Raw genomic sequence first — 57,671 nt, 5'->3', positions numbered from 1 at the left:
ACTGCCCTACATGTGCAATGGGGTTATCTTCCTGAGGAAGTTCAGCTTCATTTTCTTCCAACAGTCCATCCATGTATTCCTGCCAATCGCCTTCTTCCTTTACATAATCCTCAGCCCTTTCCTCCTGCTGCCCCCATAAAGAAGTCATCCCCAACAGCTCCTTCATGGCTTCCAGTCCATACTTATGCTCTATGTATGCCGAAATCTGCTCCAAAAACCCGCTGCAGCCATTATCTGTTAAAAACCGGATTCTCTCCACCTCATGCTCCTGTCTGCCTCCGGCATAATAATCCAGACGTTCTGTTATATTCTGCTCCGTATACTGTCCTGTTTCATAACTGCCATCCAGAGCAAAAATATCATATTCTTCCAACAACTCCTTCTGATATTCTGCAAATACACATTCCATCGCCCGGTTTGTATCCGCCCTTCGGTAATTTTTTGCAAGCTGTATAGAGGCACTTTCCATAATTCCACTAATAAATGTAATCAATAGTATAAAAACCAAACTCAAATATGCCGTTACTTCTCCACCGCATCTTGCCTCATCCCAAACATTCCCCCTATATTCTTCCATCGAATTTTATAATCCTTCCAAAATATCCCGACTTCACATCCCTATCAATTATATCCCAGTTGTCACCGCATCCTTACAATCTTAAATACCTGAACTCTCACTTACAATCTTCTGGAAAATATTCTGTACCAGGCTTGTAAGCTGGGACTTGAATATAATAACCAACCCAATCAATACCACCAGAATCAATATCACCTCTACTACGCCGATTCCGTCTTCTTCTCTTAATTTCTCTCTCACTCGTGATAAAATATACCCTATTCTCCACATATTACCTCTCCTGTCTACATTTATAACTTATCATCACCATTTCTCTCATCATATCTGCACAGATAAAAATGCCGGAACTATTACTATCACCAACACTATCGCCAGCATCAGAAACATCGGCAGCAACAACTTCGTCCCCGCCTCCTCCCCAAGCCGCTTTGCCCTCGCTTTCCGTTCCTCAAAAGCCTGCATGGATTCAAGCTTCAATAACTGCGACAGTCCTTTTGTCCCTTTCCTGAGATTCTGCGACAGCAAAGCGCCAAACCTTATGTACACCTGAATATCGCACCGACGCCCAAAATTCTCGTAACTCTGTGACTCCGTAACACCACTGTCCATTTCATGACAGGTATACTTCATTTCTTCATAAGCATACCGTTCTCCCCAAACCTCTTTCTGGCGTCCGTAATCCTCAGCCACCTTCCGCCATGCCCGCTTCGCCGTCATTCCTGCTCCCAAGAACAGCGTCATCTTATTCACAATCTCCGGGTAGTCCAAAAGCATCTGCCTTTTCCGAATCTCTTTTTCCTTTTCCCGGTTCTGGATTTCCAGTGCATACAACAAAACTCCCGTAAGCACCCCCATAACAACCAACACCATTCCCCGGCCGTCCATTTTCCTGTAATAAACTGCCTTCCTTCCAAGAAGTTTATCTGGCAGATGCAGACTTCGATTGGTACGGCTTTCTTCCTCACGTTTCCGTATTTCTTCTTCGATCCGTGTCCTTCCTTCCTCGTATTCATCCAAAGTTTTTGGGAATACTTTCGCCGTACACTGGTATGACGCCTGTTCTTCCTTATTTTCCCGGTAAGTAAGAATTGCATTTAAGGTGACAAGCGTCCCTTCTTCACTCAAAAAATCTGGCTGCAGCTCTCCTCTGATATTCATTACATCATAACGGTCTAATTCCCATGACACTTCCACTGGCTCATCTGGAATCTGTGTCAAAAGCTCCATATCGTATTCAACCCTGTCAAGGCTCTCATTTTCACCCAAAATCAGCCTCTCCATCCTTGGAATGATCTCCCCGAACAATTCCTTGACTTCCTCTGCCGTATACTGCTGCTCTGCAATCTCGATTTCTATCGGAATTCTTTCCGCCTCCCCCTGAACCATTACCTCCAACTCTTCCGTCCTGCTGCCACCGCCATAATTATTCCTTTCAAGGACGCCATCCGCCTCCCTGACGGACCTAAGAAAGTCAAAAGCCAGGAAAAAAATTCCCAGAACCAACAAACCTGCCGCCGCCGCACATTTTACCCTTATACTTCTATCCTTATCAGCTTTACACCAAGATAATACGCGCCTGCATAAATTCCCAGACATACTGTCATCACCCCAATACCAAATACATTCCCATACAGGCTATCCATAAATTCAGGAAAACTAATCGACATGTAGCCAATAATTGCATAAGGGATTGCCGACATCACGCGGAATTCATATTTTTTTGCTGCAAGCATTGTGTCTATTTCCCTCTTTACATCAATCTTGTCCCCAATCTGCCTCACCGTATCCTGTATAATGGCAATCATGTTCCCCCCGCTCTTCTTCGCCGCTGCAAATACGGTCACAAAATTTCGTGCATCCTCAGTCTGCACACGAGTCCCAAACTCCTCTAATATCTGCTCCATCGGCACATGTATCCTAAGCTGTCTTGTAATAACCAGCAATTCCTTTGATATCCTTGCTGTTTCCGGATAAATCAGCAAAAGCTCCTTCTGTGTCTCTCGAAACGCATTTTCCACAGAATATCCGGTATTCAACGCCGAAGACACCGCCTGAATTGCTTCTTTAAACTGTATCTGGAATTCCAGTTCCCTCCTTCCTGCACATTCCTCCTCCATGATATGGAAATGCCAGAAAAAAAGCGGAAGCAACACAAGAACCATCCAAAAGGAACGATAATACAGCCACGCCGTGGCGACCGTAATTCCCAAAGCCTTTGCCCCATTCCAAAGATGTTCTTTATACGTGATATCCTGCTGCCAGCAATTTTTCTTTATGTGTAATCTCCTGAATCTTCTTCCATTCCCCTTGTATTCTTCCTTCTTCTTCTCGAAGTTCCGTGAACTGATATAATGTCTGCAATCGAATCTCACCATCCCAATACCCTAATACCTCTGTCACTTCCAATACCTTCCTGCTCTTATCTCTCATCCTCCCCAGATGGACAATCACATCAATTCCCGACGCAATCTGTCTCTGGATTGCCGGCAGGGGCAAATCCATCCCCATCAATACCATTGTCTCCAGCCTGCTCAACATATCCTTAGGACTGTTGGCATGCCCGGTACTTAAACTTCCGTCATGCCCCGTGTTCAACGCCTGCAGCATGTCAATCGCTTCCGCCGACCGCACCTCACCAACAATGATGCGGTCAGGACGCATGCGGAGGGCTGACTTAATCAAATCCCGGATTGTCACTGCCCCTGCGCCTTCTACATTCGCATTTCTCGCCTCCAGCCTTACAAGGTTTGGCACATCCTGAATCTTCAGCTCCGCATTGTCCTCAATCGTGATAATCCTCTCTGTCTTTGGAATATACTGCGATAATGCATTCAAGAAAGTGGTCTTACCAGAGCCGGTTCCTCCACTTATGAATATGTTGTATCCGGCTGCAACGAGCCTTGCAAGAACCCCGGATACTTCACTGCTGATGGAATCCCATGAAATCAACTGCTCCATGGTGATTGCCTCTTTTGAAAATTTACGGATCGTCACGATTGGACCATCCAGCGCTATCGGTTCCAGTACAATATTCACTCTGGAGCCGTCTGCAAGCCTTGCATCCACAATCGGAGACGCCTCATTTACCAGACGGTTAGAACCCGCCGCAATCTGCTGGACTACATCCTCCAATTTATCTCTGGAGATAAAACGCCTGTCCGACCGAAAGAGCCTTCCGTCCTGCTCATAAAATATATTCTGCGTCCCGTTAATCATAATCTCCGTAATGGACTCGTCCTCCAGAAATTCCTGCAAAAGATCCAGCTTCCGGAACGCATTGAACAATTCCCTCCCTAGCGCCGTCTTCTCGGCTAACGGCAGATACTCTTCCTCCGAAGCCTCCTGAAGCACACGGTAAATCAGACGAGTCAGCTCTTCATCTTCTATCTCTCTGGTCATGTCCAATTCTTCCAGAATCCTTGTCTGGAGCTGCTCCGAGCGCATCATGGGACCTTCCTCTTCCCCATCTCTTCCCACACCTTCCATTCCCAAACAAGATACCCGCCATCACATTTCAAGAAACAGCTTCCCTCTTCACCATCTTCTTCTTCACATCATCAAATCCCAGAAGATGCAATTCCTCCTCCATCTGCAGGAGTTTTGCCTCTGCCAGCTCATCTTTCATGGTAGGCACAAGAATCTCCGTACAAATCCGAAGCAGTCCATACACATCTCTTAATCCTTCATCCAAATCCAGGATCAACACGTCATAGATGCTCTGCTCCTCTATCTGGCGTATCAGGCTGACCCACTCTTCAAGCGCAACCATCCTGATATCCTCCGACACCCGCACAGGAAGCAGATAATCCAATCCTCCCATATGCTCCACCAGCGTCGTAAGTATCACGCCTAAGTTCCGGTTCTCCTGTCTCGAATAGTACAGCGCATCTGCCAGTGTATGTCCTTCCTCGGGGAAATGTCCTCCTATCCCTCCATAAATCTCCATATTGAGATAGAGAACATTCTCCGAGCCAGCCAGTTCTTGTCCCAATTTTAACCCGTAACCTGTCTTCCCGCTTCTGTGTACCGGCGAAAAGATACCGATAATCCTTACATTCTTTGTCTTTACCGCAGGAAAATACAAATCTCCCGTCTTGTTTTCTTCACTGCATTTACGGATGATTTCCGTCAGGAGCGTCTCCCCGGACTGATATTTATACACAATCGTCTCGTCAGAATTCGTCTCTGTCTTGCCTGATTCTGCAAGTACAAACACATTTCCTGCCAAAAGCCCCTTCCGCTCATCTGCCGGATAATCCCCTCCAATCAGAAGCACGTCAATAGGGTGCTCCCGAAGGATTGCCTGTACCTGCGAAAGACCGTCGCATACCTGCACTTGAAAAGCCAGTTCCTTCTTCTTCATGAGAAATACGGCAAATGCTGCGGCATATCCTTCTTCCCTGTCACAAATTACAAAACTTCTGCTCACATAATATCCCTCCTACTCTGCCTCTTCTTCCGTCACTCTGTGAATTGCTGCCGATACGGCATCGAACACTTTGAATCTCTATCGAATCTATCAGATACAAGCTACATCTGTAACTTGTAGGATGATTATAAACCTCTTTTAATCCATTTGTCTATCCCATTTCCAGAAAAACCGAAACTTTGTGCAATCTTCACATAATTCCATAGAAAGAAATTCCATAAAGGAGCGCAACCCCAGGAGTTCCAAGGATTCCAGATGTCAAAACAGTCCACGGGTTCAGCCCCACCTGGACAGAAATCCCTTGGGCGCCAAGGAATTCATTTACAAAAAATATCATGGCGCACCCTATGATGGCGCGGACAATAAAATTTGTAAGCAGCTGCGATTTCTGTTCTGGCATATTTGTCTCCTCCTCAGGTTCATTTCCTGATACCATATATATCCACATCCGGCGTATTTTATTCTCAAAATCTGCTTATACTAGGATTGTTTGGAAATTATTTTCTAAAGAGGTGGATTATGAGATTATTTGAACGAGGAAATGCTGCAGAAGAGGATGTATACAAGCGCCTGTCCTACGACCCGCAGGCAGATACACTGATGGATGAAATCGCCAATGCGCGCCGGGAGATAGAAGAAGCTTACCTTAATTTTCAGTATGCGTCGGACCCTGACTTAATCGACTCCTACATTTACAGGGGAAATGCCGCATGGCTGCGTTACCGTTTCCTGCTGCGCCAGGCAAAAATCATATAGCTGCTTTAAAATTCCGGCATCAGAAGTGCAATTAAAAATATAAAATACTTCCTGCAGTCATATAGATAAATAGATAGACTGACAGGAGGTATTTTTTTGCGCAGAAAAGTAGAGTTCGTCTTATTAATCCTGTTACTGGCAGGGCTGATTGTGGTCAGCAGGAACCTTGGAAACTATGTATCAAGCGGAAAGATTAAAAGAGCAAAGAATACGGTAGTCATTGATGCCGGACACGGTGGTTCTGACCCAGGAAAAGTTGGAATCAATAAGGCGGAAGAAAAGGAAATTAACTTAAAAATAGCGAAAAAAGTCAAAAAAATTCTGGAAAAGAAAGGCGTAAAGGTCGTAATGACCCGGGAAGAGGACACGATGCTCTCCAAGAACGGCAACGGGAGCCAGAAGGTACAAGATATGAAAGAACGGGTAAAATTAATCAACAACACCAAACCGGAATTTGCCGTCAGCATCCATCAGAACAGTTATCACGACGAAGCAATCCATGGGGCGCAGGTATTCTACTACAAACACTCTGCAGAGGGCGAACAGCATGCCTCAATCATGCAGAAGGCATTATTATCTATTGATAAAGAAAACCGCCGCCAGGCAAAAGCAGACGATACCTATTACCTCCTTAAAAGGACGGAAGTCCCCACAATCATCGTGGAATGCGGATTTTTAAGCAACCATGAAGAAGCAGAAAAATTAGTCACAGATGAATACCAGCAGCAAGTGGCAGAGGCAATCGTGAAGGGAATTGAAGCTTGTATGAAGGAGTAGAGTGTAGTATAATATTTCCCATGAAAACGATAATTGAACGAATTGATACGGTACAACTGAATATAGATACGATAAAAAAAGCCGGAGATATCCTAAAAAGCGGAGGTCTTGTCGCATTCCCTACCGAGACTGTCTATGGGCTTGGGGCAGACGCGTTGAACGAAGACGCCGCGAAGAAAATCTATGCCGCAAAGGGCAGGCCATCCGATAATCCGTTAATTGTACATATTGCCGACATGGAGGCGCTTGGTAAGATTACGGAAACCATACCAGAGAAGGCAATAGTCGTCGCAAAGAAATACTGGCCGGGCCCTCTTACCATGATATTTCAAAAGACGAATGCCGTTCCACTTGGGACGACAGGCGGGCTTGATACTGTGGCTGTCCGGATGCCGGAACATCTGATTGCGAAAGAGATTATCCGGGCGGGCGGCGGGTATATTGCCGCGCCAAGCGCGAATACTTCCGGACGCCCAAGTCCTACTACCGCACAGCATGTAGAAGAAGACCTGACAGGGAAGATTGACATGATTGTGGATGGAGGCGCCGTCGATATCGGTGTGGAATCTACCATTCTGGACATGACCGTGGAACCGCCTATGATATTAAGACCGGGAGCCGTGACAAAAGAGATGCTGGAAGAACTGATTGGCGAGGTTGCCGTAGATAAGACCTTGATTGAACCGGACAGCAAAAAGGTTCCGAAAGCCCCGGGGATGAAGTACCGCCACTATGCACCGAAGGCTGAGCTGACCGTGCTGGAAGGAGATCTTCTTCGGGTAACCGAAGAGATTAACCGGCGGGCAGAAGAGAAGTTGAGCGAAGGGTTTAAAGTGGGAATTATCGCCACAGCGGAAACAGCGGGGAGATATTCTTCGGGGAATGTCAAGTGCATCGGCACAAGGCAGGATGAGATGACGGTGGCTGGAAATTTGTATGGAATCCTGCGGGATTTTGACAGTGACGGGACGGATTTTATCTATAGTGAATCATTTTCAACAGGTGGGATTGGAAGCGCTGTAATGAACCGTCTGCTGAAAGCTGCCGGGCATCATATAATTCATGTTTAAAAAGGGGTTGTTTCTCAACAACCCCTCTCTAAGACTAATTACCCATTCATTCTTCTTTTTGCCGCAAATCCAATGCTTCCCATAGCCGCTAATGCAAGCATAAGATACAGCATCATGGAAGCTCGTCAAGCCCAAGATATCCGAAAAACTGAAGCTGCCCATCCAACTTCTCAAGCGTAAGCTCCGGCAGCCCCAAAATCAACAGATGACGGATGAACACCTTACGGGGAATCTTATTTTTCAGATTATATTTCTCCTGTATCCATTCATACCGCTTCCTCACCCATTCAAGTTCCGGTCTTTTCTCATTCCCAAGCAAAATGCATTTTGGGGCGAGTTTTGCCACCTCATCCATTGTATATACGGCATCCATCCCATTTCCTCCCACGCAAGCAACTTCTCTCTTACTGTTTTTATTCGCTTGGGGAAGACAAAAAGGGACAAAATATTTTATATTATCATTTCTATATTGAAAACCGTAGAATAGAAAATATTTTTCTCCTCTAAATCCAGTTTAATTGTCCGACCAACTATTTTTCGATTACGTTTGTAATGATATTGTTTTGTACAAGCAGGTATGTAATGTTATTTAGCTTTACTAAATTCTGATTGACATATTTTTTTACTTATTCTAATATACTAATAGAGATACACAACTTGTTTATACTTCCATAAAATAATAAAGTTAGTACAGAAGTGGTTTTATTTTCATAATTACATTAAGGAGGATATTCTTTATGAAAAAATCTATTTCACTTTTATTAACCATTATAGTTTGCTTTTCAATGTCAATATCAGCTTTTGCCGCAGATGAAGACAATTTTGTTATTCCTAAAGATATTAAAGAAACCACCATCACTTATCAAATTGATCCTAATGATGTTGATGGTATTCAACCGTTTATATGGAATACAGAAGAGCGGGAAACAAATAAACAAACTGCTTATACTCCATTTTTTACAATTCCAGATCGGTACTTTGCATACGAAATAACGGCTACTTCCGATAATCCCTCCGGTCAATTTTCTGTAGCTCTTATAGATAAAAATTCCGTGACAATACGTAGTATTAGCGGAATAGCTGACGGCTCTTATAGGAAGTCAGATTGGATTGATGTAACTGCAGGTCAAGTATATCAATTTAAAGTAACTAATCAGACAAATAGTTATTTAAAATTTACTATTACATACTATTCTTGGAAATAGTAATTATCCACTTCTGTACAATATAAAAAAGACTGTCGATTAATTGTGATTTCCCTCCTCCCAGCGAAATTAATCCTTGTGCTATCATCCGATTTCCTCCATTTTTATATCTTTCCACATCCATGTCCACATCCCAATAGGAGGAATAACGTCAAGATAACGCAGAACTCCATATACACAAGCTGTAAGTATAAATATTAATACAAGAGCAAGCGTTAGGCTCTGTCCCAGTTTCAATACGCTCCTCTGATGGCGTTTCTTCACCGTCTCATAGGGCAAATTCAGAGAATCTGCTATCTCCCGCACAGACATCCCATCGTAATATTTCATCCTTATTATCTGCAGTTCCTGTGGTTTCAGCGATTTCATAGCTCGTTCCATATCCGCCCGCAATTCTGCCTTCTCAATCTGAGAATCACCCCCCCCCGCCAATTTTTCAATAGGAACATCATCCCGCCAGCGATTCTCCCTCTGTTCCTTTCGGTAGAGAGACACAGACCTGTTTCGCACAATTGCCGTTAAGTAAGCTGACAACGAAGATTTTTTAGGGTTAAAGCGTTTCCTCCGAAAATAAAATTCTGAAAAAGCATCATTAACACATTCTTTGATATCTTCCGGGTTCTTTATATAGAGAGAACTTACATGCCAAAGCAGCGCCGTATATTTTTCCATTAGAAGTATTATTCCCTTCTGCGAATCTCTCTCCAATATATCCAATATTCTCTCATCTTCCAGCATTTGTGCATCCATTTTTCATTTCCTACCTTAATTTTTACTATTATCTCACGGTATATACCCAAAAACATCCAGTATTTCATTCCCCTTTCGGGACAGATGGACTTTCAGTTAAAAATAACATAATCCCCTCATCTTATCAATAATGTAAATTCTAACCAACGAACGGACTTTGTCCAATAAGGTATACCAAGGGCAAGACTCAATGCTTGTCTCAAAAAAATACCTCCCGCGACCCCGATTATCCCAAACCGCAGCCGCAAGAGGTATCTTATCTCTGTATAAACTTTTAATTTACGTACTTCTGTATCAGATTCCAGACTTCCGGACTTTCCTGACCCAAGGCCCACGCAGACGTTCCTGCCAGCTTATGCTCCTTCATAAGCTTCAGCTTCTCTTCAATGGACTGCTCATCCTCCAGCCAAATCTCATAAGTCGTATTCTCCACCGTCCATGTCGCATAATTCTGCTTCAGCTCATCATTCCAGCTAATCTCCGCGCCTGCTTCATCGACCTTCGCCCTGGCAGCCGCCATGCCGAACGCCTGGCTCTCTACCTTCATCTCGTACTCTGCCGCTTCCGTACCTTGCTGCTCCGCCAGTTCCTCCGCTGTCTTCGGCGTCTCCTCCCACAATCTGGAGAAGAACGGAATCCCGTTGATTACCTTCTCAGCCGGAACTTCCTTCAATGTCTCTACAATTCCTTCCTTCACGAAATTGTAGGAAGCCACAGGTCCCGCCACAGGTGAACCTCCATAATGCTCGTCATATCCCATAATAATGACATAATCCGCAACAATTCCCTGCTCTTTACGGTTGTACTGCATATTGTATCCCTTAGGAACATAGTTATCGATCGACAGCACGATTCCATTCTGCCTGCATCTCACAGACAATTCCCGGATAAACTGGATATAGTGTTCTCCGCACTCATCAGAAATCTTCTCGAAATCTACGTTAATACCGTCAATACCGACCCTCAGCGCCTCTGACATCAACTGATTTATCAGGTTCTCTCTCTTGGAAGTATATCTAAGCAGTTCATAGGATTCCTCATAAGAATTAATCCCCCCGTCAAAATCACGGATTGTCGCCCACACTTCGATATTTGCCTGATGTGCATAATTCACGTAATCCGCCGACGCAATGGAATTCATGCCGCCATCCGTATTCTCCACATGGAACCATGTGGGAGCAATGGTAGTCAGACCCTTACTGTCTGCAATCCTTTGAAGCACAACGCTGTTCGCCTCGTCGTTGGTCACATTATGCCATGCCATGTTAATCGTATAATCCTTCTTGATACTGGTAAACTCCTGCTCCTCAAAGGCTCTTGAAACAATCTTCTTCTCTTCTTTTCTGAGCGCCTTACTCTTCACATATCCTATAAATCCATCTTTGGTCCGGACTTTCTTCCAGTCCCCCTCATCTTCCAATATCGTAACTTCGTCCTTCTTCTTAATCTGCGTCAAAATCGGGCTCTTCACACCGCCCTGATAACGCACCTGAGTATTCTTCTTCACTGCTGCAACAGTCATCTCTCCCCAATCGCTGACAATCATCAAACGGTTCGGATCATTGTACAATTCATAATCGATATTCGTATACTGTTGGACAAAATCCAACGCAATATAAGCTGTGCTTCCCTCTGTTTTCAGAATGACGTAATCTTCGCTCTTCTTTTCCTTGGATACATTATAGTCCTTGCTCCCTACTTCCACAGTGACCATATCCTTAGGAAGGGTATATAGGAGGACATTCTCGTTGGAATCCCAGTAGAATCTGCTGTTGATATAATCCCTTACAATCTCATACTGGACATAAGCCTTGCCGTCCGCAATCATTCCATGAGGCTCGACAACCTGATTGTCCACCGTAATCGCTAACTGTCCTTCGTTCTCAATCCCATAATATTTATTCAAATCATATTCTTCCTTTGAAGGACTATATTTTTTCCATAAAAATGCTGCTGTAACGATTGCGGCCACGAATATACCCAGGGCGGCAACCTTAATTCCAAGATTCCGCTTTCTTCGCCTCCTGGACTGCTGCTTTCTCATCGCAGGCCTTCCATTCCCCGGTCTTCTGGGCTGCTGTCTCCGGATGCCTGGACCATCCTGCCTCTGCCTTCCGGTTGGCTGTTCATCCTGCCTCTGCCTTCCCGCAGACGGCTCGTCCGGTTTCTGCTTTCCGAATGGCTGGTCCGACCTCCTCTGCCTTCCGACAGAATGTTCGTCCTGCCTATGCCTCCCAAATTGCTGGCTCTCCGCCTTCTGCTTTCCCACGGACTGTTCATCCTGCCTCTGCCTTCCGAACGGCTGATTCGACCTTCTCTGCCTCCCGAAGGACTTCTCATCCTGTCTGCCCGCCGGCTGTCTGTAAAATTCCTGTCCCCGGCTCCTTACCGGCTCCTGTCCTTCAACTTTCTGTCTCCCTGCCTGATCTTCTGCTGAAATACGGCTTCCTGTGCCATCTATATTCTTAGGCCTTAATACGCCTGTATTCCCTCTGCGGTCTGAAGTTGTGCGGCTTCTCCTGCCTTTTTGCTCCATGCTGCACCTCCTACTCGACCTTATTATAGCAAAACCCTCGGCGCACGTCATTACTTATTTCGACATTTTCTTGTTTTTTACGGGGTATTCGCAAATTTCTCATTATCAGTTACTTCTAATCCAGGTAAAACACAACCCTTTTGATATCGCTTTTTCATTCCGTACACATTCTCCATTATCGGTTACTCTTAATTCTGGTAAACCACAGCTCTTTGACATCGCCATTTTCATTCAGTACATAATCTCTCATATAAGCAGGCTCCTCGCGCACTACATGCGCCTGAACAATCTGCATGGGACTCGCCGGTATCCCGTCAATCCTCAGGTCTACCCGGTTTTTCTCATATCCTGTCAATTCTTTGAACATCTTCTGTAAATCAACTTCATCCCCCACGTCTTACCTCCTTATATATGCCGGCTGATAACTACGGCTGAGATTGCATATAATGATAAAAGGAGATGCCGTGATACAATTTCCTTTATACGCCACAGCTCAATATGATATAGAAGATAGTCCCGGCATTCTGATACAATGTTAATAGTTCATGTGAAAATTGCCCGAAACGGCTGTTTTCAGATTCTTCTCTGATCTGTCTCTGATAGATTCATAGATTCGTTGTATGTGAAATAAATTTAATTTAAGAAATTCTCCCTCCTCTGTTCTAAGAACGTAGTCATCAGGGAAAACTATCTTCTAATATTGTATATTATAATCGATAAAAACTCTTTACGCAAGCACTTTTTTAGTTTATACTTATTTTATTGAACATTCAAGGTTTTCTATGCTATACTACATTAGAAGGAAGTGATGAATATGAAGATTGAAAAATTAAACGACAATCAGATCCGCTGCACCTTGACTCGTGCAGATCTTGCTGCCCGCCATCTTCAATTAAGCGAACTGGCCTATGGAACCGAGAAAGCTAAGTCACTTTTCCGCGATATGATGCAACAAGCCGCTTTCGAGTTTGGTTTTGAAGCTGAAGACCTGCCTCTGATGATTGAGGCGATTCCTGCTTCTGCCGACTCCATCGTGTTGGTAATTACCAAGGTCGAAGACCCCGAAGAGCTGGATACCCGCTTTTCTAAGTTCGCACCGTCACCCGGAAGCGAATGGGATGCTTCGAGGAAGGAAGTCCTTAATAAATTAGAAGGGGCTGATACATTACTGGAATTACTCGATAAGGTGAAAGAAAAGTTCGGTAATTCCGTTGTACCGGACGGAAAAGAAGAAGCGCCTGCACAGCCGCCTAAGGATGTTCTGCGCCTGTTCTCGTTCCCAACGATGAACAGCGTTCTGAAAGCAGTACATTTGCTCAGTTCCATTTACTCTGGTTCCAATACATTATATAAAGATCCGGAAGAAGATGTTTATATTCTGGCTATGACACAGTCAGACCATTCGATTAACGATTTTAACCGTATCTGCAATATGTTATCAGAATATGGTTCAATGGAAGTATCATCAGGAGCTACTCTGGCATTTTTGGAGGAGCATTGTGATATGGTTGTTTCAGACGCAGTCCGGACGCTTGCAGCAGTCTGATTACCTGCGCCAGCAGTCACCGGCAGTATTTTGCCATGAAGAAGGGACTGCCAAAGTACAGATTCGTCAATCTATACTTTGGCAGTCCCTTCTATATTAATTAAGATATACCCATTAAGATATACACATCCGGGCATCCCGCAATAATTGCAGGCATACTAACCTGCCGCCTGAATCGTCGCATTGAGTTTTTCAACTAATAAATCCGGATCTATCCCATGTCCCATTGCTCCTTCTTCGATGGATTCCATCTGGGAGTGCGGACATCCGATACAGCCCATTCCTGCTTCCATCAGAACTTCCACAATCTTCGGACACTTCTCATAATACTGCTCAAGAAGCTGACCAAAAGTCATGTCTTTAGAAACCTGTGCCATTCCTAACGCCTCCTTTTCTCTTCAGTATTTCCATTATAATCGTTTTTTATCATTGTGTAAACATTTTCGGATAATTTCTTGCTTAAATTTGACTTCTCGAATGTCAACCCATTTTTCCATTTTTTTCGACAAATCTCTATTTTTATCATAACTTCACAAAACACTCGTTCTTTTCATTCCTCTTAGTAATCCCCAAAATCCACCGCAATTAATGTGGAAAATGTGGATAAAATAAAAGAAACCGTGGTTTTTCCACCTTTTTTGGCTGTTTCATTGTGGAAAACTTGGAAAAACGAAATTTCCATTTTTTTACATAATTTTACATTTTTGAACAAATTGCATAGTCCGCCTTCTAAGATTCGACAAGATAAAAAGCCCAGGATCTTTTTCCCGGACTTTCTTCTTGATTGAAATAATCTGTATATTTTAGATTAGTCTTCTTACTGTTACAATACTCGTGTAAGTGGCAGGCAATATCCCAATCCCTTGCGCGCTGTTGATTGCATTTACAATCTGTCCATTTCCCATATAAATCCCTACATGGCCGCTGTAGAGAATAATGTCGCCCGGAATCGCCTCTTCATAGCTGACCGGCGTTCCAACGCTGACAAGATCCCGCGTCGTCCGCGGAAGGCTGATTCCAAAATGCGCAAACACTGACTGAACAAATCCTGAACAATCCGCTCCGTTCGTAAGGCTTGTCCCGCCCCACACATAAGGATTGCCAATGAACTGGCATGCAAAATCCACGATAGCCTGTCCGGTTCCGCCTTTCGCCGCTGCTTCCTCCTGCGCCCTTAATGCAGCTTCTTCGGCTTCCCTTGCAAGCCTTGCTTCCTCTTCTTCCTTAGATTCTGCATAAGTAAATGCATCCGTCGGGTTTTCGGCTTCTGAACTTTGTACCATCTCCTGTGCCTTCTGCTCTGCACTGTTCCCGACTATAATATATTCGGAACACACATAGCCGGTCACACTGCCGGATTCAATCCTTGTCCATTCTCCCACAGGTCCAAGAATCTTTGCGGCATAATCGGGATACAACTTGCCTACCCACTCACTTTCTCTTGTCGGTTCGCTTCTTATATAAAGAAACGTGTCGACATTGGCAAACGCCATATCTAAATACTCACCCTTCTCTGTCGGCACCAGATAATCTTCTACTTCAATCTCTTTATCAGATGAGTAGCAGCTATTCAGTACCTCTTCAATCCCCATCTGCGGCATCACGTCATCGGTTGCTGTATCTGAAGCATACGCCGTAGCTGGAAATGCTGTTATAGCTCCTGCTGTAGTAACTAGGAACAATCCTTTTTTCAGAATAGAATCCATAAACTCCCTCCTTTATGTTTTCTTATCTTTCGTAAATATTACAGAATTGTTACATATGTTACGTTATTATTATATCATCCATATTCCCAGTGTCAACCCAGTTTATTCAAAATTCATCCGCCATATTCCGCGTAAATTTTGGATATACTTACATTATATTCCAAATCAATTATTACGAATTGTTACATTTTTAAATTATTCGTTGACAAATGCCATACGCTGAATTATACTACTTTCAATAACCATTATTATTATCGAAAGGAGCATACAGATGGCAAATATGAAATACAGCAGACAACGTGCCGCAATCAAAGATTATTTGGAACACACTCTGGAACATCCTACTGCAGATACTGTCTATATGCAGGTTCGGAAAGAGTTTCCGAATATCAGTCTTGGCACCGTATACCGTAATCTGAACCTTCTTGCAGATATGGGCGAGGCCATCAAGATTTCTACTCCTGACGGAGGGGATCGCTTCGATGGACGGGTTGACCCTCACTACCATGTATTATGCCGTTCCTGCGGCAAGGTCTACGACCTTTCCCTTGAAGAACAGCATACCCAGTCCATCACAGAGTTTGCCAATCAGCATTTTGAAGGAACAATCGATTCCCACACGACTTTGTTCTATGGAGTCTGTAAGGAATGTGAGAATCAACTGAATCAATCTCAGGAAGACGAATCCAATAAAGTTGACACTGATGAGGATAATTTTAATAATTAGTGATTGACATTTTTCAATATCTATGTTAGTTTAATATTAGTAATTGTTACTGATATTAAAAATATATTTATAATATGAAAAGGAGAGATTTGCTATGAAAAAATTTGTTTGTACAGTATGTGGTTATGTTCATGAAGGAGATTCTGCACCGGAGAAATGTCCACAGTGCGGCGTTGGAGCTGACAAGTTCAAGGAGCAGGCTGGCGAGAAGACATGGGCTGCTGAGCACGTTGTAGGCGTAGCTAAGGGCGTTAGCGAGGACATCGTTGCTGATTTAAGAGCGAACTTTGAAGGCGAGTGTACAGAGGTTGGTATGTATCTTGCTATGGCGAGAGTTGCACACAGAGAAGGATATCCGGAGATTGGTTTATACTGGGAGAAGGCAGCTTACGAAGAGGCTGAGCATGCTGCTAAGTTCGCAGAGTTACTTGGAGAAGTTGTTACAGACAGCACCAAGAAGAACCTTGAGATGAGAGTTGACGCTGAGAACGGCGCAACGGCTGGTAAATTCGATCTGGCTAAGAGAGCTAAGGCTGCGAACCTGGATGCGATCCACGATACCGTGCATGAGATGGCAAGGGATGAGGCAAGACACGGAAAAGCATTCGAGGGACTTCTTAAGAGATACTTCGGCTAAGATGCAAATCGCGTAATATAAGGCTTTTTAAGAGGATGGACAGGTTGTTGTCTGTCCTCTTTTTTGCTTTAAAACAAGGGATTCCCATACCAAAAGTGGTAAAAAAGTGGATACCCTTCTTCTTATTTCACTTCTACAATTTCCATAAAGTGGATACCCTAAATCCTACCTTATTTCCCCCATTCATTAAAGGAGGAAATTAACATGAGCAACAAGAAAGACAGCGGTGTTTATCAATTGGATAATGGTTATTGGGCTTACCGCTTCAAAATCAACATTGACGGTACAACAAAAGAAAAACGCCGCCGAACAGATGAATTTGGTAATCCATTCAAAACAAAGACTTCTGCCGTAAAAGCACGTCAGCAAGCAATTGTGAATGAAAAAGTTAGTGCCGCCGCTCCACAAGTAAAACGACCAAGAAAAAAGGTCAGTGAGGTCTATGATGAATATTGTGAGTTTGGGAGAGCAGGAAAGACGTATGCTACTATCGTTAAACAAGACAGCCTATGGAATAACCATATCAAATCTAAGTTCGGTAAACGTTATGTAGATGATATTTCTGTCGCTGAAATCAATGATTATCTTGCAGAACTGTATTACACCGAAAACAGGGCATACAGCTATACAGAATCATTTCTGAAAATATTTTATCTTATCTTCGGTCAGGCTTATTCTCGTAATTATCTAAATGCAGAGCAGTACGACAAACTCTGTAAGAATAAGGACACCAAAATCCATATGCCAAAAATGAAGATTGATGAGGATACAGTGCCCTATGTAGCGGTAGGACTTACAGCAATGGCGCATAATCTAAAGGACGCAGACATTGATTTCTTTTTTCTCCACAGCCATGTCAGTCGGAATAACATAGAAATGTTAGAAGCTCTATGTGAGGAACTGGAGAATTGTAAGATTCATTTTCGTGAGATTTTAGTGCCACATGCAGAGGTCTATTCAGAATTGGCTGAATATGGAACTGGATAGACTGGCGAAGCATATTATTCTTTATGCTCTCATTTGCTTCTGCCTGATGAAATTGACAGGGTTTTATATCTTGACGCAGGTGACACTCTGATAGTCGGTGACATCGCTCCATATTATCATTATGATTTTCAAGGAAAAAGCCTTGTGGCGACGGGTTCAAGGTATAAGCCATATAATGGAAATCTGGAACTATTTAGTGCGGATGACTTAGGGGATTGGAAAGAAGGACTTCCTGGAATCCTGAGAGGAATTTTTAATTCAGGTTCATACATGATGAATTTGGACAAGATGAGGAAAGATGAAAGAACGTTAGCGGATTATCAATATTTATCTCTAAAGCTCCGAGAACTCTTTGGAGATGATAACCATAATATCTATTGGGGAGACCAAGGACTTCTATCTGCAACATTTGTAGGTGATGTACGATATTATGGTTTTCCTGAAATACGGAATTTATGGTATATGCCTTATAATTTCTGTCTTTGGTATTATGACAGAATGAATGAAAAACCTAATTATTCTCCTGCAATTCTTCACTTCGCAGGAACAGCCTTTAAACCATGGAACGGTACATATCCCATTTTTACAGAAAGGTTCCAGAAAAAAGAACAATTACATTCCATGAATGAATTAAAAAATGGACAAGCAGGATATTTTTATTTATGGCATGAATACGCCATCATGGCAAACACCATTTTGGATAAAATAGAATTTTAAGATTACAAGCGGGTAGCGGCTAAGTATCTACTTAATAAGTATAATAAAATTAGTAATGAAATAAAAATGTAATATAACCCTACAAGGGGTACGTTTTAGCGGCGTACCTCTTTTCATTTGTAAGCTATTGTAAGTTATTTGTAGTAGCTCTTATCAATTGGCTGAACCCTCAGCCGATTCCTAATTTAAAATAACATTCGGATAAAGCAGTCCATGATTCATAGCACTATTTTATAGCACATAACAGTTTTTAACATATTTTAAAGTGACTTACTCCTGCTATTTTGCCTGTTACCGTACAATCGTTATTAGCGGCGTTATTTTCCATAGTAGTTCGGATGTCTGTTTAATCGACATCTGAATTTGAGCAGTATCCAGATACAACCGACATAAAAAGTCTCATTGTTCTTGTTCCCATTTCATGCCAGATAGAGTAGATTCCAGATTACAACAGTCTGCAATGCTTTTAAAAGATATACATCTACAACACCTATACATGTAAGACATAGCATAGTAAATCTGGCACAATAAGTCTTAGCAGGCAGGATATACTATAGATATGCCGTTAGGCAGTAGAGCAGGGGTGTAGAGGGGGTGCATGTCCTGAAAGCCTTGTAAATACTGGGTTTACTGGTCGTTAGACCACTAAAGATACGGTTGGTTTCAATAGACATCTAGTCAGAATAATACGTGCTTTATTTAATCATATGTGATATGATTATACTATACTCTTACGGAGGAAAAGAAAATGGTGCATACATTTGAATTATCAAAAATGATTTCAAGAGACACATTTGATGAAATCATTCGTTTAACAGGAAGGAAAAGTTAAACGAACAATGGCTTGAATTAAATTCTTTTAAAGCCGCTAGGATTGATTTTACATTTGACCTTCATACAATGAATCAACAGTATTTAAAGCTTATTGATTAAGGCTACAGCTTGCGGACAGGTTCTTTTGAACGTAACTATTATGACAATGATGAACCTGATTTATCAGAGAACAACATAACAATTTCTGATGAAGAACCAGATATGCCAGATATCGAGAATTTCTTAGCGGAAATACCTAATGATGAATCATCAAATGATTCTGACAGCAAAGCCAACACAAATACTTATAACGCTGATTTAAGTTATATTTATTATAAGGGTAAGAGCTTAAATATCAATATTTACCATAAGCAAACGGAATTAGAAAAAAGACAGCTTGAATGTGACCCTGATACAGATTATAATTTTCTTAGAATCGAAGTACAAGTCAAAAAAAGCAAACTCAATACGCTTGTTAGTAAAGTTGGTTTAAAAGGCAGAGAATTACAATATCTGGTGACACCAGAGATTGAACGCTATGTATTGGAGTATTATGTCAGCAAGCTAACAGGCAAAGGCATTTATGTAACATATGACCGTGCAATGAACATAATAGATAACAGCGGCTATACCAAAAGTAAAAAAGCGCGATTAAAAAAAGTTATTGAAGCAGTTGTAAAAAAACATGGGATAGCAAAAGTGTTAGAGCAAGTTGAAAATGGTAACATAACAGATTTAGGAACTCCGCAAACTGTCAAAAGGTATTTAAAAGAGATAGAAAAGCTCGGCATTAATCCAGTAACCATTTCTGCCCGAATGAATGTACCAAAGCAGACAATAAAGAACCAGAGCGGCGGCAAGGATATATCAGAGAAAATATTATTTAATCTTGTGGACATCTTATCTGCCTACGGCGACCAGATGGAAGATTATCAAAACCATGGTGTACCGATAACGGATGAAGTATTAGAGCAAATAGACAAGCTATATCAATCATAGAATATTATGAAACAGATTAAAACAGTTACCTTGGATAGAAACAAAAAACCAACAGAGGAACAAATCAAACAGATAGAAGAAGCGACAAAGAGAGAAATCGTATTTGATGAAGATTCTCCCGAACTTACGCCTGCAATGGAAAAAGCATTCCGATTAGCGGCAAAAAACCGTAACACACAGGAGGTGCGTTTATGAAAGGTGTAGATACAATCTATACGATAGAACAAATAAAAGATATTTTATCTCCAATATTCCAAAACTATAACGTCCAGAGGGCTATCTTATTTGGTTCTTATGCAAAGGGCACACCGCAAGAAAAAAGCGATATTGATATATTGGTGGACAGCGGACTTCATGGCCTTGCTTTTTACGGCCTTTTGGAAGATGTGGTCACTTTTCTGGAAAAACCCGTTGATTTGATTGACCGCTCCGAAGTCGTTCCAGATTCCGAGATAGATAATGAGATTAAAAAGAATGGAGTGCTTATTTATGGATAATAAAGACAAACAGGTTTTGACCAAGATACACAAACATATAACAGCAATCATTTCTTATTGTGGATGCTGTACAGATTTTGAAGATTTCCAAAAAGATGATATGCGTGTTGAAGCTTGTGTATTTAATCTGATGCAGATTGGCGAACTGGCAAAGACTTCCCTTAGTGATGATATAAAAAAACAGCTTCCATCAATCCCATGGAAACAGATATATGGAATGCGGAACCGTATTGTCCATGGCTATGATGGTATCAAATTAAAAATCGTATGGGATACCATAACAGATGATTTACCAAAACTACAAAAAGAGCTAGAAAGTATTTTATGGTGAAATATAGAAGAAGCGGCAAAAAAACGTAACACACAGAGAAATATGAGTGTTTCGTAAACATGAGGATAGATAAATGTGTATGTATTGTAAGAGTAATGATTTAACAGAATCTATAACAATCCATGCTGTAGATTGCAATGGCTGTCTAATCATTATTAAAAATGTCCCCTGTGAAGAATGCGAGCAGTGCGGCGCAAAGTATTATTCAGATGAAACCGCACGCCAATTAGAAAAATTAGTAAATACAGCCAAACAGCTCATGCAGGAGATTTCAGTAATCAATTATACGAAAGTTGCATAGCTTGATGATTAAGAGGTGCTTCGGTATCTCTTTTTCTATATAAATATCAAAAGTGGAAATAAGGTGGATACTCATATTTAGTAGAGCTAGTGAAAAAGTCAAAAAGTGGATACACATATCTCTTTAACAGACCCTCGGAAGCCTTGCCATGTCTGCCGTTGCTAAGAGAGCGAAGGCTGCGAACCTGGATGCAATTCACGATACCGTTCACGAGATGGCTAGAGATGAGGCAAGACATGGAAAAGCGTTTGAGGGTCTGTTGAAGAGATACTTCGGCTAAGAAGAAACTTGCGTAATATAAGGGTTTTTAAGAGGAATGGGTGGACAAGCACTCATTCCTCTTTTTTGGTGGGTTTACACCTTTTTTACACCCTCATATGTCATGATTGTGGCATGTAAAATAGCAAAAGTGGAAACATATCATTAAATCCATACTTTTTCAAATTCAGTTGGTTCTCATAATTTAAACGGCCGCATTACATAGGCGTTCCTACCTCAATCAAATTACCGTCTAAATCATAAAACCGTATCACCTTCTGTCCCCAGCTATGGGTCATAAGCCCATTGACGTATTGAACTCCGGGATATAGTTTTTCCATTTTCTCAATAAATGCTTCTATATCTTGTTCTTCAAAATACAGTTCGCAAGAATTGTTTTTTGGAATAATATCTCGTCCCAAAAACTTTCTCCATATTTTTTCATCTTGGAGCACAAGACCTTCCGTTAAAATCATATTGCCATCATTGTCAAGTATCATATCAAGACCGAACAAGTCGTGATAAAATTGTTTCGATTTTTCAATATCTTTCACAACAATCAAAATATTCTTTAATTTCATCGTCAGTATCCCTCCAAATCCTGATTAAATCTTCTCTACTTCCTCCGGCGTAATCTCTCTCTGCTTCAATTTTAAGTACACAACCTCCCTAAACAATGCATATACCACAGACACAATCGGTATAAATATCAACATCCCGACAACCCCCATGAGGCTTCCACCGACACTGACTGCTGCCAGCACCCAGATAGAAGGAAGCCCCACAGAATTCCCCACCACATGGGGATAAATCAGGTTTCCCTCAACCTGCTGCAGCACCAGAAACAGCACGACAAAAATCATCGCCTTAACCGGGTCTTCAATAAATATCATGAACACCCCGACTCCACATCCCACGAACGCCCCAAAAATCGGAATCAATGCAGTAAATGCAATCAAAATCCCAATCAGCAGCGCATACGGAAGCCTAAGCACAGCCATAGACACAACAAACATACTGCCCAAAATCACAGCCTCCACACACTGCCCCGTCAGGAAACTAGAGAATGTATTATAAGTCAACGACAGCACTTCCATAGCCGCCTCACCGCGCCCTCTCCTTACAAATGCAAACAGCACCTTCTTTGCCTGCAAACCCAATTTTTCTTTTTGGAGCAGGATATAAATCGCAAATACAAATGCAATAAAGAAAGTGGTTAGACCGCTTACAATACTCTTCGCCGCCGTAATCGTCGAATCCAGCACACTGCCGGCGCCGCTTTTGAAGAAATTAATCCCTGTCTCCATAACCTTATTCCAGTCAAACTCCAGACTGTCCACCCATTCCATAATCTCCTGGTTATTATGGAAGATATCCTCCGCCCACTCCTGCACCTTAGGGATAAACTCCTGAATACTTGCGCCCAGATTGGCAAATGTAGTCCCAAGCTGCGGAATCAGCACGAACATCACAATCCCGACAATGCCTATCACGCCAAAGATGACAATCAACATACTGACCGGGCGCGCCAGCTTCTGCATCCGTTTTTTTCCCTTCATCTTATTCTCATTAAAAAGATTCCTCTGCACAAAATTCATCGGCACATTCAGAACAAACGCAATCGCGCCTCCTAAGACAAACGGCAAAATAATGTGAAACACAAAAGCCAATGCCCTGACTACCACATCATATTTCCACAGACACGCCGTAACCAGCGCCGTAAATACAATCAATCCCCTTATCTTCCTGACCGTCTCGTTACTTAATTCCATATAAACCTCCTACCCTTATCTAGTGTATTTTCATCCACTTCACCGCTTGTATCACAGGCAGGTTCAAAAACGCCAGCCCATACACCGTCAATAGCTGCCCCAATCCCAACGTGACCACCTTAAATATCCCTTGCAGCCCCGGAATTATCAACACGCCCGTTATCAGTACAACGCCAATTAAAAATGCACCGATTAAATAAATATTATTACATAATGCCGCAGAAAATACAACCGGCCTTGGTGATTTACAGTTGAATCCATGCACAAGACGGCTTGCACAAAGCGTCCCAAATGCCATCGTACTGGCAGCCGCAGCGCCGCCGCTTTGATACCCTATCAAAAATGCAATCCCCGTCGTCACCCCAATACACAACCCTTCCGTCCCGATGCCAAACAGATAGTCCTTCGTCAGAATAGACTCTTTTACATCTCTTGGCTTCTGCCTCATGACCTCTGCCCTGTGTGGTTCAAGCCCCAGCGCAATAGCAGGAAGGCTGTCTGTCAGAAGATTAATGAACAACAGATGCACTGGCTCGAACGGCACAGGAAGCCCGGCTATTGACGCAAACAATACCACCAGAATCGCTGCAAAATTACCAGAGAGCAAAAACTGGATTGAATTCTTAATATTCTGATAGATGTTCCTCCCATTTTCCACTGCTTTAATAATCGTAGCAAAATTATCGTCCGTCAGAACCATGGAAGCTGCATCCTTAGACACCTCACTCCCCGTAATTCCCATAGCGACGCCAATATCCGCCTGTTTCAGAGCCGGCGCGTCATTCACACCGTCGCCGGTCATAGCCACAATATTTCCCTTCTTCTGCCATGCGCGGACTATCCGAATCTTATGTTCCGGAGAAACCCTGGCGTACACAGAAATCCCCTCCACAAAATCCTGAAGTTCTTCATCCGTCATATTTTCAATCACAGCGCCCTCACAGGCTTCCGACTCATCCTCCAAAATCCCAATCCGCTTCGCAATAGCCGCCGCCGTAATCTTATGGTCGCCCGTAATCATCACCGGTTTAATCCCCGCTTGGATACATCTGCTCACTGCCTCCTTTGATTCCTCTCTGGGCGGGTCCATCATAGCAACCAATCCTAAGAAAGTCAGTCCCTCCTCATCATCCAAAGACAACTCCCGCTCCTCTTGTATTTCCTTATAGGCAAATGCAAGCACCCGCAACCCGTTCTGGGAAAATTCTAAATTCTGCGCCTCAATCCTCTCTCTGTCCTCCTCGGTAAATTTTCTCCTTGCACCGTCCCAGACAAAGTCCATACGATTGAGCAGTACATCCACCGCTCCCTTTACAATCATCACTCTCTGACCATCCATACAGTGCTCCGTAGACATCCGTTTCCTGTCACTGTCAAAAGGAATCTCCGACACTCTCGGATACCGCTTCCGCACATCCACCGCGCTCACGCCAAGCCGTTTTCCAAGATTAACCAAAGCCGTTTCTGTCGGGTCGCCGATTTCCTGCCCGTCCGTATTGGACGAATCATTACAAAGGATACTGCACAAAAGCAGTAACTCCTGCCCCTGCCTCTTCATATCAATTTCTCCCGCGGAAATCTTCTCACCTTCCACATAATACTCTTCCACGGTCATCCGATTCTGGGTCAGAGTCCCCGTCTTATCCGAGCAAATGACCGACACGCTGCCAAGCCCCTCCACAGCCTGTAATTTTCTTATGATAGCATGCTCCTTCGCCATTTTCTGCGTACCAAACGACAATACAATCGTGACGATTGAACTTAACGCCTCAGGAATCGCCGCAACTGCAAGCGCGACCGCAAACAAAAATGCATCCACCACAGAACCGCCCCGCAAGATGCTCATTACAAAAAGTATCCCGCAGAACACCAATATAATAACCGACAATTTCTTTCCGAATTCATCTAAGCTTACCTGCAAAGGCGTCCGTTTTTCCGAAGCCGTATTCAAAAGCCCTGCAATCTTTCCAACCTCCGTCTTCATGCCGATATCCGTCACTTCATAAGTTCCTCTGCCGTAAGTGACAAAACTTCCGGAAAATACCTTGTTTGTCTGATCTCCAAGCGCCGCCCCGCAAGGAGGATCATCAAGAGATTTTTCCACGGCAAGGCTCTCGCCGGTCAGCGTACTCTCATCCACCTCTAAACTAGCACAAGTCAGTAACCGGCCATCGGCAGGGATACAGTCTCCCGCCTCGATTATGACCTCGTCACCCACCGTAACCTCCCGGGAAGGAATCTGTCTGAGCACACCGTCCCTCATTACCTTGGCCGCAGGCGCAGACAACTTCCTCAATCCGTCTAAAGACTGCTCTGCCTTCACTGTCTGTACCGTTCCCAGAACGGCATTCATGGTAATCACGACAAGAATGACAATCGCGCTTTCAGCATCTCCCAAAAATCCCGAAACAAAAGCCGCGGCCATTAAAATGACAACAAGAAAATCCTTGAACTGCTCCAGAAATATCCGGAACGTACTCTTTTTCTTCCCTGCTGTCAGTTCATTTAACCCAAATTTCTCCTGATTTCTTCTCGCCTGTTCATTCGTCAGCATAAACATTTCCTCTCTTTCCTGGCATTTATAAAAATCCATGACCTACGTTCCTGCATATAGAAATCTCTTTTTCTCAATATAGGATATTGCCGTCCTAATCTCTTACGGCCAATATGCCTACTTAATTCATAGCATACCCATATTTTAATCAATACAGGCATTAGAATAAAAAAAAGAGACTTCTATTGCACAGAACTATGCAATAAAAGTCTCACCATTTCATTACGATACGGATGGTCTATCATCGTACTGACGACATCGTAAACGTCCCGGCAGTCCGGGATACGCAAGTTACTCCCTTTTATCTGATAAACAATATATACGAATTTACAAATCTTGTCAACATCTTCTGACTATTTCTGTTTCTTTTTTCTATAAACAGCCAACAGAAACACTGCTGCGGCTATAAGTACTCCTACAAGAATACCTATGTTTCCTCTGTCCGTTTTGTCACTATCATTTACTGCATCCACGTCATCCTGTATCTCATCTCCCCCATCCGTTTTTTCCAAATCCGCATTTTCACTGAGCCTCCACACCTGCGTCCCATAGAAAGGATTGGCCGTACCCACAAACAATCCTTCATCCGTAATACCAAACGCGCGGCATCCATGGTTATAAGGATCCCCAAAACCATCATCCGTAATTTTTGTAAAATGAATACCGTCTTCTGTCACATACAAGTCAAATCCAAAAATCGCTTTATCTAAATACTCCCCACATGTAACGGCGCTCTCAGGAACTCCCTGATAATCGCTGCATAACTTCTCTACATAACCATCTACTTTGTCTTTCCAATCCTGGTCTGCATTTTCATCATTCATATACTCATCCAACGGAAGTAAAAAACTACTTGCATCATATGTTCCCACATAGAGTTTCCCGTCGTACTCCACCATCTTCCAGATATACTGATTCTCATTGCATCCAAATCCGGAGCCCATTCCGGACAGGCCGCCCTCCGGGAACATTTCATCCTCATCCCCAACTATCAGCTCTACATTCTCGTCTTCGTCCATCCGGTAGAAATTTACAGGCTGCTCAAAATTCAGATTCATAAATGTAAAATCATTATCGAACAACATCCTTTCTACCGCAATCTCCTCGTCATTATATTCCCCGATATAGAGATAGCCGCCAAATGAAATCAGGTTCGCAGCCCCGCTTCGTGTCCGTTCCGGGTCAATGCCAAATGTATATTTCGCCCCGTCATTTTCCTTGTCGCCTACGACGCTCGTCCATTTCCAGCTTCCGTCCTCCTGTACATCTCCCCGCACAATCCCAAAAGGCTGCATGGTATTCTCATCTATCGCATTTTCCGGTTTACCGGTGCAGATAGAAACATACAAGCTCTTTCCATACTGTGTCATGTCGAAAATAGAGCCTCCATAAATACTGTCACAGTAATTGTATGCAGGATAATGGAACAGCTCCTCATCCGTGGCGATAACTTTGAAGGACTGCTGGTCGGTGGGATTTTCCGACTCACAAATCACTGCACCGTCGGTATTGATACAACTGACAATCAGCTTATCCTCATACACGCACATTCCCCGGATTCCCACAGACACGCCTTTCTTGTATGCCTCCATATATTCCTCCATCGTCATGCCAGCATACACCTGCTTACATTCATCTGTTTGCGGATTCACCTGATAGATACAAGGTATGGTATTCACGGCGCCGCAGAAATATAATTTTCCCTTAAATTCCACGGCATTCCGAAAAATTGTATTCTGTCCTGTCAGTTCCTTGGACATCAAAATCTTTACCTCTCCGGTCTTAACGTTCAGCTTCAGCAGAATCCCCAAGGCCTCTGCCCCATCTTCCTCCCCTGTATACATATGACCATGATAGTAGGTATCCAAAGCTTCCTTCATGACCGCATCATCATAGTTATGCCCAAGGTTCATTTTCATAAATTGTAATGTAGACGTCCATGCACCATAACAGGTGCCGATATACATGTAATCCCCATAACCAATCGACCCCCAGGAATAATTCTGTCCGCGGTCTCCCTCCCCATTCTCCAAATTTACGGCCAATGTTCCGTTCCCTGTATAGTCTACTATACCGTCTGTCGTCATGACATCTTTCTCGGAATGGGTAATCTTCTCTGCCGTATATCCACTTCCCGAGTCATAAACCACAGGCGTTTGCTCCTCTTTAGCGTATACATTGACCACACAAAAAGCTGCTATGCAAACCGACAGCCATATACCCCTTATGCGCTTTATTGTTTTCTTCATAAATAATTTCCTCCTCATTTTCTGCCAAAAGTATGCATCTGTATTCTTTAATATCATATTATTCATTTGTGAAAAAGCAAACCCCTCTGGCAGGAACATCAATTTTGTGGCAAAAACATTCCCTATATGATAAAATAGTGAACGACCTTAATACTCTAAGAAATGAGGGGAGACTTATTGAAAATTGCAATCGTTGATGATGAACCAATCTTTTTAGATAAAATGGTACAAATCTGCCGTGATTTTTGTGAAGAACACAGAATTCAGACTGATATTGCCTCTTTCATTAGCGGCGAATCATTTCTCGGCCAATTTGAAAAAAATAAATTTTCCATAGTTTTCATGGATATTTACATGGAAGAAATGAGCGGAATCACTGTCGCACTAAAGATGAGACAGAAAGATAACTTCTGTATCCTTGTGTTTCTGACATCCAGCAGTGAATTTATGCCGGATGCATTTTCCTGCCACGCCTTTGAATATATTGTCAAACCCATCTCTCAAGAGCGGGTGACGAAAGTCTTGCAGGATGCCATGTCGGTACTTTTCCCTTATCCTCAACACATGGAGATTGTCAGTGGGCGAAGAACGATTCCCGTTTTATATCGAGATATCATTTCCGCGGTCACTGACGGACACTACCTGAACATCACCCTTACGGATGAATCCATTCTGAGAAGCCGTATGACGATGTCTGAATTTATTTGCCTGACTCACCAGGAGCCTCGCTTTATTCTGATCAACAAGGGGATACTGGTCAACGCCGACTATGTCGTGAAATTTTCAGGCAATTGTTGTTTCCTTGAAAATGATATATGCCTTCCTATCCGTATCCGCGGCCGCATGAAAATAGAACAGGCACTACGAGATTACCAATTCACAAAAAATAGCATTCAATATGAAAATAATGGTAATCATTTTTAAAATTTGTACGATATTATATATGAAAGTATACCCAAGGGCACACCTTAATATAATTCTGAAAGGAGGAATATAGATGAGCAGAATTTCCGCAATAAGCAGCACAACCCCTTATTTGTACGGGCATATTTCAAGTGGTAACAGGTTAATGTCTGCTGCGGACGGCGCCGCTGAACTGGCGATTGTCGAGAACGAAAAGGCTCAGGTGACGGGCTATAATACAGGTACGAAGAATCTTGGTGACGGAACGAACATGCTGAATACTTCCGACTCTGCGCTTGGCAGCATTACCAGCCATCTGCAAAGAATGCGTGAATTAGGCTTACGTGCCAGCAATTCAACGCTGAATGGTATGAATCGGGCAGATATCCAGAAGGAAGTCGAGCAGTTGAAGCAAGGTATTGAACATATTGCGACTCAGACTCGTTTCAATGGAATGAATATGCTTGACGGCAGTATGAGTAATGGTGTTCAGCTCGTATCGGATGGCGGCGGCGGTTCTATTACTGTCAATCATGCAGCCAATTCTACATTGCAGGCGCTTGGCATTGCAGACTTCGATGTCACGAAGGATTTTGATTTACAGGCCATTGATGATGCCTTGACACAAGTTACCAGCAATCGCAGCACCTTCGGCGCACAGTCTAATTCTCTGGAACATGCAATTGATTATAATGGATATGCTTCCATTAATCTTACTGCAGCCCAGAGCCGTATGGGAGACACTGACATTGCAAAGACACTTCAAGAACTGACACACCAGCAGACGATGCAGAGTATTTCCATGATGCTGCAAAAGAAGAAAGCCGAGCAGGAAGGCCAGAAGACCATGGGACTCTTGTTTTAAGAAGCAGACCATATAAAATAATCCCGAAAATCATCTTTCAAGAAGAGATTTTCGGGATTATTTTTACTGAGCGTGCCGGGATTCGAACCCGGGACAACTTGATTAAAAGTCAAGTGCTCTACCACCTGAGCTACACGCCCTCACTATTTTAGGTAAACAAAATGCCCAGAGCCGGAATCGAACCAGCGACACGAGGATTTTCAGTCCTCTGCTCTACCAACTGAGCTATCTGGGCGGATTGCGGGGGCAGGATTTGAACCTACGACCTTCGGGTTATGAGCCCGACGAGCTTCCAGACTGCTCCACCCCGCGATATTCTATTAAATGCTTCTCTTTAGAAGCAAGCCGATGATCGGACTCGAACCGATAACCTGCTGATTACAAATCAGCTGCTCTGCCAATTGAGCCACATCGGCACAAGATACATCATCTATACCTTAATGGATAAAGAAAATTTCTATTATCCTAATGAATGAAAAAGATTTCTAACCGTTTTGGTTTCAATAAACAGTTGACTCTTTCTACTATCCTAATGGATGGAGAAGGATTCGAACCGTTTTGGTTTCAGCAAACAGTTGACTCTTTCTACTATCCTAATGGATGGAGAAGGATTCGAACCTTCGAAGGCGTCGCCAACAGATTTACAGTCTGCCCCCTTTGGCCACTCGGGAATCCATCCATAATCTATGGGACCTATAGGGCTCGAACCTATGACCCTCTGCTTGTAAGGCAGATGCTCTCCCAGCTGAGCTAAGATCCCATATAAGTGACATCTACATTTTACTATTATAGCACTTTAAATGTATTATGTCAACGACCCAGAAGAGACTCGAACTCTCGACCTCCGCCGTGACAGGGCGGCGCTCTAACCAACTGAGCCACTGGGCCTTGCGTAAATACGCATTGAAGGCATATACCTTCAAAACTGCATACAAGAAATTTCATCCTCTTTCCTATCCACCTTTGGTCATGCCCTCGACCGATTAGTTGCGGTCAGCTCCATACATTACTGCACTTCCACCTCCGCCCTATCTACCTTGTCGTCTTCAAGGGGTCTTACTGCTCTACGCAGGGATATCTCATCTTGAGGGGGGCTTCACGCTTAGATGCCTTCAGCGTTTATCCCCTCCCGGCTTGGCTACTCTGCCATGGCCTTGATTAGCCAACAGATCCACCAGCGGCCAGTCCATCCCGGTCCTCTCGTACTAAGGACAGCTCCTCTCAAATATCCTTCGCCCGCGCCGGATAGGGACCGAACTGTCTCACGACGTTCTGAACCCAGCTCGCGTACCGCTTTAATGGGCGAACAGCCCAACCCTTGGGACCTACTTCAGCCCCAGGATGCGATGAGCCGACATCGAGGTGCCAAACCACTCCGTCGATGTGAACTCTTGGGAGTGATAAGCCTGTTATCCCCAGGGTAGCTTTTATCCGTTGAGCGATGGCAATCCCACTTTCTACCACCGGATCACTAAGTCCTACTTTCGTACCTGCTCCACCCGTCGGTGTCGCAGTCAAGCTCCCTTCTGCCTTTGCGCTCTCCGAATGGTTTCCAACCATTCTGAGGGAACCTTTGAGCGCCTCCGATACCCTTTCGGAGGCGACCGCCCCAGTCAAACTCCCCACCTGACATTGTCCCCCAGCCGGGTCACGGCTGTTGGTTAGAAATCCAATACTGCAAGGGTGGTATCCCAACAGCGGCTCCATGGCAACTGGCGTCACCACTTCCTTGCCTCCCGCCTATCCTGTACATGCAATACCGAATCCCAGTATCAAGCTGGAGTAAAGCTCCATGGGGTCTTTCCGTCCTGGCGCGGGTAACCAGCATCTTCACTGGTACTTCAATTTCACCGGGTGCATTGTCGAGACAGTGCCCAAATCATTACGCCTTTCGTGCGGGTCGGAACTTACCCGACAAGGAATTTCGCTACCTTAGGACCGTTATAGTTACGGCCGCCGTTTACTGGGGCTTCAATTCAAGGCTTCGCTTTCGCTAACCTCTCCTCTTAACCTTCCAGCACCGGGCAGGCGTCAGCCCGTATACTTCACCTTTCGGTTTCGCACAGACCTGTGTTTTTGCTAAACAGTTGCTTGGGCCTATTCTCTGCGGCCAGGTCTCCCTGGCACCCCTTCTCCCGAAGTTACGGGGTCATTTTGCCGAGTTCCTTGACAATGCTTCTCCCGTCGGCCTTAGGATTCTCTCCTCATCCACCTGTGTCGGTTTACGGTACGGGCACAACCCAAACAATAGCGGCTTTTCTTGACACATGGCTCACATGCTTCCCTACTCTTACTTCGGTCCGCATCACGTCTTCGGGTTGATATACGGATTTGCCAGTATACCCCCTACCTCGCTTGCACCGGTCTCTTCATTCCCGGCTCATGCTTTCCACGTGTGTCCCCACAGTTCTGTTGGATTGTGGTACAGGAATTTCAACCTGTTATCCATCGACTACGCATCTCTGCCTCGCCTTAGGCCCCGACTTCCCCAGGGCAGATCAGCTTTACCCTGGAATCCTTGGATATTCGGCCGGAAGGATTCCCACCTTCCTCTCGCTACTCATTCCGGCATTCTCTCTTCGATACCGTCCACAGCTCCTTCCGGTACTGCTTCTTCCAGTATCCAATGCTCCTCTACCAATCATTTCTGATTCCTAAGCTTCGGCAGTGTGTTTCAGCCCCGGACATTTTCGGCGCAGGACCTCTCGACTAGTGAGCTATTACGCACTCTTTGAATGTATGGCTGCTTCTAAGCCAACATCCTAGTTGTCTCTGAAATCCCACATCCTTTTCCACTTAACACACATTTTGGGGCCTTAGCTGTAGGTCTGGGCTCTTTCCCTTTTGACTACCCAACTTATCTCGTGCAGTCTGACTCCCATACACCATCTTGGCGGCATTCGGAGTTTGATATTCTTCGGTAAGCTTTGACGCCCCCTAGGAAATTCAGTGCTCTACCTCCGCTAGACTTGTATGAGGCTAGCCCTAAAGCTATTTCGAGGAGAACCAGCTATCTCCGGGTTCGATTGGAATTTCTCCCCTATCCACACCTCATCCCCACCCTTTTCAACGGATGTGGGTTCGGACCTCCATTGCCTTTTACGGCAGCTTCATCCTGGACATGGATAGGTCACCCGGTTTCGGGTCTGCTCCGACTGACTCTGGCCCTGTTAAGACTTGGTTTCCCTTCGGCTCCACCCCTTCGGGGCTTAACCTCGCCAGCCGGCGCAACTCGCCGGACCGTTCTACAAAAAGTACGCGGTTCATCTCATACGGATGTTCCACAGCTTGTAAACATATGGTTTCAGGTTCTGTTTCACTCCCCTCCCGGGGTTCTTTTCACCGTTCCTTCACAGTACTATGCGCTATCGGTCACTAAGGAGTATTTAGCCTTACGGGGTGGTCCCCGCATCTTCCCACAAGGTTCCACGTGTCTCGTGGTACTCTGGATTCCGCCATGTCATCCGTCTTTTCGCTTACGGGGCTTTCACCCTCTCTGGCTGGCTTTCCCAAAACCATTCTGCTAAGACTTCTGAATCAAATTTGCGGTCCGAACCCCGGGATGCACGCATCCCGGTTTGGGCTCTTCCCATTTCGCTCGCCGCTACTTTGGGAATCGATATTTCTTTCTCTTCCTCCGGCTACTTAGATGTTTCAGTTCACCGGGTTCCCTTCCTTAACTTATGGATTGGGTTAAGGATACTTGAGGTTCCCTCAAGTGGGTTTCCCCATTCAGACATCTCCGGATCGTAGGATATTTGCTCCTCCCCGAAGCTTTTCGCAGCTTATCACGTCTTTCATCGGCTCTTAGTGCCAAGGCATCCACCATACGCTCTTTCTAGCATGACCAACTGACTTGCGGAAACGGGATGTCCCGTAAGTCCTCACCGATATAGCGTTATCGGCGTTGGTTTCATAGGTTGTTTTTTTGATTCGTTTTCTCGAATTGGATGTAATCATCATTACATAACCAGATGTTACTCTGCTAATAACAATTACCTCGGATGTCTTGATTAAGATATTTCTCTTATCATATTTCTTGTATGCGGTTTTCAAGGTACATGGGATGCATGAATCATGAATTCTCAATCATACATCCAGTGGAGAATACGAGATTCGAACTCGTGACCTCCTGCTTGCAAGGCAGGCGCTCTCCCAACTGAGCTAATCCCCCATTCAGGTATCTAAACAAAACTTGATTCCTTTTTGATAGTTCCAATGGGCTTAAGTGGACTCGAACCACCGACCTCACGCTTATCAGGCGTGCGCTCTAACCGGCTGAGCTATAAGCCCTTTTTTAAGATTTTAAAGTCTGGCGGCCACCTGCTCTTCCACACCGTCTCCAGTGCAGTACCATCGGCCGCTTAGGGCTTAACCATCGTGTTCGGGATGGGTACGGGTGTGTCCCCCAAGCGCATCGCCACCAGACATCGCCATCTAGACTTTTGACAGCCTTGACAACTAAACAATAGACAACATTTCCCTTACTTCTTCTTCCGTTTTAGTTGGATTGCTCCAGACGGAAGAAGTCTTTTCCTTAGAAAGGAGGTGATCCAGCCGCACCTTCCGATACGGCTACCTTGTTACGACTTCACCCCAGTTATCGGTCCCACCTTCGACGGCTCCTCCCTTTCGGTTAGGTCACCGGCTTCGGGCGTTACTGACTCCCATGGTGTGACGGGCGGTGTGTACAAGACCCGGGAACGTATTCACCGCGACATTCTGATTCGCGATTACTAGCGATTCCAGCTTCATGTAGTCGAGTTGCAGACTACAATCCGAACTGAGACGTTATTTTTGGGATTCGCTTGCACTCACATGTTCGCTTCCCTTTGTTTACGCCATTGTAGCACGTGTGTAGCCCTGGTCATAAGGGGCATGATGATTTGACGTCATCCCCACCTTCCTCCAGGTTATCCCTGGCAGTCTCTCCAGAGTGCCCATCCTAAATGCTGGCTACTGAAGATAAGGGTTACGCTCGTTGCGGGACTTAACCCAACATCTCACGACACGAGCTGACGACAACCATGCACCACCTGTCTCCTCTGTCCCGAAGGAAAGGCAACATTACTTGCCGGTCAGAGGGATGTCAAGATCAGGTAAGGTTCTTCGCGTTGCTTCGAATTAAACCACATGCTCCACCGCTTGTGCGGGTCCCCGTCAATTCCTTTGAGTTTCATTCTTGCGAACGTACTCCCCAGGTGGACTACTTATTGCGTTGGCTGCGGCACCGAATGGCTTTGCCACCCGACACCTAGTAGTCATCGTTTACGGCGTGGACTACCAGGGTATCTAATCCTGTTTGCTCCCCACGCTTTCGAGCCTCAACGTCAGTCATCGTCCAGCAGGCCGCCTTCGCCACTGGTGTTCCTCCTAATATCTACGCATTTCACCGCTACACTAGGAATTCCGCCTGCCTCTCCGACACTCTAGCCTTACAGTTCCAAATGCAGTCCCGGGGTTGAGCCCCGGGCTTTCACATCTGGCTTGCAGGACCGTCTACGCTCCCTTTACACCCAGTAAATCCGGATAACGCTTGCCCCCTACGTATTACCGCGGCTGCTGGCACGTAGTTAGCCGGGGCTTCTTAGTCAGGTACCGTCATTTTCTTCCCTGCTGATAGAGCTTTACATACCGAAATACTTCATCGCTCACGCGGCGTCGCTGCATCAGGGTTTCCCCCATTGTGCAATATTCCCCACTGCTGCCTCCCGTAGGAGTCTGGGCCGTGTCTCAGTCCCAATGTGGCCGGTCACCCTCTCAGGTCGGCTACTGATCGTCGGTTTGGTGAGCCGTTACCTCACCAACTACCTAATCAGACGCGGGCCCATCTTACACCACCGGAGTTTTTACCTCAGAACCATGCGGTTCTGGGGTCTTATGCGGTATTAGCAGTCATTTCTAACTGTTATCCCCCTGTGTAAGGCAGGTTGCCCACGCGTTACTCACCCGTCCGCCGCTCAGTCACAATCATCTTCATCCGAAGAATCCAATCAAAGTGCTTCGCTCGACTTGCATGTGTTAGGCACGCCGCCAGCGTTCATCCTGAGCCAGGATCAAACTCTCGTAATAAAGACTTGGGTTCGGTCTTTCACGAACCTTAGTCGTATTACGCTTCACAATACTTAGCGAGGTCTCCCACGAGCTTAGTATTGCGAAGCATCCTTTTCGTTTAATCTCGGTCAAGAAAAATGCTCGCTTTTTCTTTTCCCGTTATTACTGTTTATAAGGTTGGTCTTGAACTTTCAAATCCATTTAGCCTAGCCAAACTTCTTCGTCCATTCAATTCCACGTTCTGAAATTTTCTCTCAAGAAATTTTCAGGGTTGTTGTCTATTGTTTAATTATCAAGGTTCTTTGTTTTTGCTGTCCTTCATCGGCTCAGCTCAGTTATAATATCATCATCCAAAAATAAAGTCAATACTTTTTTTTATTTTTTTTTACTTTTTTTTACATTAATTTTAATATGTGCTATATATGGTATGAATGCAAAAACAAAATACTATATATATTTTATATTATTTATATTTTTTCAACCAAATATATAACATTTATTATAATTTAGTTTTTCCAATATTTTAATGTAGGAAACCATTCAATCATAATTCTTCTTGCTTTTTCACTCTTTAGAGTCAGATTTCAAAGCACTGGCAAAACAACTATACCCCATTCGGGCATGCATCGCGTGATGCTCTATTGGTATACCCAAGGGCACACCGTAATACATGCCCCTTGCGGGGCGGGTGGACTTCATCCAATAAGGTATACCCAAGGGCACACCGTAATGCATGCCCTGCGGGCGGGTGGACTTCGTCCAGCAAAGTATACCTTTTAAATGATAGTTCGCCCACCCGAAAAGGGGAATATATTACGGATGCTCTTTGGTTATACGATAATAATTTTCCCTTAACTTCAACTTGTACATATACAAATCATTATATTTTCCAAGTTGTACTTAAATAATGCACAAAAAGTTGTATTTAATTTTGTGACATATCACATCTTGAAAATCCCAAATTTGTACAGTACAATATTTATATAAAATATAGATGTTCAAAAGAAAAACATCAAAAAAGGAGGTAGAAAGGATGAAACAAAGGATTCTCAGCGTGGCTCTGATTGCAGTCATGGTACTTTCTCTCACACTTACCGGGTGTGGGAATAGTAGTTCGAGTGACGGTGGGGAAAATCAGGGAGGCAACGGCAAAGTAGTCGGTGTGGCAATGCCGACGCAAAGTTCAGAAAGGTGGATTAAAGACGGCAGGAACATGAAGGCAAAGCTGGAAGACCTTGGATACGAAGTATTTCTTCAATACGCGGAGGATGACGTACAGGTACAACTTGCACAGATCGAGACGATGATTGCCAAAGACGTTGACTGCCTCGTCGTCGCTGCGGTAGACTCATCGGCTCTCATTAATGCCTTAAAGACTGCCCAGGAAGTAGGTATTCCCGTCATTTCCTACGACCGTCTGTTAATGAACACAGATTCTGTCAACTACTACGCATCATTTGACAACGAAGGCGTCGGAAGAAAGATTGGGGAATATATAGAAGAAAAGGCAGAACTAAAGGATGCGAAAGAACCTCAGACAATCGAATTCTTCATGGGTTCCCCGGATGATAACAACGCAGTTCTTCTATATAAAGGGGTGATGAGTGTCTTAGAAAAATATCTTGACGACGGAACACTCATATGTAAGTCAGGAAGAACCTCTTTCGATGACACCTGTATTTTGAGATGGTCCCAGGAAACGGCGCTGCAGAACTGTGAAAACTATTTATCCGGATTCTATGCAGATGAAAAGTTAGATATCTGCTGTTCCGCATTCGACGGATTTGCCTATGGTATCAAGGCAGCGCTAGAAGCAGCCGGATATACAGCGGAAGACTGGCCAATCATTACAGGGCAGGATGCGGAAGTCATGGCAGTCAAGAATATCATCGACGGAAAACAGACTGCGACTATTTTTAAGGACACAGGGCTTCTCGCAGATAAATGTGCAGGAATGGTTCAGGCAGTCATCGAAGGCAGCGAACCGGAAATTAATGATACGGAAACTTATGACAATGGAAAAATGGTAGTGCCTTCCTATCTGTGCGAACCACAGTCCCTCGATAAGGATAATTACAAAGAACTTGTAATCGACAGCGGATATTACAAAGAGGAAGAAATTATGAATGCAAAATAAAGGAAAGGAGTTGAAAAAATGTCTGATTATATTCTGGAGATGAACCATATCGTCAAGGAGTTCTCAGGTGTAAAAGCGTTAAATGACGTTAACTTAAAAGTAAAACGCGGCGAAGTCCACGCACTCTGCGGCGAAAACGGAGCCGGAAAATCAACTTTGATGAACGTACTGTCCGGAATCTATCCTTTTGGTACATACACAGGCGACATCGTATATAACGGTGAAGTGGTCAAGAACCGCAACATCAAAGACAGTGAAAAAAAGGGAATCGTTATCATCCATCAAGAGCTTGCGCTCAGCCCTTATCTGTCAATTGCGGAAAATGTTTTTCTTGGAAACGAACAGATGAAGGTAAACGGTGTAATTGACTGGACCCAGACCAGAAATAAGGCTCAGGAGATGCTTGAGAAGGTAGGGCTTGGCAATGAAAACCTTGATGCTCCCATCAATACCCTCGGTGTGGGCAAGCAGCAGTTAATCGAGATAGCCAAAGCCCTTGCCAAAAAAGTTGACCTTCTGATTCTTGACGAGCCGACGGCAGCGTTAAATGATGAGGAAAGCGCGCAGCTTTTGGAAATCATGTTAAAACTGAAAGCACAGGGAATCACCAGCATCATCATTTCCCATAAACTGAATGAAATCAGTTATGTAGCAGACGCAATTACGGTCATCCGCGACGGACAGACCATCGAGACACTTACGAAAGGCGTAGATGATTTTTCAGAGGACAGAATCATAAAAGGAATGGTAGGACGAGAGCTTACCAACCGTTACCCGGAACGTACCGACTGTCCGATTGGAGACGTGGTATTAGAAGTCAAGGACTGGAATGTATATCATCCGGAAGACCCACATAGACAGGTTCTAAAGAACATCAATATTAAAGTACGTGCAGGCGAGGTCGTAGGGCTTGCGGGATTGATGGGCGCCGGAAGAACGGAATTTGCCATGAGCCTCTTTGGAAGACAGTATGGACAGAAGATTTCCGGAGAAATACTGATGCACGGGCAGCCAATCCAGATTAAGAGTGTAAAAGACGCCATCAGCCATAAAATTGCCTATACATCGGAAGACCGGAAAAACTACGGGTTAATTCTTTTTAATGATATTAAATGGAATATGTCTCTTGCCGCCCTGCGGAGTTATTTTTCACAAAATGGAATCGTTGATTCCAACAAAGAGATTCTGGAAGCCGAAAAATATAAGAAAATGATTAATATTAAATCTAACTCTGTTCATCAGACGGTCGGAAGCCTGTCAGGCGGAAACCAGCAGAAGGTCATTCTTGCAAAATGGATGCTGACGGAACCGGATGTACTGATTCTTGACGAGCCGACCCGCGGGATTGATGTCGGCGCAAAATACGAAATTTACTGCGCAATCAACGACCTTGCAAAATCCGGAAAGGCGGTTATCGTCATATCGTCCGAGATGCCGGAAATCCTCGGTACGTGCGACAGGACTTATGTATTGAACGAAGGCCGCATTGCCGGTGAAATATCAAAAGAAGAATTATCTCAGGAAGGGATCATGAAATGCATTATGCAGGATAATAACAAGAAAGGGGAATAACGATGGAAAAGAAAAAAACGGTAAATCTTAGTTTAAAGCAATACGGCATGGTTTTTGCAATGCTTATTATCTTTATTATATTCTATGCATTGACAGGGGGAACCAATGCCACTCCAATGAACATGAACAACCTGATTATGCAGAACAGCTATGTTATTATCCTTGCAACCGGAATGCTTCTCTGTGTACTGACCGGTAACGTAGACCTTGGAGTCGGCTCCTATGTAGCTCTTTGCGGTGCGGTCGCTGCAAAATTAATTGTAGAACAGAATATGAACATTCCCTTCGCATTTTTAATCGCAATCCTTGTGGGAACTGCATTCGGCGCATTTAATGGTTTTTTCATCGCCTATCTGAATATCCCGCCGTTTGTAGTGACTTTAGCGGGAATGTTGATTGGACGCGGGCTTACCTATACATTACTGGAAAACAAGACCGTCGGACCTCTTCCTGATGCTTATGTAAAAGTAGGTGCCGGTTTCCTCTTTACTAATAAGATTGAATTTGGCGGCGGTTCCATTGATTTGATTACAATCCTGATTGCAGTCATCGCCTCAGCGCTGGTAATCGGTGCAGAATTAAAGAAAATCAAAACACAGCAGAAATATGGATTTGCGATGGTTCCTGTATGGCAGACCGGCGTCAAATTAGCCGCCACCCTCCTCATCATTTGGTTCGTATTCTTTAAGATTGCATCCTATAATGGCGTACCAATCATACTAATAATTATGGCGGTAATCGTAGGCATTTATCATTTTATTACAAGCAAAACCGTTGCAGGACGTCAGGTCTATGCACTTGGCGGTAATGAGAAGGCTGCAAGGCTTTCCGGTATCAACACGAAGAAGGTCTACTTCTGGGTATATACAAATATGGGATTCCTTGCGGCGATTGCAGGTATTGTACTGTCTGCCCGAAACGCTTCTGCCACACCTAAGGCCGGAGATGGATTTGAGTTGGATGCGATTGCAGCCTGCTACATCGGCGGCGCTGCTGCATCAGGCGGTGTCGGTACTGTCGTCGGCGCTGTTATCGGTGCGTTTGTTATGGGTATCCTGAACAATGGTATGTTCTTGATTGGATTGTCTACGGATTTGCAGAAGGTAGTAAAGGGTCTGGTTCTTCTGGGAGCTGTTACCTTTGACGTACTGTCAAGCAATAAGAAGAACTAATTCAAGTTAAAGGAGCTGCTTCATTTCGACAGCTCCTTTTTTCTATTTTCTCTTTCTTTGTATATGATCTCCTGCAATATATCAGATTTTACGTAAATAACATTTAAGGGTATATCTACACAAAAGTTGTACAATTTTTTTGGTACATTTTACGGATTGTCAAACAAAAAGTTGTATTGTATATTAGAAAATAGTTACATTATACAAATCATAGAGGTGGATAATTGAGAGAATCAGTTGCTAAATATAAAGAGATATGCCTGTGGATCAAAGAACGTCTGGAAAGCGGTGAATTGCATCCAGGAGATAAGATAGAATCAGAATACCAGCTATGCAGTCATTTCCATGTCAGCCGGCAGACCGTACGGCATGCGATTGCCGTGCTGGAAGAAGAAGGGATTGTACAAAGATATCGCGGAAGCGGAACTTATATCAGTAATTCTGAAAAAGTTGTCCCCCAGAAAGAACGGACGATGCAGATTGCGGTTATGACAACTTTTATACAGGAATATATATTTTCCACTATCATCCGGGAGCTGGAGACACAATTTACGAATGCCGAATACAGTCTTCAGGTTTCATTTACAAATAATTCTGTAGAAAAAGAACGGTTAATCCTGAAAAACATTTTAAACAAAAATACTGTGGACGGGCTGATTGCCGAGACTACAAAAAGCGGACTGCCGAATCCTAATCTGGATATTTACAGGCAAATCATGGAACGGGGAATTCCTGTACTGTTTATTAACAGCTATTATCCTCAGCTTAACGCCCCCCATGTCAGCCTGAATGATAAGCTGACAGGAAAACTGGTCACGAACTATCTTCTCCAGTGCGGGCATCAGAACATCGCCGCAATCTTTAAGAGCGACGACGGCCAGGGACACCAGCGTTACGCGGGATATCTGGAGGCTCTTTTGGAATCGAACGTCAGGATTAATGATAAATGGATTGTGTGGATCGATACGGAGGTGCTATCTGATTTTGAGCGAAGTGCAGAATACTTTTTCGGAAGGCTTTCGGAGTGTACGGCATGTGTATGTTATAATGACGAAGTAGCAAACAAGCTGTTATCTGTCTGCCAAAAATACGGCAGAAAAGTTCCGGACGACCTGTCCGTAATCAGCATCGACAATTCTGATATTGCGGGCCATTGCGATGTTCCTTTGACATCTGCTGATAACCCGATAAGGAATATGGCAAGAATCGCCGCTTTACAGATGTTAGATATGATTAACGGAAATGAAGTTCCCCAATCTACGGAGTTAGAAGCAGAAATCATCACCAGAGATTCTGTAGCAATTTTAAATCTTTCCGGACTTAAAATTTGATGAGAGAAGTATTAAAAAGGCTGTCAGAAATCATCTGACAGCCTTCCTAAAATTAAGCGGAGAAAGAGGGATTTGAACCCTCGCGCCGGTTACCCGACCTACACCCTTAGCAGGGGCGCCTCTTCAGCCTCTTGAGTATTTCTCCGAACATGAAGGATTATACTAAACCTTATCGCAAATGTCAATCGTTTTTACATTTTTTTTACATTTTTTACTGATTTATATAGAAATCACCACTATTTTGTGATATTCTTAATACATTATAACCGAAAAGGGTAGGTGAAATTGATATGAAAAAAATGAAAATCGGTACGAAGCTATTAATGTCTTTTTTGCTTGCGGTAATGATTTCAAGCCTTGCAGGAATTGCCAGTATGTTTTTGATGCACCATATGGATACTACATATGGCAATGCCCTGACGGACTATGGTTTCCTACAGGGAGACATCGGCAAGCTTGGCATGGATTTTCAGGCGCACAGGACAACTGTACTCTATCTGATACAGGAAACTGATTCTGCCAGGCGTTCCGAACTAAAAGATGAGCTGCAGGTTTATGTGACCAGTATTGCGGCAGATATGGACGAATTAGACCAAGACTGTACATTACCGGCAGACAAGGAATTCTGCGCGGATCTGCGGAATCTGATGGATGAATATACGGTTGCCCGTGATGAGACGATTCGTATCAGCGACCGTTCTTCGGACGAAGCAACAGCTTATTTCCGTGCAAATGCGGCTCCCCTTGCAAAGGAATTGAGCCAGCAGATTAATACGATGCTTACAGAAAAATCTACAGCCGGTAATATACAATCCAAAACTCTTACGAAGCAAGCACGTACTTCTCTAATTACCAATATCTTAATCCTTGTTGCGGCAATTGTGATTTCTGTTTTGATTGCACTAAGGCTTACAAGAAGCTTTGTCCGCCCGCTCAAGGAGATCGAGAAAGCCGCAAAGGAAACGGCGAACGGCAATTTCCAAATATCAGTGACCTACTCCGGACAGGATGAGCTTGGACAGCTCTCAGACAGTATCCGCAGAATGACGGAGAACATCCGCATTATCATCAAAGACATCAGCATTTGCTTAGCAGAAATGGCCAGAGGCAATTTTGATATCCAAAGTACGGCAAGCGATGCATATCAGGGTGAATACGTCTCTATCCATGATTCCATATTCCGTTTGAGGGATAACCTAAACAGTACATTATCGGAGATTGATACTGCGGCAAGGCAGGTCGATTCCGGAGGCCAGCAGGTTTCCAACAGTGCACAGGCGCTTGCTCAGGGGACAACTGAACAGGCTTCTTCCGTGGAAGAGCTTGCGGCATCCTTTAATGAAATATCCAATCAGGTGGAGAACACAGCGGAACATGCACGGGTAGCCAAAGAAGAGAATCAGTATACCCATGACCAGATTGAAATATGCTCTTCCCACATGAACCAAATGATGGACGCCATGCATGCCATTGAAGAAAAGTCCCAGGAAATTCATAAAGTCATTAAGGCAATTGAAGACATTGCCTTCCAGACGAATATTCTGGCGCTGAATGCCGCAGTGGAAGCTGCCCGGGCCGGAGAAGCCGGAAAAGGATTTGCCGTAGTGGCAGATGAAGTACGCAGTCTGGCGACACGTTCCCAAGAAGCTTCTAAGGGAACGACAGCGTTGATCGATGATACGGTACGGGCTGTGGCAGAAGGTACACAGCTTTCTAACGATACGAATAAAGCGCTTCATGATGTTATTATGAGCGCACAGAAGGTATTAGAAGAGATGACGTTGATTTCCGATGCTACAGAGGAACAGGCTGATTCCATTGCACAGGTAACGATTGGAATTGACCAGATTTCCAGTGTGGTACAGACGAATTCGGCTACGGCAGAACAGTCGGCGGCGGCCAGTGAGGAATTATCAAGCCAGGCCGACTTGTTGAAAAAACTGGTCAGCCAGTTCAATCTGGCAAGACGATGATACATTTTTATTGACAAAAGAAAAAGTGTTGTCGGGAAATGTTGTATTTTCCGACAACACTTCTGCACAACTCCTTAGCCATGAAGCGAATATTCCCGAATCGTCCTCTCTACCTTTTCCCTCACCAACGCAGCAATCTCTTTCGTCTTCATATCCTTGTAATCCTCATAATACAAAGGCTCCAAAAAATGCACCTGTACCGTCACAGGACTAATGGTGTTCGTATCAAAAGGCTTAAACGAATCAATCAAAGCTACCGGCACAATCGGACACTTTGCTTTCGTCGCCGCTTTGAAGCTTCCGCCTTTAAATTCCTGCACCTCATTCCCATTCTTAGAACGGGTTCCCTCGGCAAATATAATATAATTCCTTCCGTCCATTACCTCTTTTGACACGTTCGCAATTACCTTCATCGCCTGCCTCACATCATCCCGGTCCAGCATATAGGCCTTCATACAGGCAAAGACTTGTTTCAGAAATTGAATATGCGCCACCTCCTGCTTCGCCACCACCGAAAACGGCTTGGGACATGCATCCACGATTGCAAGCACGTCATATAATCCCTGATGATTTGGAAAAAACATAAACCCGTTCTTGGCAGGAATATTCTCCTGCCCATGTACATCAATCGTCACATTGCCCCCCTTATTCGCCCGGCGGACAATGAACTTCAACATCTTATAGTGCTGCTCCTCCGTATATTTATCCACATGTGATGCATGATAACACAGTTTCATCCACATAAACGGAACCAGAAGGATATTGCGCAGCACCATATACAGTATTCTTTTCATAGGTTCCAATGCTCCTTATCGTAAATATAAATTTCTTCCCCATTTTACCATAGATACAGGATTTTACCAACTCTATTTTTCATATAGGAAACGGACATATTCATACACTTCCTCAAAATCTATCCCACACCCATCCCCCATAAACCTGATGGGAACATTCGACTCAAATCCATAGATTGCCGGGTATCCTTCATTTTCAAAATCATACGCAATTACTTTCTTCTTATATGGGTCGATAATCCAGTATTCCCGAACTCCCGCATTCATGTACTTATGGAGCTTGACCACTGCATCCTTTCTCCCCGTCGCCTTTGACAACACTTCAATAATAAAATCCGGAGCGCCGTACACACAGCGGTTTATAATCTTAGTCCTGTCGCACACAATCATCACATCCGGCTGTACCATCGTCTTATCATCACAATCCAACTGTACGTCTATCGGAGAAATCATAGGAAGGCATGTTCCCCTCCTTGCGGCAATCATTTCCATAAGTTTCGTATAGATAAATCCTGACATTAATTGATGTACAGACGAAGGCGACGCCATATCATAGATGACTCCGTCAATCAATTCCACCCTGCTCTCATCCGGAAATGCATAATAATCATCCAGTGTAAATTCTCCCTGTCTCTTCCTTACAGCATAACAAGCAGCCGGTTCCTTTACATACATGTCCTCACTCTCCTTAAATACCCTCTCCAACGCCCGAACCGTATCATATCTGGGCGATACCGTCGTTCCGTTAAATATCTTCTGTACCGTCCCAAGCGGAACGCCTGAAAGTTCGGCTATCTGCTCGTAAGTATATCCTAATTCCTTTTTCCTCTCTTTCATTTCCTGTACTGTCATATGATCATTTCCTTCCTGACATCTGTCTTTCTGATTCCATCATAGCATGTTTCTATCCATTTCTCAACCTTTTCAGCAAAAAAGCATCCATTTTATATCCGTTTTGATATAAAATGGATGCTTTTTTACTTACATACGATGATTATCGCGGTTATAATCTTTATGTTCTTCCAAGAACCTGTCAGCCGCCATCTTCGCCCTGATTCTCGAATAATTTGCTTTCCTGAAATAGATGTCTTCATTGTCTTGAGAAATATAAAGAAAATAATTGTACATACTCTGCTTTAGATATTCATTCTGTACCTTGCTCCACTTCTTATCGTCCAAATCAATCTTGGCTATCTCCGGCGCCGCATCAATCGACATCGTCTCATACATAAGATAAAAGAAATCTTGGCTATCCGTATTCTTCCACTGCTCAATATCATATTTCGCAATGATTACATCCGGCCTTGCAAATGAAAATCCGATATACAACACAGAAACCACTGCAATGATATAATGGAACAACGGAAACTTTTTCTTATATATGCTCACGACCATTCCAATCATAATCAGCGCAAGCACAATCAAAAACCACAGCACAAGAATCCTCAAAAAGGTAAGGTTATACTCCCCAATATACATTTTCATCCGGTATGCAGAAGATATAATCATCACAAAGGTACATCCGCACATAATGGTAAGAATTATTTTCAAAGCTGCATTTTCCCGAAACAGATACATACACAGCAAAATAATGATAAAGTTAATGATACTGACAAACAATAATTCCCAGAATCCTCCTCTTGCATATTCCGCATACGTCACATATTCCGGCAGCCCCGCGCTCATTCCCATAAATAAGTACATAACCTGTATCGCACAGTACACCAGATAAATCAAACTGACAATACTTGTAAATGTAATTCCTATCACAGGATCAAAAAACTTCATCTTCCGTTCTTTTCCTTCCGGGAAATTATACCGGCAAAGAGCGGTAAAAAAGGCATATGGAAGTGTGAATCCGATAATAAACGTCAGGCTGACCCAGAATAAAGTAGCGAAATTAATATAATCCAATATTTCTCCAAACAATTTTGAAAACATAATATCCGAACTCAGCAAAAGAGGGAGAGTCACACACAGGATTCCCATTGCCACAACAAACCCAATTACTATGGCAATAAATGTATTATTTTTTCTGATATCTTTATTCTTGCTGAAAAACCACCCTCCATGCCAGTAAGGATAGGGTACAGATTGCACCGTCGTTCCCAACAGAATGAGAATCCTCTGGAAATAAGCAGGAAAATTCCACAAATAGTCATTATAAAACTGATGAATCATGAAAACCATGAACAAAAATAATATCCCGACAATATTAAAAATGTGCATGAACGTTGAAGTCGTAAACGCCGAGGAGATTCCAAGCAGCCCCATACCGGCTATATAAGGAATTGAATTTTTCATAATCCGGTATTCAATCTTCCTCATAAACAATACTGCAAAAACAATTGTCGCCCCTACGCAGACAGGAAATGTGACGCCTGATATATTCTTATATAGACAGAAGGTAAAAATCAATCCATAAATCAGGCTTAATCCTCCAAAATATTTGTAATTGTCGCGCATCCTCATAATCAGCATATTTTCTTTCATCAAAGCTATACCTCCATAATTCAAGTTTTTCTACCCTATACCACGGGCACGATTTCTGCTAAATGACACTGATTAATTTCTCACTCCTCAGGCTGATATTCTATAATATCTCCAGGCTGGCACTCAAGCTCCCGGCATATTGCCTCCAATGTGGAAAATCTCACAGCCTTTGCCTTGTTGTTCTTCAATATGGAAAGGTTCGCCGGAGTAATGTCAATCTTGCCTGCCAGTTCCGTAAGCCCAATCTTGCGCCGCGCCATCATAACGTCAATATGAATCTTTATCCCCACTGCATCACCCCCTATATCGTCAAATCGTTCTCTTCTTTGTAATTCACTGCTTTGGCAAATACATAGGCAAGTACTTCGCAAAACAGGGAAGCAATAAAGAATACAAGAACAATCACCCCTGTTGCCGGAGTAGGAAGGACACAAATCTTGATAAAAAACATTATGACAATGCAAAGGCTTAGAACGGACATCGTATTCAGGCTCTTCACATTCTCATACACAAAACAGGACTCCTGTATCACCGTCTTCATCATCCTGCGGAGCTGTCTGATAATCAAAATCCCAAATATCCCTGATGCGCCGAAGATTGCAAGCATAAACAGAAAGTATTCATCAATGATGCCAGAATAATGTTTCCCAAGAAACTTTAAACTTAACGGGAGCGTGAAAAATACAATCCATCCGCTGTAGAACATAAAATCCAGCACCAGCTTCGTAAATCGTATCAACCGTTCATTCATATGGTAATCACATCCTCTTTTCGTTTTCTTTTTTCTTACTATACCACATGTATTATTGAAATTCAATATATTTTTATCGTTTATCAATATTCTTTGACTTGTTCTTTACACTTTACAAACTTGTTGGTATAATATAACCATCATAAACACATTTTTAAGAGAGGTGATAATATGCTGTCCGGAGCAGATATCATCAAAGATTATTTCACAACTCGACAAAATAAAAGAATAAATACAAAGACAGGAGATATTTAAAATGACTACAAACATTAACATGGAACAGTTAAAAAAGGATGCCGTTGATATCTTCCATCAGGGTTTCGCCTGTTCCGAATCCGTAATCTATGCCATCCGTAAGCATTTTGAACTGGACATGCCTGACAGCGCAATCGCCATGAGTTCCGGTTTCCCATGGGGTCTGGGCGGAGGCGGATGTATCTGCGGCGCATTGGCAGGCGGGACAATGTGCATCGGTTATTTCTTCGGACGGACAACCCCCGGAGACCCGAAGATTGGAAGATGCTTTGAACTTACCAACGAACTCCATGATTACTTTAAAGAGACTTGCGGCGGGACATGCTGCCGTGTACTTACGAGGGGGATGGAAAAGGATTCACCGGAGAGGAAGGCTCAGTGTACCAGGTTCGTCGAGGCTACTGTAGAAAAGGTTGCTGAGATTGTATTAAGAGAACTATAAGTAAAAAACTGCCGGAAACATTATTACGTATTTCCGGCAGTTTTTACTATCTATCTTCTGACTTTCCCTTTGGATCATGGGTTTCAAAATACACAATCAAATCAAGAATCTAAACTTGCTCGTCATTCTCCTCTATATTTTCCACAATCTCCTCATCTTCTTCCTCATCGCCCTTCCTTACCTTAGCGATGCTTGCCACAATATCCCCTTCCTGCAGATTAATCAGCTTCACCCCGGAAGTGACGCGTCCAAGCACAGAGATTCCAGAACATTTCATACGGATGACAATCCCATCCGTATTAATAATCATAATCTCATCCTCATCACTGACAGCCTTAATCCCAACCACATTACCGGTCTTTTCCGTAATCTTATAGCATTTGATACCCTTACCGCCTCGGTTCTGGCAGGTAAATTCATCAATCGGGGTACGTTTTCCCATCCCCTTCTCAGACACGATCAGAAGGCCGCTGCCCTGAGAGCTAAGCTGCATACCAATGACCTCGTCCCGGTCAGACAGGTTCATTCCCCGTACACCCATAGAATTTCTTCCGGTAGGCCTTACATCCTTCTCGTCAAAACGGATACACTGCCCATACCGGGTCACAAGGAATACTTCCTGATCACTGTTGGTATACTTCACTTCAATCAGCTCATCCTCCTCCCTAAGAGTAATCGCCGCAAGCCCTGTCTTCCTCACAAACGCATACTCTTTAATCGGAGTCTTCTTCACAAGCCCCTTCTTCGTTGCCATGAACAGATACTCGCCATCCCTGTACTCATCAATCGGAATAACGGCGCTGATCTTCTCACCCGGCATCAACTGGAGCAGGTTCACGATCGCCGTCCCTCTGGAAGTCCGGCTCGCCTCCGGAATCTCATAGCCCTTCATCCGGTACACCCGTCCCGTATTGGTAAAGAACATGATATAATGATGCGTATGGGTCATGAACAGCTCTTCCACATAATCCTCTTCTAAGGTCTGCATCCCCTTAATCCCCTTGCCGCCCCGGTTCTGGGACTTAAAGGTATCGTTAGACATACGCTTAATATAGCCTAACTTCGTCATCGTAATGACCACGTCCTCCTTAGGAATCAAGTCCTCCATGGAAATATCAAATTCATCGAACCCAATTGCCGTCCGTCTGTCGTCACCATACTTATCCCGTATTACAATAATCTCTTCTTTAATCACGCCAAGCAACAACTTCCTGTCCGCAAGAATCGCCTTCAGCCTGCTGATCTGCTCCATCAGCTCGCTGTATTCCTTCTCCAGCTTCTCCCTTTCCAGACCTGTCAAAGCACGCAGACGCATATCCACAATCGCCTGTGCCTGCACGTCCGTCAGTCCGAAACGCTCCATCAACTCAGTCTTTGCCGCCTGTACTGTCTGGGAACCTCTGATAATACGGATCACTTCGTCGATATTATCAAGGGCAATCAACAATCCCTCTAAGATATGCGCCCTCTCCTGCGCTTTGTTCAGCTCATACTGGGTACGGCGGGTAACAACCTCTTCCTGATGCCGCAGGTAATGGTTCAGCATCTCCAAAAGGTTCATGACCTTAGGCTGGTTATTCACAAGGGCAAGCATGATCACGCCAAATGTATCTTGAAGCTGGGTATGCTTATACAACTGGTTCAGAATGACATTGGCGTTCACATCCCTCCTCAGCTCAATGACCACCCGCATCCCTTCCCGGCTGGACTGGTCGCTTAGTTCCGTAATCCCGTCAATCTTCTTATCCTTAACAAGCTCTGCAATCTTCTCAATCAGCCTCGCCTTATTCACCATATAGGGCAGTTCCGTAACCACAATCCGGCTCTTCCCATTGGGCATGGATTCAATATCCGAAATGGCGCGGACACGAATCTTCCCCCGCCCGGTGCGGTATGCCTCCTCGATTCCTCTTGTACCAAGAATCATTCCCCCCGTAGGGAAATCCGGCCCTTTGATAATCTTTAGAATCTCCTCGATGGTCGTCTCGTCCTTATCCTCAATCTGGTCGTCAATAATCCTGACCACCGCATTGATGACCTCCCGCAGGTTATGGGGCGGGATATTCGTCGCCATACCGACAGCAATCCCCGACGTACCGTTGACCAGAAGGTTCGGGAATCTTGCCGGCAGAACCGTAGGCTCCTTCTCCGTCTCGTCAAAGTTCGGCACAAAATCAACTGTATTCTTGTTAATATCTGCCGTCAGCTCCATGGAAATCTTACTAAGCCTTGCCTCCGTATATCGCATGGCCGCAGCTCCGTCCCCGTCCACAGAACCAAAATTCCCATGACCATCCACCAACGGATATCTGGTAGACCACTCCTGAGCCATATTGACCAATGCTCCATAAATGGAACTGTCACCGTGGGGATGGTATTTACCCATGGTATCACCGACGATACGGGCACATTTCCTATGTGGCTTGTCCGGACCGTTGTTCAGCTCAATCATAGAGTAAAGAATCCTTCTCTGAACCGGTTTCAGACCGTCCCGCACATCCGGCAGCGCACGCGAAGCGATAACACTCATGGCATAGTCGATATAGGAGTTTTCCATCGTCTTTTTCAAATCAACTTCATGAACTTTATCAAAAATATTATCTTCCATGTTATATACCTCTTATACATCCAGATTCTTCACATACTTGGCGTTCTCTTCGATAAATTCACGTCTCGGCTCCACCTTATCCCCCATCAGCGTGGTAAATGTAAGGTCAAGCTCAGACGTCGTCTCTTCATCCATTGTTACCTTCAAGAGAATCCTGTGTTCCGGGTCCATGGTCGTCTCCCAGAGCTGTTCCGCATCCATCTCTCCAAGCCCTTTGTAACGCTGAATCTTATTATTCCCGTCACGCCCCACGTCCTTTAAGATACCATCCAGCTCCTCGTCGCTGTACGCATACCATACCTTCTTATTCTTCTCCAGCTTATAAAGAGGCGGCTGCGCCAGATAAACGTATCCTTCTTTGATCAAATCAGGCATAAAACGATACAGGAACGTCAATAATAGAGTACTGATATGGGCGCCGTCAACATCGGCATCCGTCATGATAATAATCTTGTGATAACGAAGCTTTGAAATATCAAAATCATCATGGATACCCGTCCCAAATGCCGTAATCATCGCCTTAATCTCCGCATTTCCGTAAATGCGGTCGAGCCTTGCCTTCTCCACATTCAGAATCTTCCCCCTAAGCGGAAGGATTGCCTGAGTCGCCCTATCCCTTGCGGTCTTGGCAGAACCCCCGGCAGAATCTCCCTCAACGATATAAATCTCACATTTCGTCGGGTCTTTGTCTGAACAGTCCGCCAATTTCCCAGGAAGAGACATCCCGTCAAGCGCTGACTTCCTCCGGGTCAGTTCCCGCGCTTTCCTTGCCGCCTCCCTTGCACGCTGCGCCATCACCGACTTCTCCACCGTCAGCTTTGCAACCGTAGGATTCTGCTCCAAATAAATCTCAAGCTGCTTGCTTACCACGCTGTCAACCGCTCCCCTTGCCTCGCTGTTGCCAAGCTTCTGCTTCGTCTGTCCCTCAAACTGAGGATCTTCAATCTTGACGCTGATAATCGCAGTCAGCCCTTCCCGGATGTCCTCCCCTGACAAGTTCTGCTCACTGTCCTTCAATAATTTATTCTTTCTCGCATAATCGTTAAAAGTCTTCGTCAGAGCATTCCTGAAACCTACCACATGGGTTCCGCCCTCCGGCGTTGTAATATTGTTCACGAATCCATACGTATTGTCACTGTAAGAATCATTATGCTGCATCGCCACCTCGACCGATACATTGTTGACCATTCCCTCACAGTAGATAATATCCTCGTAGAGAGCCGTCTTGCTCCGATTCAGGTACGCCACGAACTCCTTAATGCCGCCTTCATAGTGAAATGTCTTTTCAATAGCGCCGTCGTCCGGCCTGTCGTCCCGCAGCACGATTTTAAGTCCTCTGGTCAGAAATGCCATCTCCCGGAAACGCTGTTTCAGCACATCGTAATCAAACACCGTATCTTCAAAAATCGTGTCGTCCGGCAGGAACACAACCTTGGTCCCGCTCCTCTCCGGCTCACATTCCCCAATGACCGCCAGTTTTTCCACAACTTTTCCACGTTCATAACGCTGCTTATATATTTTCCCCTCATGGTAGATTTCGACCTCCAGCCAGTTAGACAACGCATTAACGACAGAAGCCCCAACTCCGTGAAGTCCTCCGGACACCTTGTATCCGCCGCCTCCGAACTTTCCTCCCGCATGGAGAACGGTAAACACCACCTCCACTGCCGGAAGCCCAGCCTTATGGTTGATTCCCACAGGGATTCCCCTTCCGTTATCCAGAACCGTAACCGAATTATCCGGATTGATAGTCACAAATATCGTATCACAGAAACCCGCCAGCGCTTCATCCACAGAGTTATCCACAATCTCATACACAAGGTGGTGAAGTCCGCGCGATGAAGTGCTTCCGATATACATGCCAGGACGTTTTCTTACCGCCTCAAGCCCTTCCAATATCTGAATCTCATCCGCACCATATTCATGCTGTACCTTCTCTGTACTCATTCTTCTCCTCCTAGTTTTCATTCGTTACCTGTCCGTTATGGACATGGAACACTTTGTTTATAGAGAAACGATGATTTACAAAATCCTCTACCCCTGTACAGGTAATCAATGTCTGTATATCATTTATACTGTCTAATAGATAGTTTTGCCTATGTTTGTCAAGTTCAGACAATACATCGTCAAGTAATAAAACAGGCGTATCCCTTGCTGCCTGTTTTACCAGCTCAATCTCAGATAACTTCAGCGAAAGCGCGGCAGTCCGCTGCTGTCCCTGCGACCCGAAACGTCTGATGTCCAGTTCTTTGGCCATAAAACAGATGTCGTCCCTGTGGGGTCCCACCGATGTACTCTTTATCCGTATATCTCTTTCCCTGTTCTTTGATAATGCTTGTTCTAACGTAAGACTCCCGTTACTGGGCTCATAGATTACTTGAATCTCTTCCCGTCCGCCAGTAAGCTTTCTATGAATCGAAAAAATGATATCGTTTATCTCCTGTATGAATTTTTCCCTTCTCTCCAGAATCTGATTTCCATACCGGATCAACTGCATATCCCAGATTTCCAGGGTATCTTTCAGTTTCCCGTCATGTTCCGGACCCATCTCCTTTAGAAGATGATTCCTCTGGTTCACGATTCTGTTGTAATTGGACAAATTGCTCAGATAGACCTTGTCAAGCTGGGATAACTCCATGTCAATGAACCTCCTTCTCTCGGAAGGGCCGTTCTTAATGATATTCAAGTCCTCCGGAGAGAAAAACACAAGGTTCACAATGCCGAACAATTCGCTTGCCTTGCGAATCGGCATCTTGTTAATGGCAATCCCTTTCGCCCCATTCTTTTTCAAATGCATATCAAGCTGGTAATCAATACCATTTTTTTCCACCACAGCCTCGATATGGGACTCATCCTTCCCAAAACGGATAAGTTCCCTATCCTTTGCCCCCCGATGGGACTTGGTGGTTCCGGAAAGATAGACTGCCTCTAAAATATTCGTTTTGCCCTGTGCATTATCCCCATAGAATATATTGGCAGCATCATCAAAATCAAGTTTTAAAAGATCATAATTCCTGTAATTCTTTAGCTTCAAAGACCTAATTTTCAATTTTCACTTCTTCCCCGTTAAAAGTGATAACATCTCCGGCGTATAGCTTCCGCCCTCTCCTGGTATCCGTCTCGCCGTTGACTTTGACAGAACCCTCCACAATGACTTCCTTCGCCTCCGCGCCGGAGCCGACCAGCCCGGCGGCCTTCAAAGCCTGCCCGAGCTTAATATACTCATCTCTCAATCTTACAACATCCACTTGTTATTCCTCTCTACGCAGCCGCATTAAAATTTACAGGCAGAATCAGGTAAATATAACTCTCCTCATCGTCCTTAATGAAACACGGCGCCTTTGCATTCATCAGATATAGAGTTACTTCCTCGTCCTCGATGACACGTAAGGCGTCTATCAGGAACTTAGGGTTGAAACCAATCAGAAGGTCTTTTCCTTCCTTGCTGATAAAAATCTCCTCATTCATTGAGCCAATCTGGGACTTAATCCTTAGTTCCATCACCTCGTCGCCGATATTGATGATAATCGGCTTCTTGTCCCCTTCCTTCACGAGAAGCGTCGCCCGATCGATACAGTTCAATAACTCTCTTTTATTGATTCTGACCTTCGTCTCATAGTCGTTAGACAACATCTGATCAATCCTAAAATATTCCCCCTCAATCAGTCTGGACACCACTACCGTATTGTCAAACTCAAATACAATGTGGTTGCTGGTGTAAGAGATAGAAACCATGCTCTCCGCCTCGCCCGACAGAATCTTGCTGACTTCAATCAATGTCTTACCGGGAACGATTAATTTTTTATCGCTTACTTCATCCTTCAATTCAATCCTGCGGATAGAAATACGGTGTCCGTCAAGAGAGATAACTCTAAGCACGTTCCCTCTAATCTCGAACAATTCGCCCGTCATTAATTTGTTGCTCTCCGTATCCGCAATGGAGAAGATGGTCTGCCGAATAACTTCTTTCAAAGTAAACTGAGATATTTCTATAGATTCATCTTTCTCAATAATTGGGAGATAAGAAAATTCCTCCCCCGGCTTCCCGGATAAATCAAACTTCGCTTTCTCACAAGTAATCGTCATCCTGAGATTCTCATCTGTCTCAATCTTAATCTCATTATCAGGAAGTTTGCGTACAATCTCGGAGAATATCCTTGCATCAATGGCAATCATGCCTCTCTCCACAATCTCTCCTTCTATATCCGTCTGTATTCCCAGTTCCATATCATTTGCTGTCAATCTGATAATATCGTTCGTAGCGTCAATCAGGATACACTCCAGAATTGGCATGGTGGTCTTAGAGGGTACAGCCTTATATACAGTGCTGACTCCTTTTGAAAGATTTGCTTTGCTGCAGATAATCTTCATATGTGTAAAACTCCTTTCAGGCGCGGACGGATACATTTATCTATCATAAATTTCCGTCTTCTTCTTATTAGGGGCTGTGGAAAAGTGGAAAACCACGGAAACCCCAGAATTTAACAGTGTTTTCCGCAAGAATAACTGTGTGGATTTTAGTGAGACAAGATGTGGAAGTTGTGGTGAAAACTTGTCTTAAAAAACTTTTTTGTTTCTTAGAAAATAATTTTCCAACAGTTATTCCCCATTATCCCTAAGTTGTCCACAATGTTATTCACATTAAGCGGGATTAATCTTTTTCATAATAATACTGATGGTATTGTTAAGGGTCTCGTCCTTCACAATACCTTTTTCAATCTTTTCTACACCGTACTTAATCGTTGAGTGATCCTTTCCTCCAAGGATGATGCCGATTGCCTGAAGAGGCGTCTCGGTTAGAGTACGCATCAGGTACATGCAGATCTGCCTTGGTACGGAGATGCTTGCGCTCCGCTTGTTTCCTTTCAGATCTGCAATGGTAATATTAAAATGGTCGGATACGATGTCAAGGATCAGCTCCGGCGTTACGACTCTATTGTTATAAGAAGATATGATATCCTTCAAAGCCTCGGCAGCCAGCGGGATATCGATGGTTTCCGGGTTGTTCAGTTTATAGAGGGCAATCAGCTTGTTAAGCGAGCCTTCAAGTTCCCGGATGTTGGATTTGATGTTCTCGGCAATATATGTCAGAACCTCCTCCGGAATATTGTACCTGTCCAGATGGTCCAGCTCAATCTTCCTGCGTAAGATTGCCATCCTTGTCTCATAGTCAGGCGCAGAGATGTCTGCAATCAGGCCCCACTCGAACCGGGTACGGAGTCTTGCCTCCAGTGTCTCAATATCCTTAGGAGGCTTATCACTGGAAATAATAATCTGTTTGGCAGAGGTATGCAGATGGTTAAACGTGTGGAAAAACTCTTCCTGCGTACTCTCCTTGCCGATGATGAACTGGATATCGTCAATCAGCAGGACGTCGTTATTGCGGTACTTGTCCCTGAATTGAGCCATGGCAGATTCATTATCGGCGGTCTTACCTTTTTTCAAGGCTTCAATCAGTTCGTTGGTAAATGTCTCGCTTGTAACGTAGAGAACCTTCTTTTTCGGGTTCCTATTCAATATAAAATGAGCGATGGAATGCATCAGATGGGTCTTCCCAAGACCGACGTCTCCATATAAAAACAAGGGATTATATACTTCTCCCGGGGATTCCGCCACGGCAAGGGAGGCGGCGTGTGCAAAATTATTGTTCCCACCTACCACGAAGGTATCGAAGGTATACTTGGGATTCAATCCTGCTTTCTCGCTTGCAGTCTTGGTTCTCTTCTTATGACTTGCATCTGCAGACATGCTGCGGATTTCGCCGATTCTGGAATCATCCTCCGACAAAAATATGACTTCATAGTCAATCCCCGTAACTTCAGAAATGCATACTTTCAGAGGGAGAAGGTATTTCTTTTCAATATATTCAACGCTTGCGTTCATATTCACCAGTATATACACGGTGTTGTCAATAATCTCATATACTTTCAACGGCTGTATCCAGGTAGTAAATGAGACATTGGATAATTCGTGCTCTACCCTGAGATGCTCGATAATTTCCGGCCACTTTTCATTCACAATATCCATTACAGTAAACTCCTAATCTCTCTTAGTATCAAAATATACATTATAACCCCAGTTTTGGTATCCTAATTATTTTACATCAAAATAGCAAATTAAGCAATCT

At 44.0% G+C, this 57,671-nt stretch carries 50 protein-coding genes, 10 tRNA genes, 3 rRNA genes and 1 pseudogene (1 of these 64 running past the window's edge); 23 read left to right on the top strand and 41 right to left on the bottom strand.

Annotated elements, in window-relative coordinates:
* The 7 genes from AC6I3O_RS00320 to AC6I3O_RS00290 all read right to left on the bottom strand — a co-directional run.
* Window positions 1-577, bottom strand: partial view of a DUF5702 domain-containing protein gene (locus AC6I3O_RS00320; RefSeq protein WP_497849274.1) — the beginning only. The gene continues 824 nt to the left of window position 1, outside the view; only the first 577 of its 1,401 coding nucleotides appear in the window; it begins with the start codon at window positions 575-577; the stop codon falls past the left edge of the window.
* Between the two features lie 81 nt (window positions 578-658).
* On the bottom strand, window positions 659-847 hold the full coding sequence (locus AC6I3O_RS00315; RefSeq protein WP_497849273.1) for a Flp1 family type IVb pilin: 189 nt from the start codon (window positions 845-847) through the stop codon (window positions 659-661).
* A 48-nt stretch (window positions 848-895) separates the two neighbouring features.
* Window positions 896-2,173: a type II secretion system F family protein gene (locus tag AC6I3O_RS00310; protein WP_497849272.1), complete on the bottom strand. Its 1,278-nt coding sequence runs from the start codon at window positions 2,171-2,173 to the stop codon at window positions 896-898.
* Window positions 2,110-2,787 carry a type II secretion system F family protein gene (locus AC6I3O_RS00305; protein WP_497849271.1) on the bottom strand — a complete coding sequence of 226 codons (678 nt, stop codon included), beginning with the start codon at window positions 2,785-2,787 and terminating at the stop codon, window positions 2,110-2,112. Before AC6I3O_RS00305 ends, AC6I3O_RS00310 begins: the two co-directional genes overlap by 64 nt.
* A 28-nt stretch (window positions 2,788-2,815) precedes the next feature.
* Window positions 2,816-4,024: a TadA family conjugal transfer-associated ATPase gene (locus AC6I3O_RS00300; protein WP_497853387.1), complete on the bottom strand. Its 1,209-nt coding sequence runs from the start codon at window positions 4,022-4,024 to the stop codon at window positions 2,816-2,818.
* 67 nt (window positions 4,025-4,091) lie between these two features.
* Window positions 4,092-5,006 carry a P-loop NTPase family protein gene (locus tag AC6I3O_RS00295; protein WP_497849270.1) on the bottom strand — a complete coding sequence of 305 codons (915 nt, stop codon included), beginning with the start codon at window positions 5,004-5,006 and terminating at the stop codon, window positions 4,092-4,094.
* A 190-nt stretch (window positions 5,007-5,196) separates the two neighbouring features.
* Window positions 5,197-5,406, bottom strand: a complete 210-nt coding sequence (locus AC6I3O_RS00290) for a pro-sigmaK processing inhibitor BofA family protein (protein WP_497849269.1) — start codon at window positions 5,404-5,406, stop codon at window positions 5,197-5,199.
* 119 nt (window positions 5,407-5,525) lie between these two features.
* Between AC6I3O_RS00290 and AC6I3O_RS00285 the strand changes: the two genes are divergently transcribed.
* From AC6I3O_RS00285 to AC6I3O_RS00275, 3 genes are all read left to right on the top strand, one after another.
* Window positions 5,526-5,762 (top strand): YaaL family protein, encoded by a 237-nt coding sequence (locus tag AC6I3O_RS00285; protein WP_497849268.1) that lies wholly within the window; start codon window positions 5,526-5,528, stop codon window positions 5,760-5,762.
* 96 nt (window positions 5,763-5,858) lie between these two features.
* On the top strand, window positions 5,859-6,539 hold the full coding sequence (locus tag AC6I3O_RS00280) for an N-acetylmuramoyl-L-alanine amidase (RefSeq protein WP_497849267.1): 681 nt from the start codon (window positions 5,859-5,861) through the stop codon (window positions 6,537-6,539).
* 20 nt (window positions 6,540-6,559) lie between these two features.
* Complete coding sequence (locus AC6I3O_RS00275) at window positions 6,560-7,609, top strand: L-threonylcarbamoyladenylate synthase (protein WP_497849266.1); 1,050 nt, start codon at window positions 6,560-6,562, stop codon at window positions 7,607-7,609.
* A 112-nt stretch (window positions 7,610-7,721) separates the two neighbouring features.
* On the opposite strand, the gene AC6I3O_RS00270 is transcribed toward AC6I3O_RS00275, so the two are convergent.
* On the bottom strand, window positions 7,722-7,982 hold the full coding sequence (locus AC6I3O_RS00270) for a hypothetical protein (RefSeq protein WP_497849265.1): 261 nt from the start codon (window positions 7,980-7,982) through the stop codon (window positions 7,722-7,724).
* 364 nt (window positions 7,983-8,346) lie between these two features.
* Here AC6I3O_RS00270 and AC6I3O_RS00265 point away from each other — a divergent pair, with 364 nt between their 5' ends.
* The gene (locus AC6I3O_RS00265) at window positions 8,347-8,814 is read left to right on the top strand and encodes a hypothetical protein (RefSeq protein ID WP_497849264.1); all 468 of its coding nucleotides are present in this window, start codon (window positions 8,347-8,349) and stop codon (window positions 8,812-8,814) included.
* Between the two features lie 84 nt (window positions 8,815-8,898).
* On the opposite strand, the gene AC6I3O_RS00260 is transcribed toward AC6I3O_RS00265, so the two are convergent.
* From AC6I3O_RS00260 to AC6I3O_RS00250, 3 genes are all read right to left on the bottom strand, one after another.
* Window positions 8,899-9,564 carry an RNA polymerase sigma factor gene (locus tag AC6I3O_RS00260; RefSeq protein ID WP_497849263.1) on the bottom strand — a complete coding sequence of 222 codons (666 nt, stop codon included), beginning with the start codon at window positions 9,562-9,564 and terminating at the stop codon, window positions 8,899-8,901.
* Window positions 9,565-9,838: 274 nt separating this feature from the next.
* On the bottom strand, window positions 9,839-12,100 hold the full coding sequence (locus AC6I3O_RS00255) for a glycosyl hydrolase family 18 protein (protein ID WP_497849262.1): 2,262 nt from the start codon (window positions 12,098-12,100) through the stop codon (window positions 9,839-9,841).
* 175 nt (window positions 12,101-12,275) lie between these two features.
* Window positions 12,276-12,494, bottom strand: a complete 219-nt coding sequence (locus tag AC6I3O_RS00250) for a hypothetical protein (protein ID WP_497849261.1) — start codon at window positions 12,492-12,494, stop codon at window positions 12,276-12,278.
* Window positions 12,495-12,914: 420 nt separating this feature from the next.
* Between AC6I3O_RS00250 and AC6I3O_RS00245 the strand changes: the two genes are divergently transcribed.
* Window positions 12,915-13,646 (top strand): adaptor protein MecA, encoded by a 732-nt coding sequence (locus tag AC6I3O_RS00245; RefSeq protein ID WP_497853386.1) that lies wholly within the window; start codon window positions 12,915-12,917, stop codon window positions 13,644-13,646.
* Window positions 13,647-13,804: 158 nt separating this feature from the next.
* Here the strand turns inward: AC6I3O_RS00245 and AC6I3O_RS00240 are convergent, their stop codons facing one another.
* Window positions 13,805-14,023 carry a DUF1858 domain-containing protein gene (locus tag AC6I3O_RS00240; protein WP_497849260.1) on the bottom strand — a complete coding sequence of 73 codons (219 nt, stop codon included), beginning with the start codon at window positions 14,021-14,023 and terminating at the stop codon, window positions 13,805-13,807.
* 426 nt (window positions 14,024-14,449) lie between these two features.
* On the bottom strand, window positions 14,450-15,352 hold the full coding sequence (locus AC6I3O_RS00235; RefSeq protein ID WP_497849259.1) for a C40 family peptidase: 903 nt from the start codon (window positions 15,350-15,352) through the stop codon (window positions 14,450-14,452).
* A 271-nt stretch (window positions 15,353-15,623) separates the two neighbouring features.
* On the opposite strand from AC6I3O_RS00235, the gene AC6I3O_RS00230 reads away from it, so the two are divergent.
* The 10 genes and pseudogenes from AC6I3O_RS00230 to AC6I3O_RS00185 all read left to right on the top strand — a co-directional run.
* Complete coding sequence (locus tag AC6I3O_RS00230) at window positions 15,624-16,079, top strand: Fur family transcriptional regulator (protein WP_288175833.1); 456 nt, start codon at window positions 15,624-15,626, stop codon at window positions 16,077-16,079.
* A gap of 94 nt (window positions 16,080-16,173) precedes the next feature.
* A complete protein-coding gene (locus AC6I3O_RS00225) occupies window positions 16,174-16,716 on the top strand; it encodes an NADH peroxidase (protein ID WP_288175834.1) in 543 nt (180 codons plus the stop codon).
* Between the two features lie 204 nt (window positions 16,717-16,920).
* Entirely contained in the window at window positions 16,921-17,703 is a 783-nt protein-coding gene (locus tag AC6I3O_RS00220) for a tyrosine-type recombinase/integrase (protein WP_497849258.1), read from the top strand.
* Window positions 17,704-17,736: 33 nt separating this feature from the next.
* On the top strand, window positions 17,737-18,420 hold the full coding sequence (locus tag AC6I3O_RS00215) for a glycosyltransferase (protein WP_497849257.1): 684 nt from the start codon (window positions 17,737-17,739) through the stop codon (window positions 18,418-18,420).
* A gap of 942 nt (window positions 18,421-19,362) precedes the next feature.
* Window positions 19,363-20,232 carry a hypothetical protein gene (locus tag AC6I3O_RS00210; RefSeq protein WP_497849256.1) on the top strand — a complete coding sequence of 290 codons (870 nt, stop codon included), beginning with the start codon at window positions 19,363-19,365 and terminating at the stop codon, window positions 20,230-20,232.
* Window positions 20,233-20,238: 6 nt separating this feature from the next.
* Window positions 20,239-20,427, top strand: coding sequence for a hypothetical protein (locus AC6I3O_RS00205; RefSeq protein WP_497849255.1), 189 nt, complete (start codon window positions 20,239-20,241; stop codon window positions 20,425-20,427).
* Window positions 20,424-20,729, top strand: a complete 306-nt coding sequence (locus AC6I3O_RS00200; RefSeq protein ID WP_497849254.1) for a nucleotidyltransferase family protein — start codon at window positions 20,424-20,426, stop codon at window positions 20,727-20,729. Before AC6I3O_RS00205 ends, AC6I3O_RS00200 begins: the two co-directional genes overlap by 4 nt.
* The gene (locus tag AC6I3O_RS00195) at window positions 20,722-21,060 is read left to right on the top strand and encodes a HepT-like ribonuclease domain-containing protein (RefSeq protein ID WP_497849253.1); all 339 of its coding nucleotides are present in this window, start codon (window positions 20,722-20,724) and stop codon (window positions 21,058-21,060) included. The genes AC6I3O_RS00200 and AC6I3O_RS00195 overlap by 8 nt, the downstream gene beginning before the upstream one ends.
* 73 nt (window positions 21,061-21,133) lie before the next feature.
* The gene (locus AC6I3O_RS00190) at window positions 21,134-21,361 is read left to right on the top strand and encodes a type II toxin-antitoxin system MqsA family antitoxin (RefSeq protein ID WP_497849252.1); all 228 of its coding nucleotides are present in this window, start codon (window positions 21,134-21,136) and stop codon (window positions 21,359-21,361) included.
* A gap of 157 nt (window positions 21,362-21,518) precedes the next feature.
* Window positions 21,519-21,641, top strand: a pseudogene (locus AC6I3O_RS00185) (NADH peroxidase); the annotation flags it as partial.
* A gap of 196 nt (window positions 21,642-21,837) precedes the next feature.
* Here AC6I3O_RS00185 and AC6I3O_RS00180 read toward each other — a convergent pair.
* The 4 genes from AC6I3O_RS00180 to AC6I3O_RS00165 form a co-directional block, all read right to left on the bottom strand.
* Entirely contained in the window at window positions 21,838-22,200 is a 363-nt protein-coding gene (locus tag AC6I3O_RS00180) for a VOC family protein (RefSeq protein ID WP_497849251.1), read from the bottom strand.
* Between the two features lie 24 nt (window positions 22,201-22,224).
* The gene (locus AC6I3O_RS00175; RefSeq protein ID WP_497849250.1) at window positions 22,225-23,391 is read right to left on the bottom strand and encodes an AI-2E family transporter; all 1,167 of its coding nucleotides are present in this window, start codon (window positions 23,389-23,391) and stop codon (window positions 22,225-22,227) included.
* A gap of 19 nt (window positions 23,392-23,410) precedes the next feature.
* Window positions 23,411-25,945: a cation-translocating P-type ATPase gene (locus AC6I3O_RS00170; protein ID WP_497853385.1), complete on the bottom strand. Its 2,535-nt coding sequence runs from the start codon at window positions 25,943-25,945 to the stop codon at window positions 23,411-23,413.
* 353 nt (window positions 25,946-26,298) lie between these two features.
* Entirely contained in the window at window positions 26,299-28,194 is a 1,896-nt protein-coding gene (locus AC6I3O_RS00165; protein WP_497849249.1) for a hypothetical protein, read from the bottom strand.
* A 177-nt stretch (window positions 28,195-28,371) separates the two neighbouring features.
* Here AC6I3O_RS00165 and AC6I3O_RS00160 point away from each other — a divergent pair, with 177 nt between their 5' ends.
* Both AC6I3O_RS00160 and AC6I3O_RS00155 read left to right on the top strand, forming a co-directional pair.
* Complete coding sequence (locus tag AC6I3O_RS00160; RefSeq protein ID WP_497849248.1) at window positions 28,372-29,118, top strand: LytR/AlgR family response regulator transcription factor; 747 nt, start codon at window positions 28,372-28,374, stop codon at window positions 29,116-29,118.
* 73 nt (window positions 29,119-29,191) lie between these two features.
* Complete coding sequence (locus AC6I3O_RS00155; RefSeq protein WP_497849247.1) at window positions 29,192-29,962, top strand: flagellin; 771 nt, start codon at window positions 29,192-29,194, stop codon at window positions 29,960-29,962.
* Window positions 29,963-30,029: 67 nt separating this feature from the next.
* Here the strand turns inward: AC6I3O_RS00155 and AC6I3O_RS00150 are convergent.
* The 12 genes from AC6I3O_RS00150 to AC6I3O_RS00095 form a co-directional block, all read right to left on the bottom strand.
* Window positions 30,030-30,102 (bottom strand) — tRNA-Lys (locus tag AC6I3O_RS00150).
* Between the two features lie 22 nt (window positions 30,103-30,124).
* A tRNA-Phe gene (locus AC6I3O_RS00145) sits at window positions 30,125-30,197 on the bottom strand.
* A 3-nt stretch (window positions 30,198-30,200) separates the two neighbouring features.
* A tRNA-Met gene (locus tag AC6I3O_RS00140) sits at window positions 30,201-30,274 on the bottom strand.
* A gap of 31 nt (window positions 30,275-30,305) precedes the next feature.
* Window positions 30,306-30,378 (bottom strand) — tRNA-Thr (locus AC6I3O_RS00135).
* Between the two features lie 181 nt (window positions 30,379-30,559).
* Window positions 30,560-30,641, bottom strand: a tRNA-Tyr gene (locus AC6I3O_RS00130).
* Between the two features lie 8 nt (window positions 30,642-30,649).
* A tRNA-Val gene (locus AC6I3O_RS00125) sits at window positions 30,650-30,722 on the bottom strand.
* Between the two features lie 54 nt (window positions 30,723-30,776).
* Window positions 30,777-30,850 (bottom strand) — tRNA-Asp (locus AC6I3O_RS00120).
* A 75-nt stretch (window positions 30,851-30,925) separates the two neighbouring features.
* A 23S ribosomal RNA gene (locus AC6I3O_RS00115) occupies window positions 30,926-33,811 on the bottom strand.
* 252 nt (window positions 33,812-34,063) lie between these two features.
* A tRNA-Ala gene (locus AC6I3O_RS00110) sits at window positions 34,064-34,136 on the bottom strand.
* A gap of 45 nt (window positions 34,137-34,181) precedes the next feature.
* A tRNA-Ile gene (locus AC6I3O_RS00105) sits at window positions 34,182-34,255 on the bottom strand.
* Window positions 34,256-34,272: 17 nt separating this feature from the next.
* Window positions 34,273-34,390 (bottom strand): 5S ribosomal RNA (gene rrf, locus AC6I3O_RS00100).
* A gap of 113 nt (window positions 34,391-34,503) precedes the next feature.
* Window positions 34,504-36,034 (bottom strand): 16S ribosomal RNA (locus AC6I3O_RS00095).
* Together the 16S, 23S and 5S rRNA genes with 9 tRNA genes alongside form the textbook arrangement of a ribosomal RNA operon.
* 1,015 nt (window positions 36,035-37,049) lie before the next feature.
* On the opposite strand from AC6I3O_RS00095, the gene chvE reads away from it, so the two are divergent.
* From chvE to AC6I3O_RS00075, 4 genes are all read left to right on the top strand, one after another.
* Window positions 37,050-38,153 carry a multiple monosaccharide ABC transporter substrate-binding protein gene (gene chvE, locus AC6I3O_RS00090; RefSeq protein ID WP_497849246.1) on the top strand — a complete coding sequence of 368 codons (1,104 nt, stop codon included), beginning with the start codon at window positions 37,050-37,052 and terminating at the stop codon, window positions 38,151-38,153.
* An 18-nt stretch (window positions 38,154-38,171) separates the two neighbouring features.
* Window positions 38,172-39,725 (top strand): multiple monosaccharide ABC transporter ATP-binding protein, encoded by a 1,554-nt coding sequence (mmsA, locus tag AC6I3O_RS00085; RefSeq protein ID WP_497849245.1) that lies wholly within the window; start codon window positions 38,172-38,174, stop codon window positions 39,723-39,725.
* A gap of 2 nt (window positions 39,726-39,727) precedes the next feature.
* Window positions 39,728-40,897 carry a multiple monosaccharide ABC transporter permease gene (mmsB, locus tag AC6I3O_RS00080; protein WP_497849244.1) on the top strand — a complete coding sequence of 390 codons (1,170 nt, stop codon included), beginning with the start codon at window positions 39,728-39,730 and terminating at the stop codon, window positions 40,895-40,897.
* A gap of 224 nt (window positions 40,898-41,121) precedes the next feature.
* Entirely contained in the window at window positions 41,122-42,228 is a 1,107-nt protein-coding gene (locus tag AC6I3O_RS00075; protein ID WP_497849243.1) for a GntR family transcriptional regulator, read from the top strand.
* A gap of 57 nt (window positions 42,229-42,285) precedes the next feature.
* Here the strand turns inward: AC6I3O_RS00075 and AC6I3O_RS00070 are convergent.
* A tRNA-Ser gene (locus AC6I3O_RS00070) sits at window positions 42,286-42,373 on the bottom strand.
* Between the two features lie 145 nt (window positions 42,374-42,518).
* Between AC6I3O_RS00070 and AC6I3O_RS00065 the strand changes: the two genes are divergently transcribed.
* On the top strand, window positions 42,519-44,201 hold the full coding sequence (locus tag AC6I3O_RS00065; RefSeq protein WP_497849242.1) for a methyl-accepting chemotaxis protein: 1,683 nt from the start codon (window positions 42,519-42,521) through the stop codon (window positions 44,199-44,201).
* A gap of 74 nt (window positions 44,202-44,275) precedes the next feature.
* Here the strand turns inward: AC6I3O_RS00065 and AC6I3O_RS00060 are convergent, their stop codons facing one another.
* The 5 genes from AC6I3O_RS00060 to AC6I3O_RS00040 form a co-directional block, all read right to left on the bottom strand.
* Complete coding sequence (locus AC6I3O_RS00060) at window positions 44,276-44,995, bottom strand: lysophospholipid acyltransferase family protein (RefSeq protein ID WP_497849241.1); 720 nt, start codon at window positions 44,993-44,995, stop codon at window positions 44,276-44,278.
* A gap of 72 nt (window positions 44,996-45,067) precedes the next feature.
* Window positions 45,068-45,847 carry a Uma2 family endonuclease gene (locus AC6I3O_RS00055; RefSeq protein ID WP_497849240.1) on the bottom strand — a complete coding sequence of 260 codons (780 nt, stop codon included), beginning with the start codon at window positions 45,845-45,847 and terminating at the stop codon, window positions 45,068-45,070.
* Window positions 45,848-45,976: 129 nt separating this feature from the next.
* Window positions 45,977-47,488, bottom strand: coding sequence for a DUF4153 domain-containing protein (locus tag AC6I3O_RS00050; protein ID WP_497849239.1), 1,512 nt, complete (start codon window positions 47,486-47,488; stop codon window positions 45,977-45,979).
* A gap of 80 nt (window positions 47,489-47,568) precedes the next feature.
* A complete protein-coding gene (locus AC6I3O_RS00045; RefSeq protein WP_172490999.1) occupies window positions 47,569-47,778 on the bottom strand; it encodes a helix-turn-helix domain-containing protein in 210 nt (69 codons plus the stop codon).
* Window positions 47,779-47,789: 11 nt separating this feature from the next.
* Window positions 47,790-48,239: a DUF2975 domain-containing protein gene (locus AC6I3O_RS00040; RefSeq protein ID WP_497849238.1), complete on the bottom strand. Its 450-nt coding sequence runs from the start codon at window positions 48,237-48,239 to the stop codon at window positions 47,790-47,792.
* 256 nt (window positions 48,240-48,495) lie between these two features.
* Between AC6I3O_RS00040 and AC6I3O_RS00035 the strand changes: the two genes are divergently transcribed.
* Entirely contained in the window at window positions 48,496-48,936 is a 441-nt protein-coding gene (locus AC6I3O_RS00035) for a C-GCAxxG-C-C family protein (protein WP_497849237.1), read from the top strand.
* Between the two features lie 109 nt (window positions 48,937-49,045).
* Here the strand turns inward: AC6I3O_RS00035 and gyrA are convergent, their stop codons facing one another.
* The 6 genes from gyrA to dnaA all read right to left on the bottom strand — a co-directional run bounded on the left by gyrA (window position 49,046) and on the right by dnaA (window position 57,571).
* A complete protein-coding gene (gene gyrA, locus AC6I3O_RS00030; protein WP_497849236.1) occupies window positions 49,046-51,544 on the bottom strand; it encodes a DNA gyrase subunit A in 2,499 nt (832 codons plus the stop codon).
* A gap of 12 nt (window positions 51,545-51,556) precedes the next feature.
* The gene (gene gyrB / locus AC6I3O_RS00025) at window positions 51,557-53,491 is read right to left on the bottom strand and encodes a DNA topoisomerase (ATP-hydrolyzing) subunit B (protein ID WP_497849235.1); all 1,935 of its coding nucleotides are present in this window, start codon (window positions 53,489-53,491) and stop codon (window positions 51,557-51,559) included.
* A gap of 10 nt (window positions 53,492-53,501) precedes the next feature.
* Window positions 53,502-54,593, bottom strand: coding sequence for a DNA replication/repair protein RecF (gene recF, locus AC6I3O_RS00020; RefSeq protein ID WP_497849234.1), 1,092 nt, complete (start codon window positions 54,591-54,593; stop codon window positions 53,502-53,504).
* Entirely contained in the window at window positions 54,583-54,792 is a 210-nt protein-coding gene (locus AC6I3O_RS00015) for an RNA-binding S4 domain-containing protein (protein ID WP_497849233.1), read from the bottom strand. Before AC6I3O_RS00015 ends, recF begins: the two co-directional genes overlap by 11 nt.
* Before the next feature lie 13 nt (window positions 54,793-54,805).
* Complete coding sequence (dnaN, locus tag AC6I3O_RS00010; protein WP_497849232.1) at window positions 54,806-55,915, bottom strand: DNA polymerase III subunit beta; 1,110 nt, start codon at window positions 55,913-55,915, stop codon at window positions 54,806-54,808.
* Window positions 55,916-56,185: 270 nt separating this feature from the next.
* On the bottom strand, window positions 56,186-57,571 hold the full coding sequence (dnaA, locus tag AC6I3O_RS00005) for a chromosomal replication initiator protein DnaA (RefSeq protein ID WP_497849231.1): 1,386 nt from the start codon (window positions 57,569-57,571) through the stop codon (window positions 56,186-56,188).
* Window positions 57,572-57,671 lie beyond the last annotated feature (100 nt).

The organism is Sporofaciens sp. St.21A7 (assembly GCF_059728535.1).
Note: the sequence above shows the minus strand (reverse complement) of the source record. Positions and strands in the feature narration are given on the sequence as shown.

Excerpts from the sequence above, each read along its gene's own strand:
- AC6I3O_RS00315 (WP_497849273.1), bottom strand. The coding sequence starts at position 847 with ATGTGGAGAATAGGGTATATTTTATCACGAGTGAGAGAGAAATTAAGA.
- AC6I3O_RS00310 (WP_497849272.1), bottom strand. The coding sequence starts at position 2,173 with ATGTCTGGGAATTTATGCAGGCGCGTATTATCTTGGTGTAAAGCTGAT.
- AC6I3O_RS00300 (WP_497853387.1), bottom strand. The coding sequence starts at position 4,024 with ATGATGCGCTCGGAGCAGCTCCAGACAAGGATTCTGGAAGAATTGGAC.
- AC6I3O_RS00290 (WP_497849269.1), bottom strand. The coding sequence starts at position 5,406 with ATGCCAGAACAGAAATCGCAGCTGCTTACAAATTTTATTGTCCGCGCC.
- AC6I3O_RS00285 (WP_497849268.1), top strand. The coding sequence starts at position 5,526 with ATGAGATTATTTGAACGAGGAAATGCTGCAGAAGAGGATGTATACAAG.
- AC6I3O_RS00275 (WP_497849266.1), top strand. The coding sequence starts at position 6,560 with ATGAAAACGATAATTGAACGAATTGATACGGTACAACTGAATATAGAT.
- AC6I3O_RS00270 (WP_497849265.1), bottom strand. The coding sequence starts at position 7,982 with ATGGATGCCGTATATACAATGGATGAGGTGGCAAAACTCGCCCCAAAA.
- AC6I3O_RS00265 (WP_497849264.1), top strand. The coding sequence starts at position 8,347 with ATGAAAAAATCTATTTCACTTTTATTAACCATTATAGTTTGCTTTTCA.
- AC6I3O_RS00260 (WP_497849263.1), bottom strand. The coding sequence starts at position 9,564 with ATGGATGCACAAATGCTGGAAGATGAGAGAATATTGGATATATTGGAG.
- AC6I3O_RS00255 (WP_497849262.1), bottom strand. The coding sequence starts at position 12,100 with ATGGAGCAAAAAGGCAGGAGAAGCCGCACAACTTCAGACCGCAGAGGG.
- AC6I3O_RS00245 (WP_497853386.1), top strand. The coding sequence starts at position 12,915 with ATGAAGATTGAAAAATTAAACGACAATCAGATCCGCTGCACCTTGACT.
- AC6I3O_RS00240 (WP_497849260.1), bottom strand. The coding sequence starts at position 14,023 with ATGGCACAGGTTTCTAAAGACATGACTTTTGGTCAGCTTCTTGAGCAG.
- AC6I3O_RS00235 (WP_497849259.1), bottom strand. The coding sequence starts at position 15,352 with ATGGATTCTATTCTGAAAAAAGGATTGTTCCTAGTTACTACAGCAGGA.
- AC6I3O_RS00230 (WP_288175833.1), top strand. The coding sequence starts at position 15,624 with ATGGCAAATATGAAATACAGCAGACAACGTGCCGCAATCAAAGATTAT.
- AC6I3O_RS00225 (WP_288175834.1), top strand. The coding sequence starts at position 16,174 with ATGAAAAAATTTGTTTGTACAGTATGTGGTTATGTTCATGAAGGAGAT.
- AC6I3O_RS00220 (WP_497849258.1), top strand. The coding sequence starts at position 16,921 with ATGAGCAACAAGAAAGACAGCGGTGTTTATCAATTGGATAATGGTTAT.
- AC6I3O_RS00205 (WP_497849255.1), top strand. The coding sequence starts at position 20,239 with ATGAAACAGATTAAAACAGTTACCTTGGATAGAAACAAAAAACCAACA.
- AC6I3O_RS00200 (WP_497849254.1), top strand. The coding sequence starts at position 20,424 with ATGAAAGGTGTAGATACAATCTATACGATAGAACAAATAAAAGATATT.
- AC6I3O_RS00195 (WP_497849253.1), top strand. The coding sequence starts at position 20,722 with ATGGATAATAAAGACAAACAGGTTTTGACCAAGATACACAAACATATA.
- AC6I3O_RS00190 (WP_497849252.1), top strand. The coding sequence starts at position 21,134 with ATGTGTATGTATTGTAAGAGTAATGATTTAACAGAATCTATAACAATC.
- AC6I3O_RS00180 (WP_497849251.1), bottom strand. The coding sequence starts at position 22,200 with ATGAAATTAAAGAATATTTTGATTGTTGTGAAAGATATTGAAAAATCG.
- AC6I3O_RS00175 (WP_497849250.1), bottom strand. The coding sequence starts at position 23,391 with ATGGAATTAAGTAACGAGACGGTCAGGAAGATAAGGGGATTGATTGTA.
- AC6I3O_RS00170 (WP_497853385.1), bottom strand. The coding sequence starts at position 25,945 with ATGCTGACGAATGAACAGGCGAGAAGAAATCAGGAGAAATTTGGGTTA.
- AC6I3O_RS00165 (WP_497849249.1), bottom strand. The coding sequence starts at position 28,194 with ATGAAGAAAACAATAAAGCGCATAAGGGGTATATGGCTGTCGGTTTGC.
- AC6I3O_RS00155 (WP_497849247.1), top strand. The coding sequence starts at position 29,192 with ATGAGCAGAATTTCCGCAATAAGCAGCACAACCCCTTATTTGTACGGG.
- chvE (WP_497849246.1), top strand. The coding sequence starts at position 37,050 with ATGAAACAAAGGATTCTCAGCGTGGCTCTGATTGCAGTCATGGTACTT.
- mmsA (WP_497849245.1), top strand. The coding sequence starts at position 38,172 with ATGTCTGATTATATTCTGGAGATGAACCATATCGTCAAGGAGTTCTCA.
- mmsB (WP_497849244.1), top strand. The coding sequence starts at position 39,728 with ATGGAAAAGAAAAAAACGGTAAATCTTAGTTTAAAGCAATACGGCATG.
- AC6I3O_RS00065 (WP_497849242.1), top strand. The coding sequence starts at position 42,519 with ATGAAAAAAATGAAAATCGGTACGAAGCTATTAATGTCTTTTTTGCTT.
- AC6I3O_RS00060 (WP_497849241.1), bottom strand. The coding sequence starts at position 44,995 with ATGAAAAGAATACTGTATATGGTGCTGCGCAATATCCTTCTGGTTCCG.
- AC6I3O_RS00055 (WP_497849240.1), bottom strand. The coding sequence starts at position 45,847 with ATGACAGTACAGGAAATGAAAGAGAGGAAAAAGGAATTAGGATATACT.
- AC6I3O_RS00050 (WP_497849239.1), bottom strand. The coding sequence starts at position 47,488 with ATGAAAGAAAATATGCTGATTATGAGGATGCGCGACAATTACAAATAT.
- AC6I3O_RS00040 (WP_497849238.1), bottom strand. The coding sequence starts at position 48,239 with ATGAATGAACGGTTGATACGATTTACGAAGCTGGTGCTGGATTTTATG.
- AC6I3O_RS00035 (WP_497849237.1), top strand. The coding sequence starts at position 48,496 with ATGACTACAAACATTAACATGGAACAGTTAAAAAAGGATGCCGTTGAT.
- gyrA (WP_497849236.1), bottom strand. The coding sequence starts at position 51,544 with ATGGAAGATAATATTTTTGATAAAGTTCATGAAGTTGATTTGAAAAAG.
- gyrB (WP_497849235.1), bottom strand. The coding sequence starts at position 53,491 with ATGAGTACAGAGAAGGTACAGCATGAATATGGTGCGGATGAGATTCAG.
- dnaN (WP_497849232.1), bottom strand. The coding sequence starts at position 55,915 with ATGAAGATTATCTGCAGCAAAGCAAATCTTTCAAAAGGAGTCAGCACT.
- dnaA (WP_497849231.1), bottom strand. The coding sequence starts at position 57,571 with ATGGATATTGTGAATGAAAAGTGGCCGGAAATTATCGAGCATCTCAGG.